39 protein-coding genes (2 of these 39 cut by a window edge) are annotated in these 57,671 nt (G+C 63.5%); 26 read left to right on the top strand and 13 right to left on the bottom strand.

Annotation, left to right across the window (positions count from 1 at the left end):
- From ACEW7X_RS11065 to ACEW7X_RS11050, 4 genes are all read right to left on the bottom strand, one after another.
- Positions 1-1,147 carry the 5' portion of an MBOAT family O-acyltransferase gene (locus tag ACEW7X_RS11065; RefSeq protein WP_068374591.1) on the bottom strand. 260 nt of this gene lie to the left of the window's left edge, so 1,147 of the gene's 1,407 nt are visible here — the first part of the coding sequence; the start codon lies at positions 1,145-1,147; the stop codon falls past the left edge of the window.
- Between the two features lie 210 nt (positions 1,148-1,357).
- Positions 1,358-2,635, bottom strand: coding sequence for a TRAP transporter large permease (locus ACEW7X_RS11060; protein WP_068374594.1), 1,278 nt, complete (start codon positions 2,633-2,635; stop codon positions 1,358-1,360).
- Positions 2,636-2,659: 24 nt separating this feature from the next.
- On the bottom strand, positions 2,660-3,157 hold the full coding sequence (locus ACEW7X_RS11055) for a TRAP transporter small permease (RefSeq protein ID WP_068374597.1): 498 nt from the start codon (positions 3,155-3,157) through the stop codon (positions 2,660-2,662).
- A 119-nt stretch (positions 3,158-3,276) separates the two neighbouring features.
- On the bottom strand, positions 3,277-4,251 hold the full coding sequence (locus ACEW7X_RS11050) for a TRAP transporter substrate-binding protein (RefSeq protein ID WP_068374600.1): 975 nt from the start codon (positions 4,249-4,251) through the stop codon (positions 3,277-3,279).
- A 225-nt stretch (positions 4,252-4,476) separates the two neighbouring features.
- Here ACEW7X_RS11050 and ACEW7X_RS11045 point away from each other — a divergent pair, with 225 nt between their 5' ends.
- From ACEW7X_RS11045 to ACEW7X_RS11000, 10 genes are all read left to right on the top strand, one after another.
- Positions 4,477-4,896 carry a group II truncated hemoglobin gene (locus ACEW7X_RS11045; RefSeq protein WP_068374603.1) on the top strand — a complete coding sequence of 140 codons (420 nt, stop codon included), beginning with the start codon at positions 4,477-4,479 and terminating at the stop codon, positions 4,894-4,896.
- Positions 4,897-4,960: 64 nt separating this feature from the next.
- Entirely contained in the window at positions 4,961-5,623 is a 663-nt protein-coding gene (locus tag ACEW7X_RS11040; protein WP_415358556.1) for a 3-deoxy-D-manno-octulosonic acid kinase, read from the top strand.
- A 249-nt stretch (positions 5,624-5,872) separates the two neighbouring features.
- Positions 5,873-6,910 carry a polyamine ABC transporter substrate-binding protein gene (locus ACEW7X_RS11035; RefSeq protein ID WP_253597067.1) on the top strand — a complete coding sequence of 346 codons (1,038 nt, stop codon included), beginning with the start codon at positions 5,873-5,875 and terminating at the stop codon, positions 6,908-6,910.
- Between the two features lie 21 nt (positions 6,911-6,931).
- Complete coding sequence (locus ACEW7X_RS11030) at positions 6,932-8,062, top strand: ABC transporter ATP-binding protein (protein ID WP_068374824.1); 1,131 nt, start codon at positions 6,932-6,934, stop codon at positions 8,060-8,062.
- Positions 8,059-8,997, top strand: a complete 939-nt coding sequence (locus ACEW7X_RS11025) for an ABC transporter permease subunit (protein ID WP_068374606.1) — start codon at positions 8,059-8,061, stop codon at positions 8,995-8,997. The genes ACEW7X_RS11030 and ACEW7X_RS11025 overlap by 4 nt, the downstream gene beginning before the upstream one ends.
- The gene (locus ACEW7X_RS11020) at positions 8,994-9,797 is read left to right on the top strand and encodes an ABC transporter permease subunit (RefSeq protein ID WP_068374609.1); all 804 of its coding nucleotides are present in this window, start codon (positions 8,994-8,996) and stop codon (positions 9,795-9,797) included. Before ACEW7X_RS11025 ends, ACEW7X_RS11020 begins: the two co-directional genes overlap by 4 nt.
- Positions 9,794-10,153, top strand: coding sequence for a Spx/MgsR family RNA polymerase-binding regulatory protein (locus tag ACEW7X_RS11015; protein ID WP_068374612.1), 360 nt, complete (start codon positions 9,794-9,796; stop codon positions 10,151-10,153). Before ACEW7X_RS11020 ends, ACEW7X_RS11015 begins: the two co-directional genes overlap by 4 nt.
- 68 nt (positions 10,154-10,221) lie before the next feature.
- Positions 10,222-10,908, top strand: a complete 687-nt coding sequence (rpiA, locus tag ACEW7X_RS11010) for a ribose-5-phosphate isomerase RpiA (RefSeq protein WP_068374615.1) — start codon at positions 10,222-10,224, stop codon at positions 10,906-10,908.
- Positions 10,909-11,134: 226 nt separating this feature from the next.
- Positions 11,135-11,890 (top strand): phosphate signaling complex protein PhoU, encoded by a 756-nt coding sequence (gene phoU, locus ACEW7X_RS11005; RefSeq protein WP_134838629.1) that lies wholly within the window; start codon positions 11,135-11,137, stop codon positions 11,888-11,890.
- Between the two features lie 202 nt (positions 11,891-12,092).
- Entirely contained in the window at positions 12,093-12,455 is a 363-nt protein-coding gene (locus ACEW7X_RS11000) for a 5-carboxymethyl-2-hydroxymuconate Delta-isomerase (protein WP_130487833.1), read from the top strand.
- Between the two features lie 238 nt (positions 12,456-12,693).
- On the opposite strand, the gene ACEW7X_RS10995 is transcribed toward ACEW7X_RS11000, so the two are convergent.
- Both ACEW7X_RS10995 and argA read right to left on the bottom strand, forming a co-directional pair.
- Positions 12,694-12,966, bottom strand: coding sequence for an oxidative damage protection protein (locus tag ACEW7X_RS10995; RefSeq protein ID WP_068374624.1), 273 nt, complete (start codon positions 12,964-12,966; stop codon positions 12,694-12,696).
- Positions 12,967-13,271: 305 nt separating this feature from the next.
- Positions 13,272-14,630: an amino-acid N-acetyltransferase gene (gene argA / locus ACEW7X_RS10990; RefSeq protein WP_068374627.1), complete on the bottom strand. Its 1,359-nt coding sequence runs from the start codon at positions 14,628-14,630 to the stop codon at positions 13,272-13,274.
- Positions 14,631-14,923: 293 nt separating this feature from the next.
- On the opposite strand from argA, the gene hrpA reads away from it, so the two are divergent.
- From hrpA to ACEW7X_RS10955, 7 genes are all read left to right on the top strand, one after another.
- The gene (gene hrpA / locus ACEW7X_RS10985) at positions 14,924-18,754 is read left to right on the top strand and encodes an ATP-dependent RNA helicase HrpA (RefSeq protein WP_420177199.1); all 3,831 of its coding nucleotides are present in this window, start codon (positions 14,924-14,926) and stop codon (positions 18,752-18,754) included.
- Between the two features lie 80 nt (positions 18,755-18,834).
- Positions 18,835-19,527, top strand: a complete 693-nt coding sequence (locus tag ACEW7X_RS10980) for a dienelactone hydrolase family protein (RefSeq protein WP_068374633.1) — start codon at positions 18,835-18,837, stop codon at positions 19,525-19,527.
- A gap of 291 nt (positions 19,528-19,818) precedes the next feature.
- A complete protein-coding gene (locus ACEW7X_RS10975; protein ID WP_165390079.1) occupies positions 19,819-20,541 on the top strand; it encodes an STN domain-containing protein in 723 nt (240 codons plus the stop codon).
- A gap of 2 nt (positions 20,542-20,543) precedes the next feature.
- Positions 20,544-21,083: an RNA polymerase sigma factor gene (locus ACEW7X_RS10970; RefSeq protein WP_068374830.1), complete on the top strand. Its 540-nt coding sequence runs from the start codon at positions 20,544-20,546 to the stop codon at positions 21,081-21,083.
- A 25-nt stretch (positions 21,084-21,108) separates the two neighbouring features.
- Complete coding sequence (locus ACEW7X_RS10965) at positions 21,109-22,194, top strand: FecR family protein (RefSeq protein ID WP_083969741.1); 1,086 nt, start codon at positions 21,109-21,111, stop codon at positions 22,192-22,194.
- Between the two features lie 124 nt (positions 22,195-22,318).
- Complete coding sequence (locus tag ACEW7X_RS10960; RefSeq protein ID WP_415358522.1) at positions 22,319-36,016, top strand: filamentous haemagglutinin family protein; 13,698 nt, start codon at positions 22,319-22,321, stop codon at positions 36,014-36,016.
- Positions 36,017-36,085: 69 nt separating this feature from the next.
- A complete protein-coding gene (locus tag ACEW7X_RS10955) occupies positions 36,086-36,841 on the top strand; it encodes a sigma-70 family RNA polymerase sigma factor (protein ID WP_253102923.1) in 756 nt (251 codons plus the stop codon).
- A gap of 138 nt (positions 36,842-36,979) precedes the next feature.
- On the opposite strand, the gene ACEW7X_RS10950 is transcribed toward ACEW7X_RS10955, so the two are convergent.
- Positions 36,980-37,906, bottom strand: coding sequence for an AEC family transporter (locus ACEW7X_RS10950; protein WP_068374838.1), 927 nt, complete (start codon positions 37,904-37,906; stop codon positions 36,980-36,982).
- Between the two features lie 114 nt (positions 37,907-38,020).
- A complete protein-coding gene (gene lpxO / locus ACEW7X_RS10945) occupies positions 38,021-38,920 on the bottom strand; it encodes a lipid A hydroxylase LpxO (protein WP_068374639.1) in 900 nt (299 codons plus the stop codon).
- A 212-nt stretch (positions 38,921-39,132) separates the two neighbouring features.
- Between lpxO and dnaE the strand changes: the two genes are divergently transcribed.
- The 7 genes from dnaE (at position 39,133) to ACEW7X_RS10910 (ending at position 50,142) form a co-directional block, all read left to right on the top strand.
- Complete coding sequence (gene dnaE / locus ACEW7X_RS10940; protein WP_253102924.1) at positions 39,133-42,627, top strand: DNA polymerase III subunit alpha; 3,495 nt, start codon at positions 39,133-39,135, stop codon at positions 42,625-42,627.
- Between the two features lie 165 nt (positions 42,628-42,792).
- Positions 42,793-44,772 (top strand): BCCT family transporter, encoded by a 1,980-nt coding sequence (locus tag ACEW7X_RS10935; protein ID WP_068374645.1) that lies wholly within the window; start codon positions 42,793-42,795, stop codon positions 44,770-44,772.
- Positions 44,773-44,836: 64 nt separating this feature from the next.
- The gene (locus tag ACEW7X_RS10930) at positions 44,837-44,983 is read left to right on the top strand and encodes a hypothetical protein (RefSeq protein ID WP_165390081.1); all 147 of its coding nucleotides are present in this window, start codon (positions 44,837-44,839) and stop codon (positions 44,981-44,983) included.
- A 377-nt stretch (positions 44,984-45,360) separates the two neighbouring features.
- Complete coding sequence (locus ACEW7X_RS10925) at positions 45,361-47,112, top strand: porin (protein WP_253102925.1); 1,752 nt, start codon at positions 45,361-45,363, stop codon at positions 47,110-47,112.
- 155 nt (positions 47,113-47,267) lie between these two features.
- Positions 47,268-48,194, top strand: coding sequence for a CorA family divalent cation transporter (locus ACEW7X_RS10920; protein WP_130487842.1), 927 nt, complete (start codon positions 47,268-47,270; stop codon positions 48,192-48,194).
- 18 nt (positions 48,195-48,212) lie between these two features.
- On the top strand, positions 48,213-49,151 hold the full coding sequence (locus tag ACEW7X_RS10915) for a magnesium transporter CorA family protein (RefSeq protein ID WP_253102926.1): 939 nt from the start codon (positions 48,213-48,215) through the stop codon (positions 49,149-49,151).
- Between the two features lie 43 nt (positions 49,152-49,194).
- Positions 49,195-50,142: a magnesium transporter CorA family protein gene (locus tag ACEW7X_RS10910; protein ID WP_253102927.1), complete on the top strand. Its 948-nt coding sequence runs from the start codon at positions 49,195-49,197 to the stop codon at positions 50,140-50,142.
- A gap of 52 nt (positions 50,143-50,194) precedes the next feature.
- On the opposite strand, the gene ACEW7X_RS10905 is transcribed toward ACEW7X_RS10910, so the two are convergent.
- From ACEW7X_RS10905 to nrdH, 5 genes are all read right to left on the bottom strand, one after another.
- Complete coding sequence (locus tag ACEW7X_RS10905; RefSeq protein WP_167731891.1) at positions 50,195-51,382, bottom strand: porin; 1,188 nt, start codon at positions 51,380-51,382, stop codon at positions 50,195-50,197.
- A gap of 516 nt (positions 51,383-51,898) precedes the next feature.
- Complete coding sequence (gene nrdF, locus ACEW7X_RS10900) at positions 51,899-52,891, bottom strand: class 1b ribonucleoside-diphosphate reductase subunit beta (protein ID WP_420177198.1); 993 nt, start codon at positions 52,889-52,891, stop codon at positions 51,899-51,901.
- Positions 52,892-52,920: 29 nt separating this feature from the next.
- Complete coding sequence (gene nrdE, locus ACEW7X_RS10895) at positions 52,921-55,002, bottom strand: class 1b ribonucleoside-diphosphate reductase subunit alpha (protein WP_202969573.1); 2,082 nt, start codon at positions 55,000-55,002, stop codon at positions 52,921-52,923.
- Positions 55,003-55,052: 50 nt separating this feature from the next.
- Positions 55,053-55,457, bottom strand: coding sequence for a class Ib ribonucleoside-diphosphate reductase assembly flavoprotein NrdI (nrdI, locus tag ACEW7X_RS10890; protein ID WP_068374664.1), 405 nt, complete (start codon positions 55,455-55,457; stop codon positions 55,053-55,055).
- Between the two features lie 162 nt (positions 55,458-55,619).
- Complete coding sequence (nrdH, locus tag ACEW7X_RS10885) at positions 55,620-55,841, bottom strand: glutaredoxin-like protein NrdH (protein ID WP_068374667.1); 222 nt, start codon at positions 55,839-55,841, stop codon at positions 55,620-55,622.
- A gap of 419 nt (positions 55,842-56,260) precedes the next feature.
- On the opposite strand from nrdH, the gene ACEW7X_RS10880 reads away from it, so the two are divergent.
- Both ACEW7X_RS10880 and ACEW7X_RS10875 read left to right on the top strand, forming a co-directional pair.
- A complete protein-coding gene (locus ACEW7X_RS10880; RefSeq protein WP_153044158.1) occupies positions 56,261-56,623 on the top strand; it encodes a hypothetical protein in 363 nt (120 codons plus the stop codon).
- Positions 56,624-56,813: 190 nt separating this feature from the next.
- On the top strand, positions 56,814-57,671 hold the 5' portion of the coding sequence (locus tag ACEW7X_RS10875; RefSeq protein WP_238591441.1) for an MFS transporter. Its footprint extends 309 nt past the window's final position; 858 of the gene's 1,167 nt are visible here — the first part of the coding sequence; the start codon lies at positions 56,814-56,816; the stop codon falls past the right edge of the window.

The raw sequence follows: 57,671 nt of genomic DNA, 5'->3' as shown, positions 1-57,671 counted from the left end.
GTGTCTGGCTGCGAAAGAAGATCCAGGCGAATGCCACGTAAAGCACGGTGGCGGTATTTGCCAGCAGCGGTGAAATACCGCTCAGCCGGTCGCGTCCGAACAGGCGGTCGCCACAGTTCAGCAGGATCATGCCCAGGCCATGGATCGCACCCCAGGCCAGGAAGTTGACGCTGGCGCCGTGCCAAAGGCCCGACAGCACCATGGCGATCATCAAGTTGGCCTGGGTGCGGGAGAAACCCTTGCGTGAACCGCCCAGCGGGATATACAGGTAGTCGCGAATCCAGGTGGACAGGCTGATATGCCAACGTGACCAGAAATGGCGCAGGTTGGTCGCGGCGTAAGGCGCGTCGAAGTTGATGGGCAGGCGAAAGCCCAGTAGTAGCGCCAGCCCGGTGACCAGATCGGTATAGCCCGAGAAATTCAGGTAGATCTGCCAGCTGTAGGCCACCAGCCCGAGCAGGGCATCGAGCGTATGGTATTCCAGCGGGTTGGCGAAAACCGGATCGGCCCAGGTGTCAGCCAGCACGGCACTGAGCCAGACCACCTTGAGTATGCCCAGCGCGATCAGCAGCAGGCCACGCGAGTACTCGTCAAGCTGGCGCGGTGCAGTGCTGGTGATCTGGGGCAGGAAATCCCTGGCCCGGTTGATCGGGCCGGCGATGACGCTGGGGAAAAACGCCAGAAACAGCGCGAGCTGGTCCAGACGCACCGGCTTGAACTCGCCGCGCTGCAGCGATACCAGGTAGCTGATCGAATGGAATGTGTAGAACGAAATGCCCAGCGGCGCCATGACTTGCAGCGCCGGCAGCATGTGCTTCAGGCCCAGCGCCAACAACAGGGTATTGATGTTTTCGCTGAAAAAGTCGAAATACTTGAAGAAGGCCAGATTGGCGATGGCCAGCGTGATCGCCAGGCCTAGCGCCAGCTTGCCATGCGTGCGCCATCGTGCGATGAGCAGCGCGCAGGCATGAATGCCCAGTGTGTAGCCGGCCAGAACCAGTGCGAAATAGGGATGGAAACTGGCCAGGATGTAGTAGCTGGCCAGCAGGATGAAACTGTTCTGTATTCCCGGCAGTGCTTTGCATGCCCAATACAGCAGCAGGAAGAGCAGGAAGAAAACCGAGAATTCAAGTGAGAGGAAATTCATAAGCCGGGGCGCCCGCGATGCTGGCGCCCGCTTGGCAGGCAGGCGGCGTCGCTTATCTTAACGTTTGCTTATTATTGGGACGCCGGCATGATACAACGCTTTGGGCGGGGTAACGGTCGGGGAAATGCCTGGTTACCGATGCCTAGATAAAGAAAGATTCTGGCATGCCGCCGGCCCTGCGGGGAGCGGGGGCGGCGGCATGCCGGGGACTCAGCGGCCGTAGGCCAGGTCCCGCAGCCACAGCGACATGCCGGGGATGTACGTGATCACCATCAGGCACAGCAGCACAACGATGACCAGCGGTACCAGGGGCTTCATCAGCCGTTCCAGGGAGATCTTGGCGATGGCGCAGGCGGCGAACAGGTTCACGCCCAGCGGCGGCGTGATCATGCCCAGCGCGAGGTTCACGATCATGATGACGCCGAAGTGCACCGGGTCGATGCCGAACTGCATGGCCACCGGCAGCAGCAGCGGCGCCAGCACCACGATCGAGGCCGAGGTCTCGATGAACATGCCGACCACGAAGAGCGCGACGTTGATGCCCAGCAGGAAGGTGAAGCTGTCGGAGAACAGTGTGCTCAGCCAGGCGCCCAGCATGTCTGGCACGCCTGCGCGGTTCAGCAGGAAGCTGAAGACGCCCGCATTGGCGATGATGAACATGATGACCGCCGTGGAAATCACCGAGCGGTGCAGCACGCGGGAAAACTGCTTCACGTTCATTTGCCGGTAGATGAACATGCCCACGAACAGCGCATAGACCACTGCCACCACTGACGCCTCGGTAGGCGTGAAGATGCCGCCATAGATGCCGCCGAGAATGATGACGGGCATCAGCAGCGCCAACCAGGCGCGCTTGAAGGCAGGCCAGACCGACAGGCGGCCTTCGCCGTCATGCTTGCCCAGGCCGTTGCGGCGGGCGTAGAACCAGGCATAGGCCATCAGCGCGAAGCCGATCAGCAGGCCGGGGATGACGCCAGCGATGAACAGTTCACCCGTGGAGGTTTCCGTCGAGACCGCATACAGGATCATCGGGATCGACGGCGGCAGGATGACCCCCAGTTCCGCCGATGCCGCCTGCAGCGATGCCGCGAATGGTACCGGGTAGCCGTGCCGCGCCATGGCGGGGATCAGGATGGCGCCGACCGCGAAGGTGGTGGCGACACTGGAGCCCGCGACGGCGGAGAAGATCATGCAGGTCAGGACGCAGGTGCAGGCCAGGCCGCCCTGCATGCCGCCGACCAGGCTTTTGGCGAAATCCACCATACGGGCGGAAATACCGCCGGCTTCCATCAGGTTGCCGGCCAGGATGAAGAAGGGAATGGCGACCAGCGGGTACTTGTCCAGTGCGGCAAACAGCTGTTGCGCGACCACCAGCCAGGTCAGGTTGCTGGATGCGACACCCAGCAGGCTGGACAGGCCGATGGAGACGGCGATCGGGATGGACAGCCCGAAAAACACCAGCATCGAAACGATCATTAATTGGGACATGGCGAGGATTCCGTATTCAGTCCATCAACCTTGCGCATCGTTGCGCTCGGGCGCAGCGGCATCGCGGTCGAACAGGCGGGCAAAGACCGCAATGGCGGCCAGGGTCGTGCCCACGGGAATGGACAGATAGATCCAGGAAATCGAGATATCCAGGCTGGGCATGCTCTGGAACCGGACACGGTGGGTCATTTGCCCGCCAATCCAGGCCAGGAACAGCAGGAAGCCGGCACAGATGAGGGCCAGCACCCATTCCAGGATACGCCGGGGCCGTCCCGTCAGGCGTTCGCGCAGCATCTCGACGCTGATCATGGCGCCGTGCCGGAAGGCCAGGGAGATGCCGAGCATGACGGTCCAGATCAGGACGGCGCGGGTCAGGATTTCACTCCAGTCGGAGGGGGCCTGCAGGACGAAGCGCGTGATCACCTGGTAAAAGGCGGTCACGACGGCGACGAGCAGCAACACCTGGGTAATGAGAGAGACGGCGCGGAAAAGGACGCGGTCGAACAGGCAGAGCAGACGCATGATGACAGTGTTTCAGGAAGAGAAACGCCCGAAGTTGCAGCGCAACGCCGGGCATGGCTCGGAGGCGGACATGGCGGTATCGGCCATGTCCATTCCCCGGGATCCGGGTCAGTGCCGGATTACTTGGTGTCCTGGATGGCCTTGATCAGGTCGGCGCCATAGCGCTTTTCATAATCCTTGTAGGCCGGCTGGACTGCCTGCTGGAATGCCTCGCGGTCGATTTCCGTGGTGATCTGCATGCCTTCGCCGCGCAGCTGCTCCAGGCCATTCTTCTCGACATTGTCGACGTAGTCGCGCATGGCCTTGGCCCCATCGACGGCGGCCTGCTTGAACAGCGCCTTGTCGGCATCGTTCAGGCCTTCATAGACGGAGGGCGAAACGATGATGACGGTGGGCGCGTAGACGTGCGACGTCAGCGAGAGGTACTTCTGGATTTGCGACAGCTTGGCCGAAACGATGACCGACAGCGGGTTTTCCTGGCCGTCGATGGTGCCTTGCTGCAGGGCGGTGGCCACTTCAGGCCAGGCCATGGGCGTGGGCAGCATGCCGATTTCGCGGAAGGCGGCGATGTGCACGGGGTTTTCGGTGACGCGGATCTTCAGGCCCTTGGCGTCTTCAGGCGTGCTGACCGGACGCACGTTGTTGGTCAGGTGGCGGAAACCTTGTTCGCCCCAGGCCAGCGCGACCAGGCCGCGCTTGGAGAAGTCTTCTAGCATGCCTTCGCCGATGGGGCCGTCCAGCACGGTACGGGCATGGTCCAGGTCGCGCAGCAGGAAGGGAATGTCGAAGACGCCGGTGGAGGGCACGAAGTTCAGCGTGGCGCCGGTCGAAACGATGGCCAGGTCGATGGTGCCCAGTTGCAGGCCTTCCAGCACTTCGCGTTCGCCGCCCAGCGCACTGTTGGCGAATTGCTGCACGGTGTAGCGGCCGTCGCTGGATTTAGCGAGGGATTGCGCGAATGCCTCGCCGCCAGCGCCATAATGGGATTGCTGCGATAACGCATAGGCCATCTTCAGAGGGGCCGCGGCGCTGGCCGGGGCGGTGGCGACGATGGCGACGGATGCCATGGCGATGGCAAGCCAGTTCTTACGCATGATGAGTTTGCTCCTGATCCTGAGGGGGCGGCAGCCTGCGGCGCTGGGAAAGGGATGGGCAGCGCGACGGGAGCCTGAATTTTTTTCAGTGCAGCAGAGGGGAAGGGCCATCGTGCAGCAGTCCCCAGGAGCTGGCCGCGCATCGGTTACCATGCGGATCACGCCGAACCGGCGGCAGCTGTAATATCTTAATAATAATACTACGCATGGTATGCAAGGTTTCTCATGAGTCGTGTGCAACCCATTTTCGAGCCCTATGACACCAGCCGCAGTCTGTACGAGCATCTGGGGGGCGAGACCGGTGTGCGGCGTATCGTAGACCGATTCTATGACCTGATGGACCTGGAAGACGACTTCCGCGAGTTGCGCGCCGTGCATGGACCCAGCCTGGACGAGGCGCGCGACAAATTGTTCTGGTTCCTGAGTGGCTATTTCGGCGGCCCTGATCTCTATATCAGCCGTTTTGGCCATCCGCGCCTGCGCGCCCGCCACCTGCCGTTTCCCATTGGAACGACAGAGCGCGACCAATGGGTGGCCTGCATGGGCCGGGCGTTGGTGGACGAGAATGTGCCCGCGCCGCTGGTCGACCGCCTGGTCCATACTTTTTTCGGTGTGGCCGATTGGATGCGTAACCGTGAAGGCTGAGCTGCAGTCCGCGCCGGCGCGCAGCCCCACTGGCGAAGCCATCGTGCGCTGGCGCGGCGGTGCGATGATCTATGATCCGCAGGCCCTGTCAGGCAAAGGCGCGCAGGCCGGGCCGCACTGGCTGACGCCGCCGCCAGGCGCGCAGCCGGTCGGGGCGGGCGGTCGGCAGGCCGCCTGGTATGTGGAAGGAGATTTCGGTGCTGGCGTGCTGCGCGGCTATCGCCGTGGCGGCTTGGTGGCGCGCATCAACCGCGACCGCTACCTGTGGCAGGGGGAAGATTTCACCCGGCCGTTCCGCGAATTCCGTTTGATGGCCGGCATGCGTGCGGCAGGGTTGCCGGTGCCGCAGGTATTGGCGGCCGGCTATTGGCGTACTGGTCCCTGGTATCGGGCGGCGTTGTTGACGCGCCGCATTCCCGGCGCCGTGCCGCTGGCCAAGCGTCTGGCGGACCGTTGCGCACTGACGTTGGCGGCGCGCGCGGTCTTCGATATGCACCAGGCCGGCGTCTATCATGCCGATCTGAATGTCTACAACCTGCTGTTCGACGCCACGGGCGCGCCCTGGATCATAGACATGGACCGTGGGCGCCTGGGGCTGGACGAGGCCCAGCGGCGCGAGACCCTGGCACGCCTGCGGCGTTCGTTCCTGAAGGTCGGCGGCGAGGTGGAGGGCGGCCAGGCCTGGCAGGTTTTCTCCGGCGCCTACATGCACTGCACCACGGGCTGACCCTGGAAGCGCTGGCGATTCGCGCCACAGGCGCGTTGCCTGGCCAGGCGGATTGCAGGAAACCGAGCGGATTTCTTCATGTTTTTGCCCGTTCTCCCAGGCAAAAAGCTTTATGATTCGGGCTTTTCACACATGCGGATTTTCGCGGGGGTCATCATGGGGGAAGAAATCCTGAACGGGGCGCGCAGGCGCGCGCTCGCGGGCGCGCTGGCCGGCGTGGCGCTGTCGCTGGCGGCGCTGCCGTCGGCGATGGCGCAGGACAACAAGGTCGTCAACGTCTACAACTGGGCGGAATACACGGCGCCGGATACCTTGTCGGGCTTTGAAGCCGCGACCGGCATCAAGGCGCGTTACGACGTTTATGACAGCAACGACATGCTGCAATCCAAGTTGCTGGCAGGCCGTTCCGGCTATGACGTGGTCGTGCCGTCGACCCACTATGCCGCCCGGCAGATCCAGGGCGGCCTTTACCAGAAGCTCGACAAGAGCAAGATCCCCAATTGGGAGCACCTGGACCCCGACCTGATGGCGCTGGTTGCGACGGTCGACCCGGGTAATGAATACCTGATCCCCTGGGGCTATGGCACCAACGGCCTGGGCTTCAATGTGACCAAGGCCAGGGAAATTCTGGGGGCGGATGTCGACCTGGCTGACTGGAAACTGCTGTTCGAACCGGAAAACGCCGCCAAATTGCAGCGTTGCGGCATTTCTATCCTCGACGAGGCGGCGCAGGTGTTCCCGGCTGTGCTGCACTACCTGGGCAAGGACCCCAACAGCAGCAATCCTGATGACTACCAGGAGGCCGCAGAGGTCCTGAAGAAAATCCGTCCATACATCCGCCAGTTCAGTTCGTCGGGCTATATCGACGAACTGGCCAGCGGCGACCTTTGCATGGTCTATGGCTTTTCGGGCGACGTCATGATTTCGCGCCATCGCGCCAAGACGTCCGGCCAGAAGTTCGAAGTGGATTACTTCATTCCTGCCGGCGGCGCGCCAGCCTGGTTCGATACCATGGCGATTCCCAAGGATGCGCGCAATGTCGATGCGGCCCATGCCTTCATCAACTACATCGAAACGCCCCAGGTGCATGCGGCCATCACCAACCACATGTTCTATCCCAATGCCAACAAGAGCGCGCGTGAATTCGTGAACCCGGAAGTGGCGAACAACCCGATGATCTACCCGGCGGCCGAGGTTTCCCAGACGCTGTATGTCATCAAGCCCCAGCCGCCGCGTATTCAGCAGTTGCAGACCCGGCTCTGGAATTCCCTCAAATCCGGACGCTGATCTTACAGGCTAGTGAACATCATGGCGGAAAACCGTGTGCCGGTGCAGCCCTTTGCTGTCGATCCGGATGATTTCGTACAACTTGTCGATCTGGTGAAAATCTTCGACGAGACCGTGGCGGTGCGTTCGGTCAATCTGTCGGTACGGCGCAATGAACTGTTTGCCTTGCTGGGCAGTTCGGGCAGCGGCAAGTCGACGCTGCTGCGCATGCTGGCCGGTTTTGAGCAGCCCACATCCGGGCAGATCCTGCTCGATGGCGTGGATATCGCCCGGGTGCCGCCATACCGGCGCCCGGTGAACATGATGTTTCAGTCCTACGCGCTGTTTCCGCACATGACGGTCGAGGCCAACGTGGCCTTCGGCCTCAAGCAGGAGGGCGTGGACCCGGCGGAAATCCATGAGCGCGTCTATGAGGCGCTGGACCTGGTGCAAATGGTGCCTTACGCCAAGCGCAAGCCCAACCAGCTTTCTGGCGGGCAGCAGCAGCGGGTGGCCCTGGCGCGCAGCCTGGTCAAGCGGCCCAAGCTGTTGCTGCTCGACGAGCCGATGTCGGCGCTGGACAAGCAGATCCGCCAGAAAACGCAGATCGAGCTGGTGCGCATCCTTAACCAGGTGGGCGTGACCTGCATCATGGTGACGCACGACCAGGAAGAAGCCATGACTATGGCCGACCGTCTGGCGGTGATGACCGATGGCGAGATCGTCCAATGCGGCACGCCGCAGGATGTCTATGCCTTCCCGAATTCGCGTTTCGTCGCGAGTTTCATTGGTTCGACCAATATTTTCACTGGCACTATCGTCGTTGACGAGCCGGACCATGTCGCTATCGAGTGCGAGGAACTGGGGCGGCGTCTATACGTCAACCATGGCATCAGCGAGCCGCTGGGCATGGATGTCTACGTTTCGTTGCGCCCGGAAAGCGTGCTGGTGCGCCGCGAGCAACCGCCAGGCGAGGTCAACTGGGCGCGCGGCGTGGTCAGCCATATGGCCTGGCTGGGCAGTTACGCGCTGTACCAGATCCGGCTGGATTCCGGCAAAGTGGTGGAAGCCAGCGTGCCCGGCCTGATGCTGGCGCGCGAAGATGCGCCCGGCATCGACGACGAAGTCTTTATCACCTGGGACGCTGATAGCGGCGTGGTGCTGGCATCATGATGTTCAAGCGCTGGCGCCGTGAGCGCTCGGGCCTGCCCAGCCTTTCTCGGCTGCTGGCCATCGTGCCGCCTTATTTGTGGCTGGCACTGACCCTGCTGGTGCCTTTCCTGCTGGTGCTGAAGATCAGCTTTGCCGACCAGGATTTCGGCCTGCCGCCCTATACGGCGCTGGCCGAATTCAAGGAAGAGGCGCTGCATGTCTCTCTGCACCTGCGCGGCTACCTGCTGTTGCTCAACGATTCGCTGTATGTCGCCACCTACCTGAATTCGCTCAAGATGGCGGCGGTAACCACTCTCTGGTGCATCCTGATCGGCTTTCCGCTGGCCTACTACATTGCGCGTTCCGCTCCGGCGGTGCGCGGCCTGCTGCTGTTGCTGGTGATCCTGCCGTTCTGGACCTCGCTGCTGCTGCGCGTCTATGCCTGGGTGGGCATCCTGCGCAATGACGGGCTGCTGAACAGTCTGCTGATGTGGGTGGGCATCATCGACGCGCCCATCCCGATGTACCGCACGGATTTCGCCGTGTATGTCGGCATGGTCTACGCTTATCTGCCATTTTTCATCCTGCCGCTCTATGCCACGCTGGTCAAGCTCGACAACCGCCTGCTGGAAGCTGCCTACGACCTGGGCGCGCGGCCCTGGTCAGCGTTCCTTCATGTCACGCTGCCCATGGCCTGGCCCGGCATCGTGGCCGGGGCGCTGCTGGTATTCATTCCCTGCGTAGGGGAGTACGTCATTCCGGAAATGCTGGGTGGCGCCGATACGCTGATGATGGGGCGTCTGGTCTGGGATGAGTTCTCGCGCAACTCCGACTGGCCGGTTGCGGCCTCCATCACCGTGGTGATGGTGTTGTTCCTGCTGGTGCCCTTCGTTTGGTTCCAGCGCAACCAGATGCGCCAGATGCGTGTGGCGGGCGACGTGGAGGAAAAGGCATGAAGCCCAATCCCTGGTTGCGCCTGCTCAGCTTCGCGTTGGGTTTCGGTTTCCTGTACCTGCCGTTGTTCACGTTGGTGGTGTTTTCGTTCAACGCGTCCGAAATGGTGACCAAATGGAGCGGATTTTCGCTGCGCTGGTACCGCGAACTGCTTAACGACGAAGTCTTGCTGTCGGCGGCCTGGCTATCGCTGCGGGTGGCGGCGATGACCGCGACCATGGCGGTCGTCATTGGCACCTGGGCGGGCTACGTGCTGGCGCGCATGCGTCGCTTTCCTGGTATTTCCCTGTTCGTCGCGATGATCAGCGCACCGTTGGTGATCCCTGAAGTGATCCTGGGGATTTCGCTGCTGCTGATGTTCGTGGAGCTGCACAATCTGACGGGCTGGCCCGAAGGGCAGGGTGTGTTCACCATCTGGGTGGGCCACGTGGTGCTGGCGACGGCCTATGTCGCGGTGATCATTCAATCGCGACTGCGTGAATTCGACCGTTCACTGGAAGAGGCTGCGCTGGACCTGGGCGCAACGCCGCTGACGGTATTTTTCCGCATCACCTTGCCGTTGATCGCGCCGGCATTGGCGGCCGGCTGGCTGCTGGCCTTCACGCTGTCGCTCGATGATGTCGTCATCGCGTCCTTCCTGTCGGGGCCGGGTTCGACCCTGTTGTCGCCGGAAATTTTTGCCCGCGTGCGCCTGGGGCTCAAGCCCGAGGTCAACGCACTGGCTACTATCTTTATTGTCGCGGTAGGTATTTGCGTGCTCGTTGCCTACCGCCTGCAGAAACGCAAGGAGGTATCGTCATGAGCCTGGTCCTTTACGGCCTGAATAAGTGCAGCACCTGCGTCAAGGCGCGTGCCTGGCTGGACAGCCACGGCGTGGCGCACACGTTCGTCGATTATCGCGACCATCCGGTGGACCCGGCACTGTTGCGGGATTGGGCGGCCCAGTTGGGTGGCTGGGAGAAGCTCGTCAACCGGGCTTCCATGACCTGGCGCAACCTGCCCGAATCCGCTCGCAGTCCGGCCGATGACGCCGCCTGGCTGGCCCTGATTGCCGACTATCCGGCGTTGGTGCGCCGTCCCGTGGCGGTCGATGGCGACGGCAAGGTTGGCGTCGGTTTCCGTGAAGCCACCTATGCGGCGCGTTTCCTGCCTGCGTAGACGGTGCCGGGCCGCTGTTTCGGCGTGCCGGGCGTATGATGTTTTTTTCTGACTGACAGGTTTCATTCATGTTGTCGCAGCAACAACTCAAGCAGCAAGCGGCCGATGCCGCCTTGGCCTATATCGAACCCATGCTGGGCGCGGATGTCATCATCGGCGTGGGCACGGGTTCCACGGCGGATCTTTTCATCGACGGCCTGGCACGCTATGCCGGCCGCTTCCGCGGCGCGGTGGCCAGTTCGGTGCGCAGCGCCGAGCGCCTGGCCGGCCACGGTATCGCCGTGCTGGACCTCAATGACGTGCAGCACATGCCGGTGTATGTCGATGGCGCCGACGAAATCGACGCTGGCATGAATATGATCAAGGGCGGTGGTGGCGCGCTGACGCGCGAGAAAATCGTCGCCTCGGTGGCGGACGAATTCGTGTGCATTGCTGACGATAGCAAGTTGGTCCGGCGCCTGGGGCGCTTCCCGCTGCCGGTGGAAGTCATTCCCATGGCGCGCGAAGCCGTGGCCCGTGCGTTGCGTGCCTATGGCGGTATTCCGGCGTTGCGCGAGGGCTTCGTGACCGACAACGGCAATGTCATCCTGGACGTTTCCGGCCTGGAAATCAACGAACCGGCCCGCCTGGAGCAGGAAATCAACAACCTGCCGGGTGTCGTCACCTGCGGCCTGTTCGCGCTGCGCGGCGCGAACCTGGCGCTGTTGGCGGGCAGCGACGGCGTGCAGCGCCTGCTGCCGGGCGCGCGCGGCTGAGAGCCGGGGGCAGCGCGGCACCTCCGTGCTGCGCTGTTGCCATGGGCACGAGGATGACGCCCGCGTAAGTTGCATTCACGCGTATGTTGCATTCATGAATTTGTCATGATTAGGTCATAAGATCACTTTCTGACATACGGCCACTGTCCGCTTCGCGATCGCGCGGGCGCTTCCCGACGGCTGGCGTTCTTCACATGGATCGTTTTGAATAGGCAGGGATCACAGGATGAGTGAGCATACCAACAGGCAGTTTGCGACGGATCTGGAAACCATCCGTTCCCAATTCCTGCAGATGGGGGGCGTCGTCGAGGCGATGATCGGCGAAGCGGTGGATGCGCTGGCCGGCAACGACCCGGTGCTGTTCGAGAAAGTGCGCGAACGCGAAAAGGAAGTGAACCGCCGCGAGGTCGAGATCGACGAGCGCATCGGCCTGACGCTGGCCCTGCACCAGCCGACCGCCATTGACCTGCGCACCTTGCTGGCCGTTTCCAAGATGCTGACCGATATGGAACGCTCGGGCGACGAGGCCGACAAGATCGCCTCGCTGGCGCGCCGCATCCATGACGCCGAGCAGCATCGCATGCCGGTGATCGAACTGCGCCACATGGCCAATAGCGTGATCACCATGCTGCGCCAGACGCTGGACGCCTTTGCCCGCCAGGATGCGGTCCAGGCTGCCGCCGTGGTGCGCAGCGACAAGGAAGTCGACCGTGAGTGGAAGGCGGCCCTGCGCCATCTGATCACCTACATGATCGAGGACCCGCGTACCATCTCGCGCGCCATCGACATGATTTTTGTCGCGCGTGCGCTGGAACGCATCGGCGATCATGCCAAAAACATGGCAGAGCGTGTGATCTACATGGTGCATGGCGCCGATGTGCGCCATACCGGTGTCAAGAATGCCGAGCGCACGGCGGCGGGCGAAGAACCCATCAGCATTCACGAGAAACAGGCCAGCGACAGCAACAATTCGCAGTCCTGATGCCGGGCCTTCCCTGCCGCCGTCGAGTGGCAGGGGGGCGATAGGCCAAGAGGCCATGCAGGCCGCGCTGCCCGGTTGCCATGCTTCGTCCAGAAGCCCGGCAATCGGGCAGTGTTGCGTTCGGCGGGGGGCGGTTGCGCTTGGGTTATCCTGTGGGCCGCCATGGAAACGGAGCCATGGAAGCGGAATTGAAGGAGCAAGCATGCCGCATTGCATTATTGAACACGCGCCAGCACTGGATGGCCAGCACCTTGTCAGACAGGTATTTGCCGGGGCGCTGGACTCGGCGTTGTTCGAGCCGGATGGCAGCGATATCAAGGTGCGTGCGTATGCCTGCGATGCCTATTGCGTAGGTGCAGATATCGTGGGTAGTGCGAATACCACCGATGCCACGCATTTCATCCATGTCACGCTGCGCCTGCTGGCTGGGCGCACTGCCGTGCAGAAGCAGGAATTGGCGCAGGCGGTATTGGCTCGATTGCAGGCCCTGCCGTTGCAGAATTGTTCCGTTACGATCGAGGTGCAGGACATGGAGCGCGGCAGCTACCTCAAGTGGCTGGCCTGATTCTGGGCAGACTCGGTGGTGGGCTGCCCAGAAAGGCGCCCGGAGGGGATGTTTTGACAGGGGATGCTGGCTACAGGAAGCCGCTCTGGCTGAAAGGCGGGTTCTGGCGGTAGCGGGTAGCGGCTAAGCCTGCAGGCCCGTGGTAAGAGGAACCCCGGCCAGGTCAAATTGCCAGCAGACAGCAGACAGCAGACAGCAGACAGCAGACAGCAGCCCGGCCGTAGCCGGGCGCCTGGAGTCAGGCCGAGGGCGGCACGAAGCCGTGGGCTTCGACCTGGCTGTCTTCGAACAGATGGCGTTCCATCTGTTGCGTCAGGTATTTGCGGGCGCGGGCGTCCGCCAGATTCAGGCGATTCTCATTGACCAGGCGCGTCTGGATGCTGAGCCATTCTTCCCAGGCTTCCCTGGAAATGCTTTCCCAGATGCGCTGGCCCAGCGCGCCGGGGTAGGGCGGACGTTCCAGGCCTTCGGCTTCTTTCTTCAATTTGACACATTGGACGATACGGGTCATGGATGCACCTCTGGAAATGGCGTACGCCGCGCTGGCCGGCTGCTTCAGCCTGGCAGGGGCGCGGCGGGCCGGGCGCCAGGCGCCCGGGGTGAAAAGGGAAGGCAGGGCTGCGTGAGCGCACGATCTCGATGCGCCGGCGGCCCAGCCTGCATGATGCCGATTTTAAAGGCGTCTGGCGCGCACGGCAGGCATAGCCGTTCTTGTTGCCAGGGTATATGGGGCATGCCGGCGGAACCGGCGTGGCAGGCAGTGGCTTTGCCCGAGGCCCACGGCCGGTTCAAGGCTTGCCGCCTGCCTGATACCGCCTACAGACGCTTGATGAAGACCATGCTGTTGCGCGAACGGTTGTAGCTGGCCTGGCGTTCGCGTGGCAGGTCGGTGATGCCGCCCTGCACGAAGCCGCGCTTGATGAACCAGTGCGAGGTGCGGGTGGTCAGCACAAACAGGCGCTTGGAGCCGCGCTGGCGGGCCTGGGTTTCGATGTGGCGCAGGAGTTTGTCGCCGCCACCTTCGCCCTGCCATTCCGGATGGACGATCAGGCAGGCCATTTCTGCCATCTGCTCCTTGGGGAAGGCGTGCAGCGCGGCACAGCCGTAGATGACGCCATCGTGCTCCAGCACCGTGAAGTTGTCGACGTCGCGTTCGACCGTGCTCCGACCGCGCGGCACCAGCGTGCCGTCGGCTTCCAGCGGTTCGATCAGTTGCAGCAGTGCGCCGACATCGTCCAGCGTCGCGGGCCGCAGGTCGTCCAGCGTGTCTTCCACCACCATGGTGCCCACGCCATCGTGGGTGAAGATCTCCAGCAGCACGCTGCCGTCCAGCGTGAAGGGGACGAGGTGGGCGCGGGCGACGCCGCGCTTGACCGCCAGCGAGGCATAGCGCAGCAGGTAGGCGGTGACTTCATCCAGTTCCGAGGAGGTCAGCAGGCTGTCGGCGTCGGCACGGGCCAGTTCGGTATCCACGCTGCCGTCCGGATTGTGAACCGTGGTGTTCTCGGTCAGGAATATGAGCTTTTCCGCACGCAGCGCCACGGCGACGCTGGTGGCGACTTCCTCGACGGCCAGGTTGAAGGCTTCGCCCGTTGGCGAAAAGCCCAGCGGCGAGATCAGGACGATGGAGTCGTGGCTGATGGCGAAACGCAGTGCGTCGACGTCGATCTTGCGCACCTTGCCGGTGTGGCCGTAATCCACGCCGTCAATGATGCCGGCCGGTCTGGCCGTGACGAAGTTGCCCGAGATGACGCGGATGTGCGATCCGGACATCGGGGTATTGGGCAAGCCCTGGCTGAATGCAGCTTCGATATCCAGGCGGATTTCGCCGGCGGCCTCTTTGGCGCATTCCAGTTCGGCGGCGTCCATGGGTTGCAGGCCCAGGCCGAAACGGTTGGCATAGCCCTTCAGCCGCAGTTGCTCGTTGACCTGCGGCCGTGAGCCATGCAGCAGCACCATGCGAATGCCCAGCGCCGAAAGCAGCGACAAGTCCTGAACCAGCGCATTGAGCGCGCCCTCCTGTACCAGCTCGCCACCGAAGGTGACGACGAAGGTCTTGCCTCGGAATGCGTGCACATAGGGAGCAACGTCGCGGAACCATCGCACGAATTGTGCGGGCGCGAATTCGGGGGCTTCCTGGGCGGACAGGATTTCAGGCACGGGGTCGTCGGGCATGTCAGGCTAGTGTTCGGAAAAAAGTCAGACGGAGGGTGGGAAGGAAACGGCATGGAGCAGGGATACCTGACCATTGCTGGCGCGGTGGCAGTGCCAGGCGGCGCCAGTTAAAACAAGGCCGGCTCGGGGCCGGCGACGTACGGCCAGGCAGCGGATGCAGCCTGGACAGGAAAATTATAATATCTGCCAGCGGCCAGCGTGCCGTTTGGATGCTGCAAAAATGCCACCACCGCGCCTGAGCGCGGGCAGGGGGGCGAATCCTGCGGCATCCTTGCCAGTTCCACAGGAGTTCCATGTCTGAGTCATCCGCGCCGGCCAACCGCCGCGCCGTCGTCACGCCCGAACGCGTGCTTCCCGCCATTACCTATCCGGAAGACCTGCCAGTCAGCGCCCGCCGCGATGAAATCGCCCGCGCCATCCAGGCGCACCAGGTGGTGATCGTCAGCGGTGAAACCGGTTCCGGAAAAACCACGCAGCTGCCCAAGATCTGTTTGGAAATCGGCCGCGCCGCGGGCCGGAAGATGATCGGTCATACGCAGCCGCGACGCCTGGCGGCGACCTCTGTCGCCAAGCGCATCGCGGAAGAGTTGAATACCCCGCTGGGCGAGCTGGTGGGCTACCAGATCCGCTTCAATGAAAAGGCCGGGCCGGGGGCCGCGATCAAGTTGATGACGGACGGGATTTTGCTGGCGGAATCGCAGCGCGACCCACTGTTGCGCCGCTACGACACCATCATCATCGACGAGGCGCATGAGCGCAGTCTGAATATCGACTTCCTGCTGGGCTACTTGCGGCAGATTCTGCCGCGCCGTCCCGACCTGAAGCTGATCATCACCTCCGCGACCATAGACGCCGAGCGTTTCGCGACTCACTTTGCTGGCGCGGACGGCAAGCCCGCGCCTGTCATCGCGGTATCCGGGCGGCTGTATCCGGTAGAGATTCGCTATCGCCCGGTGCGTGAGGAGCAGGATGCAGAAACCGCGACGCGCCAGGCCGGCGCCGGCCGTGGCCGCGAGCGTGACGAAGAGCGCGACCTGGTCGACGCGATCGTTGACGCTGTGGATGAGTGCTCGCGCCATGGGCCGGGCGACGTTCTGGTTTTCCTGCCGGGCGAGCGCGAGATCCGCGAAGCCGCCGATGCGCTGGGCCGCTACGTGCGCGCAGGGACGGAAATCCTGCCGCTGTTTGCGCGCTTGTCCCAGGCAGAACAGGAAAGTATCTTCCGGCCGCGTGGCAATGCACGGCGTATCGTTCTGGCGACCAACGTCGCGGAAACGTCTCTGACGGTGCCGGGGATACGCTATGTGGTCGATAGCGGCCTGGCGCGGGTCAAACGCTATTCCTGGCGCAACAAGGTCGAGCAGCTGCGCATCGAGCCCATCAGCCAGGCGTCCGCCAACCAGCGCGCCGGCCGTTGCGGCCGTGTGGGTCCGGGCGTTTGCATACGCCTGTACGACGAAGGCGATTTCAATTCGCGCGCGCCGTTCACCGACCCTGAAATCCTGCGTTCCTCACTGGCGGCAGTGATCCTGCGCATGAAGGCGCTGGGGCTGGATGACATCGAAACCTTTCCCTTCGTCGAGCCGCCCACCGGGCGCGCCGTGGCGGATGGCTATCAGTTGCTGCAGGAGCTGGGCGCACTGGATGATGCCAATGCGCTGACGCGTACCGGGCGCGATCTGGCCAAATTGCCACTGGACCCGCGCGTCGGGCGCATGATCCTGGCGGCGCGCCATGAACAATGCCTGGCGGAAATGCTGATAATTGCGTCCGCGTTGTCGGTACAGGACCCGCGTGACCGGCCATTGGCCGAGCGCGAGGCGGCTGAAGCCGCGCAGGCGCGTTTCCAGGACGAAAAATCCGAATTCGTGTCTTACCTGAAATTGTGGCGCTGGTATGGCGAGCAGGCCGCCAGCGGCCTGTCTCAGCGCAAGCAGGCGGGCGTCTTGCGCCAGCATTTTCTTTCGCCGCTGCGCATGCGCGAGTGGCGAGATGTGCATAGCCAATTGCTGGCGCTGGTGCAGGAACACGAATGGCGCATCAATAGCGCCGAGGCCACCTACGAACAATTGCACCGCGCCCTGCTGGCCGGCCTGCTGGGCAATATAGGCCTGCGCGGCGAAGAGGGCGGGCAGTACCAGGGCGCGCGCGAGATTCGCTTCCTGGTCCATCCAGGTTCGCGCATGGCGAAGAAGGGCGGGCGCTGGGTACTGGCGGGCGAGCTGGTTGAAACCACGCGCCTGTATGCGCGTTGCGTGGCCCGCATCGAGCCGACCTGGGTGGAATCGGTAGGCAGCCATTTGCTGCGCCGCAGCTGGTCCGACCCGCGCTGGGAAAAGAAAACCGGCCAGGTGGTCGCCAACGAACGCGCCACGCTGTATGGCTTGCCTATCTATACCGGCAGGCGCGTGCAGTATGGCCGGGTCAATGCCGCGCATGCGCGCGAGCTGTTCATCCAGCAGGCTCTGGTGCCGGGCGAGATCGACACCAAGGCCGATTTCGTGGCGCGCAACCGCAAGCTGATCGCTCAGATCGAAAAGCTGGAACACCAGTCGCGCCGTCCGGACATCCTGGTGGATGACACACTGATTGCTGCTTTCTATGACCGTTTGCTGCCTGAAGGCATCAGCCAGACGGCGGCGTTGGAAAAATGGTATGCAGGGCTGTCGCGCGAGCAGGCGCAGGCCCTGCTGCTGCGGCGTGAAGACCTGATGCGCCACGAAGCGGCGGGCGTGACGACCGATGTTTTCCCCAAGCAGGTGGAGTGGGCCGGCGTTTCCATGGCGCTGTCGTATCACTTCGAACCGGGTTCCCCCAAGGATGGCGTGACGCTTTCGGTTCCGTTGTTCGCGTTGAACCAGCTGGATGCGCAGCGCTGCGAATGGCTGGTGCCGGGCATGCTCAAGGAAAAGGTGCATTTGCTGCTGAAATCGTTGCCGCAGAAGATGCGGCGCCATTGCGTGCCATTGCCCCAGTACGCTGCCGACTTCTATGAACGCTGGTTCGAGCGTCTGGAGAACCCTGGCATGGGGCTGCTGGAGGCGTTGGCGGCGGACATGTGGGAACAGGTGAAGGTACGTCCGGCGCCCGGCGATTTCAAGCTGGAAACCTTGCCGCCGCATTTGTTCATGAACTTTCGCCTGGTGGATGAACATGGCCGCATGCTGGCAGCCGGACGCAATCTGGATGCGATACGCGCCGAACACGGGCGCCAGGCGCAGAATCAGTTCCAACAGGTGGCGGCACGCGATGCCGGAGTTTCCGAAGCGCTGGCGCACGAGGATATCAGCAGCTGGAGTTTCGGCGAGCTGCCCGAAGTCATGGAAATCCGCCGCAAGGGCCAGGCTGTCATTGGTTATCCGGCGCTGGTGGACAACGGCCAGACTTGCGACCTGGATGTCTTCGACGATCCGCAGGAAGCGCGCCGACGTCACCGGCAAGGCCTGTTGCGGCTGTTCCGCGTGGCGCTGAAGGAGCAGGTCAAGTTCCAGGAAAAGAATCTGCGCGACCTCAACAAAATGGGCATGCTTTACCTGCCGCTGGGCACGGTGGAGGAACTGCGTGACCAGTTGCTGGATTGCGCCTTGTCGCAGGCTTGCCTGGCCGAACCCTGGCCCGTGAATGCCGATGAGTTCGCAAACCGCGTGACCGAAGGCAAGGGCCGGCTGGGCCTGCTGGCGCAGGAAGTGGCACGCCTGGTCAATGAAGTCCTGACGGAATGGACGGCGCTGCAGCGTAAATTGCCGCAAGCCAAGGCGCATGCCCAGGCCTACGCCGATTTGCAGCAACAGCAGCAGGCTTTGGTGCATCGCTGGTTCATTCGTGATACACCCTATGCGCAGCTCAAGCATTTTCCGCGCTATCTGAAGGCGGCAGTGGCACGTATCGACAAGTTGCGGGCGGACCCGGCGCGGGATGCCAAACTGCTGGCGGAATTCGCTACGCTCAACACCCTCTGGCAGCGCGAGAGGGCGGCTCGCAAGGGCGCGCCTGATGCGCGCCTGGACGAGTTTCGCTGGCTGCTCGAAGAGTTGCGCGTGGCCTTGTTCGCGCAGGAACTGCGTACGCCCATGCCGGTTTCGGTCAAGCGCCTGCAGAAAGCCTGGGAATCGTTGCGGCGTTGACGCCGCGCTGGCGGGGCTGTTCCCGCCGTTATCGCACCAAGAACCTGATCCCTTCCGGGGCTCGATGCAAAGGAGAGAAAATGGGCCAGTTCATTCAGATCGAATCGCGTGACGGTTTTCGCCTGCCCGTCTATGAGGCAAGGCCGGCAGGCACGCCGCGCGGCGCCATCGTGGTCATCCAGGAAATTTTTGGCGTCAATGCCCATATCCAGGCGGTGGCCGATGGCTATGCCCAGGAAGGTTACCTGGCGCTGGCGCCCGCTATTTTCGAGCGCCTGGAGGCCGGTGTGGACATGGGCTATGCGCCCGAGGACATGAAGCGCGGCGTGGCCCTGAAGGCGGCGCTTGAAGGCCAGGCACAGGCGTCTGCTGGCGACATACAGGCGGTGATCAGTTACGCCGGCCAGGCAGCAGGCGGCAAGGTTGGCATCGTGGGTTTCTGCTATGGCGGCCTGATTGCCTGGCGCGCGGCCGAACAGGCTGATGGACTGGCTGCGGCAGTGGCCTATTATGGCGGTGGCGTGACGACCCCTGCCGAGGTGGGGCGGACACCCAAGGTGCCGGTGCTGGCCCATTTCGGTGAACGCGATACGCATATCCCGCTGGATGGCGTCGAAGCATTCCGTCAGCAGCAAAGCGGACGTGACGTCGCGGTTCATGTCTACGCTGCCGATCATGGCTTCAATTGCGATCACCGTGGCGCTTTCGATGCCGACGCGGCGCGCCTGGCCAAACAGCGCACGCTGGATTTCTTCGCCCGCCACCTGGGCTGATCCCGCCCTTGAGGCGCCGGCCGTTCTGGCTGGCGCCAGCTTTCCTCCGTCTTTACCTGCCTTGCTTGCTCCGCGCCTGATGTCCCGGCCGGGGCTGGGCCGGCTGTGTCCGTCCGTCGCGCCAGCGTTGCGAGACCAGGAGGCGGCAAAGACGCGTCACAGAGCCGTCATCTACGGCGCTTAGCATATGTCCATCTCTGCCGGGAACGATGTCCCTGTTCCGCAAGGTCCGGGAGCTCGTTCCATCGTGCATGCGTGCATATGCCAGGTCATTTCAAGCTAGGCAATTTCTTGTTCCGTTCCGGCCAGGCTGCGCAGCGCTTCCTGGTGGCGGCGAGCCTGGCAGGTCTTGTGGTCGCGGCGGCGAATGCAGCACCCGGGGTCCGTCCACCTGTCTCCATGCTTTCCGTGAATATCCATTTCGATATCCCCGCGCAGCCGCTGGCCGAAGCCCTCCAGGCTTATGGGGACGCGACACAGCTATCGGTACTGGCGCCCAGCGGGCTGCTGCGCGGCCGCATGTCCACGCCGGTGCATGGCGATCATACCGCGCAGCAGGCCATTGAGTTGCTGTTGACGGGCACCGGCCTGCAGGCCCGTTTTCCGGGTGGTGACGCGGTCACTGTGCAGGCGCCGGACCTGCGTGCGCAGCATGCGCCGGCGTCGGGCGCAGGGCAGGCCGTCGATGAAGTCGATGGCGTCGGCAATCGTCTGCATGCGGGCTATGTCGCACAGATACAGCGGCGCGTTATCGGTGCGCTATGCGAGCGTCCGGCCACCCGGCCCGGCACCTACCGCATGGCCTTGCGATTTCATGTTGCGTCGTCTGGCGCTGTCGACGGCCTGCGTCATGCCGGCGGCAGCGGCAGCGCCGCGCGCGATGCTGCCATTCTTGCGAGCGTTGGCCGGCTGCGCCTGGACCCGCCGCCGCCAGATCTGCCCCAACCCATTACCTTGCTGGTGCGGCCCGACCAGCCTGGCGTACGCAACGCCTGTGCGCAGCCGGGAGGATGAGCATGGGCGAAGCAGTGGGAGCACGCCTGCAATCGTTGCTGGTGTCGCGTTATGTGCAGTTGCGCCGCAAGCTCGAGCGCATCGTGGGTTCCAGTGATGGCGCGCAGGATGCCTTGCAGGAAACGTGGCTGCGCCTGCATAGCGTTGATGGTGCCACGGTCGTCAAGAATCCCGAGGCCTATCTGTTGCGCATCGCCGTCAATGCTGCGGCGCGCGATCATCGCCATGCCGGTGCACTGCTGAGCGAACAGGACGTCGAGGCCATGTTCCAGGTTCCCGACGAGTTGGCCGACCCGGCGCGGATTACGGCGGCACGCAGCGAGATCGAAGTGCTGGAGAAGGTCTTGCGCCAGTTGAGTCCGCGCTGCCGGGCAATATTCATGGCGGCGCGCCTGGATGGTATGCTCAACCGGGAAATCGCCGATCACTTCGGTGTTTCCCTCAGTCTGGTGGAAAAAGAGCTGAGCCACGCGTTGCGTCTGTGCCAGCAGGCCACCGAGCGTTCCGCGACGCAGCGCCGCCAGGGCGGACGCGGCCTGTGACGGCCCTATCGTTTGGATTTCAGGCATGGCCGACCCCGATCTTCCTTCATCTCCCATAGCATCCGAGCCCGCTGCTGCGTCCACGCCGGTTGCCACTGATGCATCTGGAGCGGCAGCGCCGGGCGCCGATGCCAGTCACGCGGCTGCTGCGCTGCAGGAACAGGCTACCCAGTGGTTGCTGCGCCTGCGTTCGGGGCGCGCCACGGTGGAAGATGCGCGGGCGTTTGCCTTGTGGCGCGCCCAAAGTCCGGCCCATGAAGCGGCGGCACAGGCGCTTGGCCAAGTGCTGAAAACCGGCAGGCTGGCGGCAGCGCGGGTGGCTCGCGACGCGTCGGTGCCCGCCTGGCGCGGGCGCCGCTGGTCGCCTGCCAGAACGGGTTGGCAGCCAGCTCGCCGCGCTTTGCTTGCTGGTGCGTTGGGGGCCGGCGGTGCCTGGCTGGTGGTGCGTCCGCCCCTGGGCCTATGGCCGGCGCTGGGAGAGTTCACTGCTGATTTCCGTACCGGCGCGGGCGAGCAGCGCGAACTGACGCTGGGCGAGGGGATGGACGTAGCGATGAATACCCGGACTCTGATCAATCTGGGCGCCGCCGAAGGCGCCCAGCGGCGCGTGGAACTGGTGGCGGGCGAGGCGGAGTTTTTCGCAGACCTGCCGGCCCTGCAAGCGCCACGGTCTATCCAGGCCGGGGCAGGGGTGTTGCGCGTGCAGCATGCGCGCCTGAACCTGCGCCATCTGGATGGCCGTACGGCGGTCAGTTGCCTGGAAGGACAAGCCGAGCTGCTGCACCCGCAACGCCAGCTGCTGCTGTCCGCCGGGCAGCAACTGCATTACGACGGGCGCGGCCTTGCTGCCGTGACGTCGCTGGATGCCAGCCAGGTATCGGCCTGGCGCCAGGGCATCCTGCAATTCGACGATGCGTCGCTGGCGGATGTCGTGGCCGAACTGAATCGCTACCGCCAGGGCCGCATCCTGCTGCGTGACAGCGATCTTGGCCGCATGCGGGTGCAGGCCCGGTTTTCAGTGGCCAGGCTGGACGAGGCGCTTAACCAGATCAGCGATATGGCGGGTGGCCGCGTGACGCGCCTGCCAGGGGGCATCGTCCTGCTGGGATAGCGGTATTTCCAGGGCAGGACAAAAAATTTATGAGGCTTTGTCTGGCTCGATGACTCTAGATAGCAGATGGCACGGATTCGTGGTCCGGTTGCCTGCGCAAACAGTCTTCAAGGAAGCCCGCTGCATGAACTCCCTTCATTCCTGGCAATGCCGGTCAGGCAAATCCGGTACGCGACGCATGGCAGACATTTCATCCCGTGGCTGTCCGCCGGGGCAGCCGGCCGGGCGCCTGACGCCTCCCGCCATGCGGTTGACGCCGGCGGCGGCCGCCCTGGCGGCGTTATTGCTGGCGGGAGCATGGCAGCAGCCGGTGCAGGCTGCTGGTTCTGCTGGCGCCGCCTGGCTGGCGTCTGGTGGCGCACGGGCCCAGGCGCACCAGGCTCGCCCTGCCGCCGGTGTGGTGCCGCCCAGCGCGCAGCGTGAGCAGCAGCGGGCCAATGAAGCGTTGTCACGTTCCATTGCCAACCTGAACCGGACCGCCAACGCTATCGCCGTGCGCCAGGCTGCCCAGGCACAGGCGCGCGCCCAGGCCCAGGCAGGCAAGCCCGGTGCGCCGGTGCCCGAAGGGCTTGCGCAGGGCGGACTGTGGGATCGCGATGCGCAAGGCAATATGCTGGCCTGGCGCGGTGCCGAGCGCGCCCGTGAAACGGTGGCCGATGGCAAGGTTCAGGTCGATATCAAGCAGACTGAAAGCCGCGCCATTCTGAATTGGGACACGTTCAACGTCGGCCGCAATACCACGGTTGCCTTCGAGCAGCAGGCAGATTGGGCAGTACTCAACCGGGTCAATGATCCCCAGGCGCGCCCGTCGCAAATCCAGGGCAGCATCAAGGGCGGCGGCACGGTGATGGTGGTGAACCGTAATGGCATCGTGTTTGCCGGGGGCAGCCAGGTCAATGTGCGCAATCTGGTGGCCAGTGCCGTGGGCCTGAGCGACGACCAGTTCGACAAGGGCATCTTCAGCGACCCGCTGGGCAGCGGCCACATGCCGTCCTTTGGCAATGACCTGTTGCTGTCTGGCGGGGCGGTCAGCCATGGTGCCGCGACGGCTGGTGTCTTGGTCGAGGCCGGCGCGAGCATTGCCACGCATGCGTCCGGTACGGTGACGCAAGGGGGCGGCTATGTGTTGCTGCTCGGGCGCGAGGTCGCGAATGCCGGCCACATCAGCACGCCTGGTGGCCAGGCCTTGCTGGCTGCCGGAGACGCTTTCGTGATCCGCAAGGGCCTGGGGACCGATGAGAACCAGGCGTCGACGACGCGCGGCAACCAGGTGGAGGCGCGCCGCAGCGCGTCTACCGAAGCCGGGACCGTTTTCCAGGTGACGAACACCGGCTTGATCGAGGCCAGGACAGGCGATATCACACTGGTTGGCCAGCAGGTGTCACAGGAGGGCGTGCTGCTGGCCACATCGTCGGTGCATACGCGTGGCACGATCCATTTGCGCAGCGACGCCGCACTGGCGGGCGAGCAGGCCGGCAAGGTGACGCTGGCACGTGACAGTGTGACGGCGATCGTGCTCGATGAGAGCGCGACGACGGCGCTGGACGTGCAGCGCGAAGCCCAGATCAAGGATTCCACGTCTGCGGGTGACGGAGAATACCATCGTCGCGACCAGTCACTCATTCAGATCGCCAGCGCTGGCGATGTCGATTTTCTGGGTGAATCCCTGACGCTGGCGACGGGCGGCCAGATTCTGGTTCAGGCGACGGGCCGCAGTGAGTTGCATGAAGGCGCCCAGCTGGATGTGGCGGGTCATGTCGGGGTGCGGGTCGCGATGGAGGCGAACAACGTCGAAATCAACGTGCAGGGCAATGAGCAGCGCGACTCACCGGGTAACAGGGACGACAAGAGCCTGAACAACAGCACGATCTGGCTGGATCGCCGGGATTTGGTCCTGGTGCCTGCCGGCACCAACGGTTATGAAACTGACCGCTGGTACACCGCCGGCGGCTTGCTGGAAGTTGGCGGCTATCTGGGCATCAGCGGCCACGGGATTGGAGAATGGTCGGCGCAGGGCGGGACGGTGCGCTTCGGCGGCGCAGAGCTGATTACGCGAGCCGGCTCGGTGGTGAACCTGTCGGGCGGCACGCTGGATGTCCAGGCGGGCCAGGTGTACCAGACCTTTCTGCGCGGCGCTGATGGCCGCATCTACCAGGCCGCCAGGGCGCCTGCCGATATGCTCTATACCGGTATTTACCGGGGCTACGAAGTCGAGCACGAGCGTTGGGGCGTGACGCGGCGTTACCATGACCTGATGGCGCCCGGACGACGCTGGGAAGAAGGATATACGGTTGGGCGCGATGCCGGGCAGATGGTGGTCGCGACGACGCGCGCCACGCTGGAAGGCGATATCGAAAGCAAGACCTTCCAGGCGGAAAACCAGACGAAGGCGCGCGAGGCGGCGCTGGATGGCTATCAGCAGGCCCAGACCGCCAGGGCGCGCAACGGCCAGCTGATCATAGGCAGCTATGTGCCGGTCTATGACAATGAAACCCGCAACTTGCTGTATTCACCCCAGGCAGTGACAGGCAAGGTGAGCATCGCCGGCGCAAGCGATGGCAGCGCCGCTGCAGATATTGCGCTGGACGCGGCCTGGCTCAACGGTTTGGCGCTGGGCGAGTTGCGGATCTATGCGCGCGAAGAGATCCACGTGGATGAGGCGGTGCAGGTAGATACCGGCGGCACCATCGCCCTGCATGCCACCCAGGTGCAGGTCGGCGCGGATCTGACGGCCCGTAGCGGCAGCATCCTTTTGGGCAATGTGGTCAGGAAGCAGATAAATGGCACGCGCTGGGAATCGCGGGCGATAGATGAAAGCAACGGAGCCATGGCGGCTGGTGCTTCGGCGAGCGTGGCCGAAGGTGTCACGCTGGATGTGCGCGGCGTCTGGACCAATCAGTGGCTGGACCGCCAGGAAACGGCTGGCCTGCCCTACGTCAATGGCGGCAGTATCCAGATTGTCAGCAGCGGCCAGGTGACGATAGGCCAGGGGGCGTTGCTGGATGCTTCTTCCGGCGCGGTGATGCGGGTCGATGGCGGTGTGCTGGACGGCCGTGGCGGCGATATCGCCCTGCGTGCCGACGCACTGGCGCAAGGCTTGCAGGGCAACGGTGCACAGGCCGCCCTGCACCTGGCCGGCGAGCTGCGCAGCCTGGGAGGCAAGGGAGGCGGCAGGCTGGTGCTGCAATCCGGTGGGGCTGTTGTCATCGGCGGTTCCGTGGCCGGCAGCGATGGCATGTTGCATGCTGGCGAGGATTCGCTGGTCGACCTGGTCACGCAGGAGGGTTTCGTGGTGGAGCAGGGCGCTATCCTGCCGCTGGACTTTCACTACCAGCGTACCCATGCGCAACCGGGCGAGGCGATTGGCGGGCAGCCGAATGTCACCTGGAGCGACCCCGCCAGCAAGATCACGCTGGCGGCGGAATGGACGTTGCCGGTGCCGACGGACAGCGCGCAGAGCTACAGCGTGCGTACGACTTCGGGGCGAAACTATCAGGTCTATGCCTGGGCTCCGCCGGTCACACTGCCGGCTGGGACGGTGATCGACAACATAACGGGCAGTTTTCCCGAAGGCTACGTCCTGCCGCAGACAGTTTTTCCGCAAGGGCTGGCGATCGTGCCGGTCACTGGTGTCCTCAAGGCTGGCGAGGCGGCGCCGCAGGCGGTCCATTTTGCGGCCGGCAGCCGCTTGCCGGCAGGAACAATACTGTCGCAGGACGTGGCTGTCATCGTGCCATTGCATGTGGATGACAGCCTGTTCCGCCAGGGTTTTTCACAGTATGAGATCGGCGGCAACCAGGGCCTTGCCGTTGCCGCCAACAGCCGTATTGCGGTGGAAATGCCGGTATGGCGCGTGGATGTGACCGCCGCGCGCGAACAGCCGGGGGGAACCGAGCCAGGCAGCGTGCTGCAGGCATGGCTGCCCGAAGCGTTTCAGCAGAACCCGAAGGAGGGCAGACTGACGCAACGGCTGGGTGCGGACCTGTTGCTGCGCGCGGGCTTCGGCCTGGATTCCGGGGAGTCTCTGGCGATAGGAGAGGGCGCGAGCGTCAGCGTGGACGCCGGGCGTGCCGTGACGCTGCAAGGCAATGGGCAAGTGACCATAGACGGCGTGATACGCGCGTCTGGCGGCAGCATCGACATTCTGAATTTCGGTTATCCGATGGTCGGGCCGACGCCGCAGGGCCATGCGCAGTCCATCTGGATCGGCAACGGCGCCGTGCTGGACGTTGCCGGTCAGGCATACTGGGCGGTTGATCGCGACGGCCTGCGCTACGGCAAGGTAATGGCAGGCGGGCGCATCAGCATCGGCGGCAAGTATGCCGCCGATGCGACTGAAGCCGAGGCGGTGGATGCATTTATCGTCGTGCGTCCCGGCGCGAGATTGGACGCCTCAGGCAGCATGGCGGTGCTGGATCTGCCGGGCGCCGCCAATACGCCGGTTGGCTCGGCGGGCGGCCTGATTTTCCTGAGCAGCTTCAATGGCCTGTTCCTGGATGGCGACCTGCGGGCCCATGCCGGCGCGCCTGGTGCCGCTGGCGGTACGCTGGCGCTGGCGTTGGAGTCACCCAACTATGCCGTTTCCTCCAATCCGAGCAATGCCGTGCTGGCCGTCCGGGAACTATTGCTGGCCAGGGAGCAGGGGGCGCCGGTGTTGTCCGAGACTTTGCTGCCAGGCCGTCCGGATGCCGGATTGAACTACGGCCATGGCCGCATCGGCAGCGATAAGGTCATGGCAGGGGGCTTTGGCAATCTGTCGCTGTTGGTCAATGGCGTGCTGCTGCTGGAACCTGGCGTGAACCTCTCGCTGGCGCAGAGCCTGCGGCTGACCAGCGGCAGCATCAGTCTGCCCCCTGACGCCGGTGCCGGCGCGCGTGTCGATTTGTCCGCGCCCTACGTACGGCTGGCCGGCGCCACGCGCCGCCAGATGGATCACTACATCATGCCGCTGCCTCAGGAAGGCCGGTTGCCGGACGTGCTGGATGGGACGACGCTGGTGGTGCGCGCCAGCCTGCTGGATATCCTGGAGCGCCAGGCGTTCGGTACGAAGGGAACCGTCAGGACCAGCAGCGGTTCGGTCGCCTACGAGCGCCTGGGTTTTGCCGACCTTGAACTGCGCAGCCAGGGGGATATCCGCCTGCTCGGTGCCACTGTGCGGGACCGCACCCTGCTGGAAACGACCGGCAATCTATTGCTGGCTGCCCGCCAGATCTACCCGGCGACCCATGCGCGGGCGGAAATTCGCGCTGGCCGCCTGGGGCGTTTCGATGAATGGGGCAACTACATGGCGGACTATGATCCCCATGCGGTGTTGCGGATTGAGCGTGTCGGTACCGACACACCCGTCATGCCCTACTCGGTCTTTGGCTCGCTGACGCTGATGTCGGCCAATATTGAACAGGGCGGCGTGCTGCGCGCACCCCTGGGCAACCTCATCCTGGGGCATGATTTCGAATCCAGCAACCAGCCCAGCCACCTGGCGCTGTTGCCCGGCAGCCTAACCTCGGTCAGTGCCGCCGGCCTGATCATGCCCTACGGTGGGACGGTGGATGGGCTGACCTATACCTATGGCGGTGCCGATGTGCTTTACCGAGGGTTGGGCGGCGGCTCGGGCACCTTCCGCGGCCTGGTGCTGCGCAGCGACGATATCCAGGTGCAGCCTGGCGCGCTGTTGGATCTGTCCGGTGGCGGTGAACTGACGGGCAGCGCGTTCCTGTCGGGGCGTGGCGGCTCCACCGATGCCCGTCTGAACCCGCTGCTGCAGGTTGCCGTCGATGGCAGCGGTTTTGTCGTGCCGGGGCTGTCGACCAATCCTGTGTACGCCATTGTGCCCGGCACACAGCAGGGTTATGCGCCGGTCGGCGCGGAAAAGGGCGCGGGCGACCCGGTGCTGGGCCAACAGGTGACGATTGCTGCTGGCATACCGGGCCTGCCTGCTGGCACCTACACTCTGTTGCCTTCCAATTATGCGCTGCTGCCCGGCGCGTTCCGCGTGGAACTCAATGGGCTGGCAGGCAGCCAGCGCCCCTTCGGTGCGCAGCTCGGCATGCGCAACGGTTCCTATGCCACGCAAGCGCGGCTGGGCCTGGCCGACACCGGCGTGCTGGATGTCCTGACCACCCAGCTGATCCTGACCCCCGCGGATCGCCTGCGTACCTATTCCCAATACAACGAGATGAGCTACGCGCGTTTTGGCCTGGACTGGGCGGCGCGGGATGGCGCGCCCAGGCCTACGCTGGAACGTGATGCCGGCCGCCTGACCTTGATGCCGGGCGTGGGCAAGCCCGGCGCGCAGAGCGGCGTGCAGTTCGCGCCGGGCACAGTCAGGGCCCTGGCGGCAGAAGGCGGGTACGGCAGCGAGCTGATCGTTTCGGCCAGTGGCGTGGCGCTGGAAATCCTGGGCAAGGGCGCAGCGCCCACCGCAGGCTTCAAAGGCGTTTCCCTGCATGCCGACACGCTCAATTCCATCGGCGCGGCGACGGTCGTGATCGGGGGTGACCTGATATCGGAATTTGCCTCGCTGGATACCCGGAGCACGCAGAACGCTTCCACGGTGAGATTCGGCAATGCCTACACGGCGGCGCGTTCCATTGTGCTGCGTGATGGGGCGTTGTTGCAGGCAGCCCAGGTTTTCCTGGTGACGGGCCGGGTCGACAGCGGCATTACGGTGGAGGAAGGCGCGGGCATCAATACGCTGGGGCAGGGGACGGCAGGCTGGGATTCGATGAGCGGCTATGTGCTGGCGCCGTCCGCTGTTTCCGTGCTGGCCGTGTCCAATGGCTGGCTGGAAATCAAGGCACCGGAAGCGGCCAGCGGCGACGGTTTCGGTGCGGGCAGCATCCGCCTGGGGACATGCGGGGTGCCCCAGGCCTGCGGCAAGGAAACCCAGCTGTTTGCCGAAGGCACGATCACGGCAGCGACGGACAATGCCTTCAGCCTGGAAGATACCGTCCGGTACGGCGCGCGCAACCTGATCCTGGCAGTGGGAGCCATCAATGCCGGAGATGCCGCGACTTTGGCAAAGGCGGCTGCGCAGGGCGTGTTGCCTCCGGGGCTGACATTGAATCAGCAGGTGCTGGACGGCCTGCTGCGCGGAGATACATCGCGCGGCGCGCCCGCATTGGAAAATCTGGTGCTGACGGCCCGTGATGCGGTCAATTTCTATGGTTCGGTCGTGTTGTCGACGCTGAATCCAGAAACCGGGAAGTCATCGCTGGAGCGTTTGGTGCTGACCACCCCGGCCATCCACGGCGCGGGCGACGCCGCCGATGTCGCCCGAATCGAAACAGCCGTACTGACCTGGAATGGGGCGACTCAGGCGCCGGGAGCCATTGTTACCGGCGGCGCCGGGACCGGGACAGGCCGTCTGGTCGTGGATGCCGATGTGATCGAGTTCGGCTACGGGCCACGTAGCCAGCCTGATACCGTGAGCCAGCATGACCGGCGCACCCTGGGCTTTGGTACGGTGGAGCTGAACGCTCGTGAACGCGTGACGGCCAATCACATGGGGTCGTTATCGGTATACGCCTCCCAGGGGGCCTGGGACGGCGCTGCCAAATCCTACACCTATCATGGCGGCGACTTGCTGATTCATACGCCGCAATTGACGGGCCAGGCGGGTTCTGTCAACCGCATCACGGCCGGTGGAAGCATTCTGGCACAGGCGTTTGCCGGCCAGGCCGCAACGCAGCCAGATACCGCCACCCTGGCGGCGGCCCTGGGCGCGGAACTGATGCTGGACGCAGGCGGCAGCCTGCGGCTGGATACGGCAGTGCTGTTGCCCAGCGGCAAACTGACGCTGGCTGCAGCCGGGGATGTCTTGCTGGATGAAAGAGCGCAGCTGGATCTGGCCGGTCGCAGGCTGGTGTTCTACGACCAGGAAAAATACAGCTGGGGGGGAGATGTCATCCTGAACAGCCGGGAAGGCAGTATCCGCCAGGCGGTCGGCTCTACCATCCTGCTGGATGCGCAATACAACCGCGCGGGCAGGCTGAACGCCGTGGCGCTGGGGGCGCAGGCCGGCCATATCGAATTGCTGGGTGCTATCCGTGGCCAGGCCAGCGGCAATTATGACGCCGGCGGCACTGCGCTGCCGTTCGCATCGGGCTTTGCCGATATCCGGGCCCAGCAGATTGTCGATTTCGCCGGCCTGAATCAGCGCCTGAGCGAAGGCGGCGTGTTTGGCGGCCGCAGTTTTCAGCTGGCCAGCGGCAATCTGGTGATTGGCGACGAACTCAAGGCACGGGAAATCAGTGTTTCGGTGGATCGCGGCAGTCTTGGCGTCAATGGCACGATTGATGCCAGCGGCGAGCAGGCCGGCAGCATCCGGCTCTTCGCCGGGCAGGGCGTGACGCTGGCAGGTTCTGCCGTGCTGGATGCGCGCGCCAGCGTGCTGCGCAAGGACAGCTATGGCCAGGTCATCGAGGCGCCCAACCGGGCGGTGATAGAGATCGGTTCTGGCTCGGGCCGGTTGTTCATCGGCGATGGCGCCCGCATGGAATTGGCTGTCGCGGGCGCACCGCAGGCCTATGGCACGGTGACGTTGAATGCGCCGCGGCTGGGCGGGGCGACCGGCAACGATGTGGATATCGACGCCGGCGGCGCCGTTCACATCGGCGGCGCACGTACTGTCGTCGTCAATGCCTTCCAGCGTTATGACGATGCCCGCGAGGGCACCGATACGACGGTTTCCGGGCGCGACTACCAGGTGATAGACCAGGCCTACCTGGATGCCAAGCACGCTGACAGTCTCAAGTTCATGGCCAATGCGTTGGCCAATGGTGTGCTGATGGACCGAAAATTGGCGGGCCTGCGTGCCTACCAGGAGCAATTCCACCTGCGGCCGGGCGTGGAAATCGTCAGCGCCACACCGGACGGCGACCTGCATGTGGATGGCGATATCGACATGTCGCGATATCGCTATGCCAGCGTCAATCCGCATAGCCAGCAAACGCCGGTGCGCGGTTCCGGCGAAGCCGGCGCCCTGGTGCTGCGGGCTGCCGGCAACCTGGAAATCCACGGCAGCATGACCGATGGGTTCGACGTGGCACGTGTAGGCGTGACGGCGGATGATCAGGGCTGGGTGCTGCCTGCCGGGCAGCTGCCGTTCGGCGGCGATGTCGTGATTCCGCATGGCGGCCTGGTCACGCTGGCGCCCGGCACCCAGTTCCTGCCTGGCCGTACCCTGAACTACGATCTGCCCATGCCGGCGTTGACCCTGCCGGCCGGGCTGGCCTTGCCCACGGCCATGGTATTGGACCAATCCCTGGGCCTGGCAGCAGGTTCCGTGCTGGGCGCTGCCGTGAGCGATGCGTCCGGGCAGGTGCTGTATGCCGCTGGCACGGTGCTGGCCCAGGATGTCACGCTGCCCGCAGGAACGCAGCTCGGCGCGGGGTTCAGACTGTCTGCTCCGACAAAAATCCAGGCTGGCATCTGGCCCGGCGGCGTGCCTTTGCCTGTCGCGGTCAAACTGGCACAGTCGCTAACCCTGGCCAAAGGGGCGGTCGTGCCATCGCAGACGGTGGTGGTTCTGCCCGATGGCGCGAAGTTGGTCAATCTGCGTCCGCAGGACGCCGACGGCACGCAAGGACGTACCTGGGCGCTGGCGCCCATGCTGGCGGCGGGTTCACAGTCCTGGGACCTGCGTCTGGTGGCCGGGGCAGACCTGGCCGCCGCAGACAGCCGCCTGACTCACGCACAGTCCGGCGGCAAGTTGATGCTGGCCGATCCGCATTTTGGCCTGGTGCTCGAGCGCTTGCCAGTACCGGGCACAGGTACGGCGAACGTCTATCGCTGGTCCGACGAGATCTCCGCCGAGCTGATCGAAATCTATTTTGGCGTGGCGGGCGAGTCTGGCGCAATCATTCCTCAGGAAACTGTGGACATGCTGGCCAGCTGGGGCTATTTCGTCGATTCCATCGAGGAATTGAATGCCTGGGGCCTGGGCGAAGTCGTGTTCCTGCATGCCAAGGGAGAGGAACCGGAATACACGGCACAGGCCGAGCCGGTCCGCCAGCAGTTGTTCAGCGTGCTGCGCACGGGAACGGGTGATCTGGACTTGATCGCCGCCGGAGACTTCGACATGAGCTCGCCGTTCGGGGTCTATACCGCCGGTACGGCGACAGCGTCCGTGCCGGCAGGCTTGGACGACCCCTACAACCAGGCGCGCGGCCTCATGAAAGATGGTACGGTGCTGTGGCAAAAAGAGGGTGTGGACTTCGAAAGCCTGGTCGATGGCGGCAGCAACAGCCTGTATTCGGCCTGGTATCCGGCCCAGGGCGGCAATGTGCTGTTGCGCGTTGGGGGGAACCTGATGGGCGACCTGACCGGGCAGAACAATAAGCAGATAGATACGATTGTGCCGCTGGGGCGTACGCGACAGCAGATTGCCAGCGTGGATGTCGGCAGCTGGCTGTGGCGTCAGGGTTCGGGCAGCCTGGAATCGGGTGGCATGGACGTGCCGACGGCCTGGTGGATCAATTTCGGTACCTATGTTGCCGGGCCGGTAGACCTGCAGCGCGACGAGTACAACAGTTGGCTGTACGGCAACGCACCGTTCCTGACTGGCTTCACCGGCGTGGGCACGCTGGGCGGCGGCAACCTGGTGGTGGAATCCGGTGGCGACGCGGGCATGATTCAGATCCGTGGGGATGTTGTTCTCAATGGAGAAGGCCAGCGCGCGGCCGCATTGCGGCAGACGCCGCGCAGCCAGGGCGTACACCTGGCGGTGGGCAGCACGGGGCGGGTGCAGGCTGATGGTTCGCTGGTGCAGACCGGCGGCGGGGACTTGGATATCCGCATTGGCGGAACGCTCAATCCCAATCCACAGTTGCGCAGCAACGACCACGACCTCAATAGCACTTTCGTCAATCTGCGGGGGGCGCTACGTCTGGAGGCGGGCAATGTGGGCGGCATCAAGCTGCGCTACGGCAAGCTGGACCCGCTGGACACCCGTGGCGGCGATCCCTATACCGCCGGCCGCGTGTTTGCCGGTGGCGGACCGATGCTCGTGCTGGGCGATGCCGCGGCGCGCCTGGATACGCGGGGCGACCTGGTGCTGGGCGGCGTGGCTGACCCGGGACGCACTCGCCTGTACAGCAGCTCGCCGTTCTCCTATATGGGAACGCGTTATTCGGGCGAGGGCTGGAGCTGGTTCTCGCTCTGGACGCCGGGCACTTCGGTAGATCTGTTCAGCGCTGGGGGCAACCTGACGCCGACCACTGCTTGGGCGGATGGCGTGTCCTACGAGGACATCCATGCCACGGTGAAAGGCCGTAATCAATCGTCCACCATGGATGGGGCCAATTTCTATCCGTCTATCCTGCGTGCCAGTGCTGCCAGCGGCAGCATTTACTACGGTGCTGGCACGACTGGCCTGACCAACAACTTCGGCACTACGCCGTTGCGCACAGAGTTTGGCATGACGGTGGCACCTTCCCCGGTGGGCGACCAGTACGTCAATGCGACCGGACGCAATCAGCTGGAGCTGTTGGCGCGCCAGTCCATCTATGCCAGCGGCTATGCCGTCACGGCGTCGGCCGCGGATCCCGCCAGCCTGAGCAGTCCCTTCCGTCCCGGCTTTGTCGGCGTCCTGGCCTTTACCGGCGGCGGAGACTGGGGCACGCAGCCCATCCGCGTTACGACGGTCAGTCCGTTGATCGCGGATCGGACGGAATGGCTGCAGGCGCTTTCAGGCCGTTCCAATACCGGCACCCTGTTTACCAATGGCACGACCGCGACGACCGGCTATGCCGTGTCGGGCCTGTCGCCTGCGCGCTACTACGCAGTAGAGGGCGATATCGTGGGGCTGCGCGTCGGTTCCATGGTTGGCCTGGGCTATCCGGCAGGCTTGCTGGGTTACCGCTACGAGGGTTCGATTCCCGTGGCGGTCCGGGCCGGCCGGGATCTGACCAATGCCGGCACGCGTCTGGGTGAGAAAGATACGGTCAAGGACACCAAGGGCAATCTGATCTCGCACAGCTTTGCCACCGATATTTCCGTCGTCGAGGCGGGACGGGACATCCGCGAGAGCAGTTTCTACATTACCGGCCCCGGCCTGCTGGACATTGCCGCGGGCCGCAACCTGCTATTTGCGGACAAGGGTGAAGTCACCAGCCTGGGCGATATTCTGCGGGAAGGAGCGAACAGCCGTACCGGGGGCGCTAGCATTGCGGTATCCGCAGGCCTGGGTGCCGGGGCTCAATGGGCGGATTTCGCGGACCGCTACCTGGACCCGGCCAATCAGGCCGATATTGAACTGCCGTTTGCCGACCAGCCCGGCAAGGCGCTGGTGGTTTACAGCGGGGAGCTGACGCTGGCCCAGTGGCTGCAGCGTGAATACGGCTTCCAGGGAGACGCAGCCGAGGCCGAAGCGTTCCTGGAAGCCAGGCAGGCAGAACTGGATCGCAGCTATCAGGAGCAATACGCGGCAGGACGCCAGGCGTCGACACGCTCATTGTTGCGGGACTATCGCCAGGAAAGCCAGCTCTATCTCGTCAACTGGCTGTCCGGGCGTTTCGGGCCTGACAGCGTGGTCGCGGCCGGCGGGCCGGCGGGCCATGTGTCCAACGGTACCGGGCAGGTCTACGACCCGGCAGCGATGGATGCCCGCGAGTTCTTTGCGACGTTGGCGCCCGAACAGCAACGTGCCTATTTGCGCAACGTCTATTATGCCGAGCTCAAGGCGTCGGGACGCGAATACAACGACCCCGGCAGCAAGCGCTTCGGCAGCTACCTGCGCGGCCGCGAGGCGATCGCCACCTTGCTGCCTGCCCAGGACAGCGAAGGCCGTCCACGGGTTTATGAAGGCGACCTCACCCTGTTCAGCAGTGCGTTGTATTTCGACGACTGGACGCAAAGCAACGGCATAGGCAAGAACCGCCCGACACCGGGCAAGACCTATGTGACTCGCGCGGAATGGCAGGCGCTTGGCGGAACAGGCGCCGCAGGCGTGTCTTTCTATGATGTGATAGATGCTGGCATGCACACCAATTTTGGCGGTGATATCAGCATCCTGGCGCCTGGCGGGCGTACTTTGGTGGGCGTGGACGGCGGGTTCACGCCAGGGCCGGGCTCGGGCGTGATCACCCAGGGCGAAGGGGATATCAACATCTTTTCGCTGGGCAGCATCCTGATGGGCCAGAGCCGCATCTTCACGACTTTCGGCGGCAACATTCTGGCCTGGTCGGCGCAGGGCGATATCAACGCTGGCCGGGGCAGTAAAACCACCGTGGTGTATACGCCGTCGCGGCGTGCCTATGATGCGCTGGGCAATGTGTCGCTGTCGCCCACGACGCCCAGCACCGGGGCGGGTATCGCCACGCTCAATCCCATCCCTGAAATTCCGGCGGGTGACATCGACCTGATTGCACCGGAGGGCATCATCGACGCGGGCGAAGCGGGCATCCGGGTGTCGGGCAACGTCAATCTGGCTGCAATGCGAGTGGTCAATGCCGAGAACATCCAGGTGCAGGGGGAGTCGACCGGCATGCCAGTGATCGCCAGCGTGAATATCGGTGCGCTGACGGCGGCCAGCTCGGCGGCCAGTTCTGCGGCCTCCACGGCCCAGGACAGTGTGCAGCGTGCCCGCAATGCGGCGCGGCAGAACCAGCCTTCTGTCGTCAACGTCCAGATTCTCGGGTTTGGTGATGGCGGCGATGGTGCGGCGGCCGGGCAGGAAGCGCGACCAGCCGGCCCGCAGGCGGCGGCGCGGCCTGCCAGCCACCGCCCCGACAGTTCCGTTGTGGTGCTGGGCGTGGGCGGCGAGGGGCCGGTGCAGCGCGGGCACTTGAGTGCCAGCGAGCGCGAGGAACTGGGCGGCTGATGCCGGAAAGTGAATGCGCCTGCCGGGCCGTCGGTTCAGGCCTGGCAGGCGCGATGCACGGAGTTCATCATGATCATGGGACAAATCGCTGTCCTTTCCCCGTCGCGGCAGGCCTGCCGTACGGATGTGCCCGGCAAGGGCGTAGCCGAGGGGCCGTTGCGGCGCCCGCGGGAAGCGGTCTGGGAGCGCATGTTCAATGCGGCATCCGGCCTCGGCCAGGGCGCTGCGGACGCGGCGCAGCTAGCGCCACTGGCGGCGGTACAGGTGCCAGTGGCAGCAGCGGCAGCGGCTTCTGGCTACACGATGGCAGAACTGCGGGAGTATCTGGCGCGGCATTATGAAACGCTGTCCCGGCAATTGGCAGCGCGCGTCGGCGGGTTGGACCTGGCACGCGAAGCCCTGCATGAGGTCTGGCTGCGCCTGAGCGAATCCATGGAGCAGGGGGGCGGCCTGCGTCAAGTTGAACGTCCCGGCGCTTATCTGGCGCGAATGGCCTACCACGCGGCGATCGACCGCTTGCGCCAGGATGAACCGCTGCGCGGCAGCCCGCAGGGTGACGAGGATTATCTGCAAAGCCTGCCTGATCCGTCCGCAGGGATCGAGCATATCGTGGCGGGGCGCAATGCCCTGCGTGTGCTGGTGGACAGCATTGATGCACTACCGCGCAGGCGCCAGGCGATTTTCGTGGCCATCCGGCTGGAAGCGCTCAGCCACAACGAAGTGGCGCGTCGCTTCGGGCTGTCGCTGGCGGTGGTGCGCGGGGAACTGCGCAAGGCGCATGCGCACTGCGCGCAGGCCTTGCAATGGGACGGTTTCGGGGCCTAGCCGCGCCCATGCCAGCTGCCGGCACGGTGCCAGCTTTGTCCTGGGGCCCGTACGGGTTCTGCGCTGTTCCTGTCGTTGTTGGTTCTGTACTTTCTCGGGTCCAGGCCTGTGGCTGCCGGGCTTCCAGCTGCGTCCGCTTCAGGCCAGCGCCAGCGCGGCCATGACGGCCAGCGGCAATGCCAGTGCTGCCAGCACGGTCTGGGTTGCAATGATGCCAGCCATCAGCGGGGCATCGCCGCCCAGCTGGCGCGCCATGATGTACGACGACGATGCCGTGGGCAGGGCCTGGAACATCAGGGCGGCAATGGCGGCCGGCCCCTGCAGGCCAAACAGCCGACAGGCTGCCAGCGTGGCCAGCGGTAGTGCGATGAACTTGGCAACCGAGGAGATGCCGACCGGCCGCAACCAGCTGCGCAAGGTGGAGAAATCCAGCGCAGCCCCCACGCACAGCAGCCCCAGCGGCAGCGAGGCCTGCCCCAGCGCCTTGAAGGCAGGCCCGAGGCCGTCAGGCAGCCCCAGGCCGGTCGCGTACAGCAGGATGCCGATGAAACAGCCCGCCACCAGGGGGTTGGTAAAGAGATGCCGCAGCAGGTGGGTGGCCGACAAGGCCTTGATATTGCCATAGCGGGCGAAGACCAGCACGCAGAGGATATTCACCGTTGGCACGATGGTGGCGGTGGCCACGGCCGCCAGGGCAATGCCCTGGTTGCCGAACAGGCCGACAGCAATGGAAGCGCCGACATAGTTGTTGAAGCGCACGCCGCCCTGGAAAATCGACGTGAAGGCGGCATCGTCCACCGGCAGCCGCCGCCGTACGGCCACCAACAGCGCCGCGACCGCCAGCAGGGATACGATCAGGGTGGCGACCATGGCCGCCACGGGCACGCCGTCGAGCCTGGCCGTGGCCATGCCGTGCAGGAACAGGGCAGGCAACAGCACGTAATATCCCAACCGCTCGGCCTGGGGCCAGAAGTGTTCCGCGAGAAAGGCGCGCTGCCGCAGCCACCAGCCCAGCGCGATCAGCAGCGCGATGGGAACGAGCGCGAGCAGCAGTTGGACGATCATGGCAACCTCAATGAAAAAGCGGCAGGCTGTCTGGCAACCTGCCGCTGCCGGCATGTATGGGGCGAGGGCATTCAGCCAGCGCCGGCAAGGGCGCGGCTGAATGCAAAGGCTGGCTTACAGCAGGATGAAGGCGGCGATGACCAGCGCGATCAGGGCGTATTTGGTCAGCTTGTAAACCGTGCGGTTCCACTTCTTGAACGCTTTGCGCTTCTGGTCCAGGACCCAGTGGTAATGGGTCAGCCGGTTGATGGCGCCGGTCTTGTCGGTGCTTTCGTTGGGGGCGCTGGCGGCTGAAATCGCCACCCGGCCGAACCAGTTGTTGAAGGCCTGGGCCCAGCGCCAGCGCATCGGCCGCTCGACGTCGCAGAACAGGATGATGCGGTTGCCTTCGCTGTCATTGCGCGCGTCGTGGATGTAGGTTTCGTCGAAAATCGTGCTTTCGCCGTCGCGCCAGCTGTAGTGGATGCCGTCCACGTTGATATAGCAGCGGTCATCGTTGGGCGTCGACAGCCCCAGGTGATAGCGCAGCGAGCCGGCATAGGGGTCGCGGTGGGCATTGAGCTTGCTGCCGGATGGCAGCTCGGCAAACATCGCAGCCTTGATTTCCGGGATTTCATTGAGCAGCGCCACGGTGCGCGGGCACAGTTTCTCGGCGGACGGGTGGCGCGCGTCATACCATTTCAGGTAGAAACGCTTCCAGCCTTCCTTGAAAAAAGAGTTGAAGCCGATGTCGTCGTGCTTCTGGGCCGCCTTGATATGCCGCATTTCCGCCATGGCCAGGGCTTCGTCGCGAATGACCTCCCAGTTGTCGTCGAGCTTTTTCAACGCCGGCAGGTACTTCTCGTCCAGGTAAGGCGTGGTCGGCACCTTGGAAAACAGGACCATGAATGCGTTGACCGGCGCCAGCAGAATGGAATGGTCCAGCAACTGCTTGTGCAACGGAAAGCGGACACGGCCACGGAAGTGGGCGAACAGGATGGCGGCCAGCCAAATGCCCGGTATGATCCATTTCATATTGCCAGTGACTCCTGGGGTGGGTAAACAGCGAAGCCGGTTCCGGCCTGGGTGAGCAGGATGCGGCATCCTTGTGGAATGCGGCTTCAGCTTCATCTTCATCTTCAGGTTCAATTGTAGGCCCATGGGCACGGCTTGGCACGAGCTGCGCAAGCGTTCGTAACCAATGTTTGCTACGTTCTCTGGCTGCCGGATGGTTACAATCCTGCCCCATGACTGCATCGCTTCCCGCTACTCCCTTCGTCCATCTGCGCGTCCATTCCGAATTTTCGGTGGTGGATGGCATCATCAGGATACCCGAACTGGTCAAACAGGCCGCGGCGTTCGGCCAGCCGGCCGTGGCGCTGACCGACCTCGCCAACCTGTTCGGCCTGGTCAAGTTCTACAAGACCGCCAGAGGCGCCGGCATCAAGCCCGTGGCGGGCTGCGATGTCTGGCTCAACAATGATGACGATCCGGACAAGCCGTTCCGCATTCTGTTGCTGGTGCGCAATTGGCATGGGTACCTGCAGCTGTGCGACCTGCTGACACGCGCCTGGTTGGGCAACACGCAGCGCGGGCGCGCGCAGATACGGCGCGAATGGCTCGATGGCGCCGATGGCCTGATCGTGCTTTCCGGTGGCCGCATGGGCGATATCGGCCAGGCGCTGGAAGCCGGCAACCCGGCGGCAGCCGAAGCGCTGGCGCGTGCCTGGCAGTCGCGTTGTCCCGGCAGCTTCTATATCGAACTGCAGCGTGCCGGCCGCGATGGCGACGAAGCCTATGTGCAGGCTGCCATGCGCCTGGCGGCCAAAATCGGCCTGCCTGTGGTGGCGACGCATCCGGTGCAGTTTCTCAAGCGCGACGATTTCCAGGCGCACGAGGCCCGGGTATGCATCGCCGAGGGTGAATTGCTGGGCAATCCCCGCCGCGTGCGTCGTTTCAGCGACAGCCAGTACCTGCAAAGCTCCGAGGAAATGGCGCAGCGCTTTGCCGATGTGCCTGCGGCGCTGGCCAATACCGTGGAAATTGCCAGGCGCTGTAACCTGGTGATGACGCTGGGCGAACCGCAACTGCCCAACTTTCCCACGCCCGACGGCATCTCGCTGGACGATTATCTGGTGCAGCTGTCGCGCGAAGGCCTGGAAAAGCGCCTGGCGTTCCTGTTCCCTGATGAAGCGCAGCGGGCCAGGGAGCGGCCTGTCTACGATGAGCGCCTGGAGCGTGAATGCCGCACCATTATCCAGATGGGCTTTCCCGGTTACTTCCTGATCGTGGCGGACTTCATCAACTGGGGCAAGGGCAATGGCGTGCCGGTTGGTCCGGGCCGGGGCTCGGGTGCGGGTTCGCTCGTGGCCTACAGCCTGGGTATTACCGACCTCGACCCTATCCGTTATGACTTGCTGTTCGAGCGCTTCCTGAACCCGGAGCGGGTGTCCATGCCTGACTTCGACGTGGATTTTTGCCAGGACAACCGCGAGCGGGTGATCGAATATGTGAAGGAACGCTATGGCCGCGATGCCGTGAGCCAGATCGCGACCTTCGGTACGTTGGGTGCCAAGGCGGTGGTGCGCGACGCTGGCCGGGTGCTGGACATGCCCTACATGTTCTGCGATGGCCTGTCGAAAATGATTCCCTTCAATCCGGCGGACCCCTGGACGCTGGAGCGTACGCTGGAAAACGAGCCGGCCTTCCGTGAGCGCTATGAGCAGGAAGAGGAAGTCCGGGCGCTGGTGGACCTGGCCAGGCCGCTGGAAGGCCTGACGCGGAATATCGGCATGCACGCCGGCGGCGTTCTGATCGCGCCAGGCAAGCTGACCGACTTCTGCCCGCTGTACTGCCAGCCCGGCAGCGAAACCAGTGTGGTGTCGCAGTACGACAAGGACGACGTCGAAGCCGTCGGCCTGGTGAAGTTCGACTTCCTGGGGCTGCGCAACCTGACCATTCTGGATTGGGCCGTGCGCTATGTGCGCCAGTTCAATCCCACCATGCGTGATTTCGACGTCATGGCATTGCCGCTCGATGACGGCAATGCCTACCGTCTGCTGTGCGAAGGCAACACCACGGCCGTCTTCCAGCTGGAATCGCGCGGCATGAAGGAATTGCTCAAGAAGCTGCGCCCCAGCAACTTTGAAGACGTTATCGCTATGCTGGCGCTCTACCGGCCGGGGCCGCTGGAATCCGGCATGGTGGATGATTTCGTTGACCGTAAGCACGGCCGTGCCGACGTCGATTATTTCCATCCAGACCTGGAATCCACGCTCAAGAGCACCTACGGCGTGATTGTGTACCAGGAACAGGTGATGCTGATCTCGCAGATCATCGGGGGCTATTCGCTGGGCGGCGCCGACTTGCTGCGGCGCGCCATGGGCAAGAAAAAGCCCGAGGAAATGGCCAAACACCGCGAGCTGTTCGAGAAAGGCGCGGTAGAGAAGGGCTATGACGCCGACCTGGCGGTCAAGCTGTTCGATCTGATGGAAAAGTTCGCGGGCTACGGCTTCAACAAGTCGCACTCGGCCGCCTACGCGCTGATTTCCTACCAGACGGCCTGGCTCAAGCACTATCATCCGGCCGAGTTCCTGGCCGCCACGCTGTCGTCCGATATGGACGACACCGACAAGGTCCAGATTTTCGTGCGCGACGCGCTGGACAACGGCGTCAAGGTGTTGCCGCCGGACGTCAATGCGTCGGCCTACCGCTTCGAGCCGGTCGAGGATGAATATACCGCGCAGGGTAAGCCGCCACGCACCATGCGCTATGGCCTGGGCGCGGTCAAGGGCACGGGCCAGAGCGCCGTCGAGGAAATCCTCAGGGTGCGCCAGTCCGGGCCGTTCCGCGACCTGTTCGATTTCTGCCGACGTATTGACCGCCATACCGTCAACCGGCGCACCATCGAAGCGCTGATCCGCGCTGGCGCCTTCGATGGCCTGGACGATAACCGCGCTGCATTGCTGGCGTCGGTGCCGTTGGCCATGGAGGCTGCGGACCAGGCGGCGCGCAGCGCCGACCAGGTATCGCTGTTTGGCGATGATGATGCCGCCATCGTGGTGGCCGGCGAACTGGCCAAGGTGCCGCCCTGGGACTTGCGTACCCGTCTCACCGAGGAAAAAGCGGCGCTGGGCTTCTTTTTCAGCGGCCACCTGTTCGATGCCTGGCGCGACGAGGTACGGCGCTTCGTACCCACGCCGCTCACGCGCATCGGGCCGTCGCGCGAGTTGCAATGGCTGGCCGGCGCCCTCAGTTCCGTGCGGACGCAGCTCACGCGGCGCGGCAAGATGCTGTTCGCGGTGCTGGATGATGGCACTGCCCAGCTGGAGGTGTCGGTCTTCAATGAACTCTATGAGCAGAACCGCAACCGCTTGAGGGAAGACCAGTTGCTGATCGTGCAGGGCAAGGTGAGCCATGACGATTACTCGGGTGGGACGCGCATCGTGGCCGAATCGCTGTTCGACCTGCAGGCAGCACGCGAGACGCGTGCCCAGGCGCTGCGTTTGACCTTGCCGGCGGACAAGGCCGATGCAGCCGCGTTGCGGCGCGTGCTCAATCCGTTCCGCGCCGAACCGGAAAACGGCGTACCCGGCGTGCCGGTGGAAATTTTCTACCAGCGGCACGATGCCACGGCGTTGATCCGGCTCGGGGAGTCCTGGCGAGTACGGATGGCAGATCAAATGTTTGACAATTTGGCTGCTTGGCTAGGGACAGGAGCTGTAGAGATCCGTTACGATTGAGGGCTTTCATCCCAGGCTGGGCATGCTGCATGCCAAGCATGCGTAATGCAGTAAGACGCAGGATAATTGCAGCCTGGGGCCTTAAATTGCGGCAATAGGTCGGTATTTCTCCCTTTCGTGCGGTGGGATGCCGACGCTCTGTCGCCCGCTTTGAAGGAGTGGCGCATGGCACGATCTCCCACCGGCAGCAGGCCGAAACTCGTCATCAATCCGCCGGTGTTCTGGTCGGCAGCAGGGCTGATCCTGCTGCTGGTCGTACTGACTTCAGCCTTCCCCATCCGTGCTCAGGCGCTGTTTGCGGTCGCACAGGACTGGATTGTCATCAATGCCAGCTGGTTCTATATCCTGACGGTTGCATTGATCCTGCTGTCCATCATGTTCTGCATGATCAGTCGTTACGGCGGCATCAAGCTGGGGCCAGACCACAGCCAGCCGGACTACAGCAACACCACGTGGTTTGCCATGCTGTTTTGTGCAGGCATGGGCATCGGACTGATGTTCTTCGGCGTGGCCGAACCGCTGATGCATACCATCGCGCCCCCCGTGGGCGATCCGATGACAGTGGCAGCGGCCAAGGAGGCCATGCGCATCACCTTTTTCCACTGGGGGCTGCATGCCTGGGCCATCTATGCGGTCGTGGCGCTGTCGCTGGCGTTCTTCTCGTTTCGCCATGGGCTGCCGCTGACGTTGCGTTCCGCGCTCTACCCTCTGATCGGTGAAAGAATACGCGGCCCCATCGGGCATGCCGTGGACGTGTTCGCCATCATTGGCACGGTGTTCGGCGTGGCGACCTCGCTGGGCTTCGGCGTCCTGCAGATCAACAGCGGCCTGAACCTGTTGCTGGACGTGCCGGTAAATACCACCGTGCAGGTCATCCTGATCGCTGTTGCGACGGCGCTGGCCACGATGTCGGCGGCGTCCGGCCTGGACAAAGGGGTGCGGCGCCTGTCTGAACTGAACATGATCCTGGCCATTCTGCTGATGCTGTTCGTGTTCCTGGCCGGCCCCACCGTGTTTCTGCTCAAGGCATTCGTGCAGAACACCGGTTCCTATCTGTCCGAGATCGTCAACAAGACGTTCAACCTGTACGCCTACGAACAGACCGACTGGATGGGCGGCTGGACGCTGCTGTACTGGGCCTGGTGGATTTCCTGGTCGCCCTTCGTCGGCATGTTCATTGCCCGTGTGTCGCGCGGCCGTTCCATCCGCGAGTTCGTGGGCGGCGTGATCTTCGTGCCGGCCGGTTTCACCTTTCTCTGGATGACGGTGTTTGGCGATACGGCCATTCACATGCTGCTGGCTGACGGTTATACCGAGCTGGCCCAGATCGTGAAATCAGACAACTCGCTGGCCTTGTTCGCCTTGCTGGATCGCCTGCCGATGGCGACCTTCATGTCCTACCTGGCCGTCGTGATGGTGCTGATCTTCTTCGTCACCTCGGCCGACTCCGGCGCACTGGTGGTTGATTTGCTGGCGTCCGGCGGCAGCGAGCACAATCCGGTTTGGCAACGGGTGTTCTGGTCTGTTTCCATGGGAGGTCTGGCCATTGTGCTGTTGCTGGCCGACGGACTGGCGGCCTTGCAGACCATGACCATCATCAGCGCCTTGCCGTTTGCGGTGGTTCTGCTGGCAGTACTGGCGGGATTGCTGCGCGCCCTTCGGCTGGACCTGGTCAAGCGCGGCATGCGCTACCAGAACCACCTGGCGCCGCGAGCCCAGCATGGGGATGACAATTGGCGCCGCCGCCTGCGCAACCTCATGGTCATGCCGCGCAGGGCGCACGTCAACCGCTTCATCCAGGAAGTCGTCAAACCGGCCTGCGAAGACGTGGCCCAGGAGTTGCAGGGCAATACGCAGGACGTCAAGGTGACCGAACTGGAACAGGGCGGCATACGCCTGGAAGTCATGCACGGCGACGAAATCGACTTCATTTACGAAGTACGCCCCCGTGCATACGCTCGCCCGACTTTCACCGTCAACAGCGACGACGACAGCAATGACGAGCGCAAGTATTTCCGCGCCGAAGTCCATCTCAAGGAAGGCGGCCAGAACTATGACGTCATGGGCTGGAACCGCAATGCGGTGATCGGGGACATCCTGGACCAATACGAGAAACACTTGCACTACCTGCATCTGCTGCGCTGAAATAGCGTTGCTTCGAACGGCCCGCCGGCCGCCCAATTCGAGGGCAGCCGGCGGGCCGTTTTTCGTGGCAGCATTCGCTGCCTATGACGGCGATGACAAGCGAGTTCACTACAGCCTGATCGACGGGAATGCCGCGCTGGTATTGCCAGGGGACGGCGTTCTGGTGCTGGCCGGGCAACCGGATGCGCATTGGTCTCTGGCGGTGCGCTGAGGAGGCAGCTACCTGACGCCGGGGCCTGCTTGCGGATGGATTATCCCAAGGTATATCACCGGCACCCAAAGATGTCGTGCCGCGACCCAAGAGGCCAATGGCATTGCCTGTGGCCGGGTGCGACAATCTTTTTGTTGCATTCGCCCTGGCCGCGCAGCCGGCAAGGCGCAGGTGCGGCGTCTGACCACTTCACGGAGCCGAGCACATGGACGATGACGAGAGTATGCCCGTTGGCTTGAACGACAAGCCGGCGGGCGGCCCCCAGACCTTCTTCCTGATTGACGACTTTTGCCTTTCACCAGCAAGGGCAGGGGTGTGCTCGGCCTGATCGTTTCGCCGGGGGCATCCGGCCTTGCGCGGTTTACAGGATGCACCCCATGCGAACCTTGTTTTTTTCTCGTGCCACGGCACGCAATGCAGCGCCACCCGCGTCGGCAGGCTACAGCGTCCGGCGCGGCCACTGTGCCCTGCAGGAACATGCCCGGCTGTCGCTGGCCGACAGCCTGAAGGTGTTGTCCGGCGACAGGGCCGGGCTGGCTTTCGACGAAGTCTTGCGCCGGCTGGTGCGCAACGGCCCGAATCGTCCCCGCATCCCGCAGGCCGCGCCGCCAGACCTGGCGCGTCTGGCGCGCAGCCTGAAAGACCGGCGCGTGCCGGTGTTGCGACGCCTGGACCTGTATGGTCAGGACGAAGCGCTGGCCCGCCTGGTGCCCGCCAGCCTGCTGGTGCCTGGCGACATTATCGAACTCAACGCCGGCGATATCGTGCCTGCCGACGTGCGTCTGATCCGCCAGGATGGCCTGATGCTGGACCGTGGCATTTTCCAGGCCTGGCCCGACAGTTGCGCCATGGGCGATCGTGTTCTCACCGGCAATGCCAGCGCACTGGTGCTGGCGACCGGCAACCAGACCCTGCTGGGCCTGCTGCTGCAGGAACCGGTGCATGAGCCGCAGCAGGGGCGGACGCTGTCAGGGATCTGGCGACAGCTGGGACGCCGGGCCGGGCGCCAGTGGCAGTGCCAGGCCGGCATGCTGATGGGAGGGCTGGGGGTTGCCCTGCTGGCGCTGGCGGCGCCGCGCCCGGCGCAGGCGGCAGAGGTATCGCTGTATGGCACGCTGGATGTGGGCATCGTATCCACCCATGTGCGCGGCGAGGGGACCGGCAGCGGCCTGATCAGCGGCGGCCAGACCGATTCGCTCTGGGGGGCGAGCGGACGTGAAACGCTGGCGGGGGATGCTTTTGTCAGTTTCACGCTGGAAGGCGGCCTGGATGCCGCGACCGGCCATGCCGAAGACCCGGATCGCCTGTTCAACTACCAGTCCTGGCTGGGCGTGGGCAGCGCAGCCAGGGGCGAACTGCGGCTGGGGCGACAGAACACTGCCGGCCAGGCTTTTGTGTCCGGCATAGAGGTGGCGGGCTGGAAGGATTTCGGCATGGGGGCGTTGATGCGCGCGGCGGATAACTACCAGGTGTCGAACATGCTGAGCTGGACCAGCCCGCTATGGCAAGGCCTGCAAGCCGGCCTGAGCTATAGCCCGGATGTTGGTGAGCGCGGCTTCAAAAAGGGGCGGGCGCACCTCTTCAGCAGCGCCCTGCAATACGCGATCGAAGACTGGGTGCTGGTTGCCAGCTACGAAACCATGGGTCGTGTGGAGCTGGGCAACGACCGGGCGCGCCGGCCTGCGGCCCTGCAGCTGGGCCTGGGCGCGGACTTCGAGGCCGCCCGGCTGGCCGCTGGCTGGAGCCGTCAGCGCAATGGGTTCGTGGGACGCAATGGCGGCGAGGGTCCGGCCGGACTCGAACCCATGGGCCTGCAAGGCATGGGTCCCATGGAATTCATGGATGGCGGCCGTCTGGATGCAGTCTATGCCGGTGTCGCAGTGCCGTTTGGCAATGATGAGCTGCAATTGCAGTGGTCGCAGGGGCGGCCGAGCTGGCATTGGCGGGACAGCGGTGAACGGGCCGGGATGGTGCGCGTGATGTCGCTGGGTTATGTGCACTCGCTGTCGCCCCGTACCACGCTATATGGCTTTGCCGCCTTGGGGCAGCGCTATGACCTGGACGATGTTGTCGGCGCCGATGCGCCGCGCACGCGGCGGGTCGCCATGGGGCTGACGCACCACTTTTAGCCCGGGTGTCCGTGCAGGTTGTCTGCACGACCATGATTTTCTTCTCATTTCCGACCTCCTGGCAGGCCTGCCGCCTGCCGTGCCGGTCCGGTTGCGCGCATGCCTAGGCCAGCCGTACCGGTCCGGGGTTGCAATCAGTACCATAAGGTGTCCCCATGTTGAACCCATCCCAGGCGGCAGCCGGTCTGCCGCAGCTCTGGCGCAGCGGTGGCGCGTCGCAGCCATCCGGCCTGGCGCCTGTCAGGCCGGAGCAATGGCGCGATGCCGCCGAGCGTGCCGGTTTTTCTTCGCGCCTCATAGATGCAGGCCTGAGCACTCGCCCGCTGCGCCCCCTGTTCAAGGAGCAGGACGGCGAAATCCTGCTGGTATTCGCCGTGCCTGTGCCCGCAGGGCCCGGTAGCGCGCGTCCTTTTACCATCGGTTATCTCTCGTTGCTGGCCAATGAACAGCATGTCCTGGTCGGCAGCCACGCGGCCCAGGCCGCCATGGCGCTGGTCAGCGAAGAGACGGCGCAGGCGGCGGGCTCAGGCAGGCAGGCGGCCGGCCTGCTGCGCGACGGCGCCCATCGCTTCATCGAGGCGCTGCGGGAGATCAATGCCGGCGTCGATGGCATCGAGGAGCACCTCAGGAGCGCCATCGTCAACCGGCAGATCTTCGACCTGCTCGAACACAACAAATGCCTGAACCAGCTGTTCGGCGCGCTGGAGTCCAACCTCAAGCTGCTGCAGCGGGTGCAGGCCTCGACGCTGCTGCACCAGGATGCCCGGGCGCGCCTGATTCTCGACGATGCCATGGTGGAAATGGGCCAGGCGCGCGCCATGGCCGAGATCCACAACGTCAATCTGAGCAACCTGATGGACGCATATTCTGCGGCGGTGGAAAACAACCTGAGCCTGGTCGTGCAATACCTGTCCATCTTTGTCATCGTTGCCGCGGTTCCCATGGGGATCGCCGGTATCTACGGCATGAACACGCCGTTGCCGTTCCAGGACGAACCTTACGCGCTGCCGGTGTTGGGGCTGCTGAGCCTGTTGCTGGCGGCCCTGATGGTGGCCGTGTTCAAGGCACGCCGCATCCTTTGATTTCGCAGGAGAAAACCTATGCTGCACTTCTATAAAAGCGATGACGCGGGCGTGCTGGCCCAGGTCGGGGATATCGCCCACAACGCTATCGTCCACATGGAGAATCCGGACGCTGGTGAAATCAGCCGGGTGGCGCAAGCCTTGGCCATCCCCCTCGATTTCTTCGAGGATTCGCTGGATCGTGACGAATTGCCGCGCATCGCCCAGCAGGGCGGCGCCACGCTGATCGTCGTCAATGCACCCCGGCGTATTGCAGGGGATGCACCTGCCTGGCGCACCACGCCGGTGGGTGTGATCCATGTGCAAGATCATCTGGTGATCGTGTCGCGTGAAAAGCTGGAACTGGTCGATGACCTGTTGCATGGCCGTCATGGGGACTTCCGCAGCTATATGAAGACCCGCGTCAGCCTGCTGCTGTTCCGCGCCATTGCCCAGGCCTATGACGACAGCCTGCAACAGATCAACCAGCAAGTGGCCGTATTGCAGAAGAAAATCAAGTCTTCCTACCGCAATACCGAGCTTTTCGCACTCATCGCGCTCAATAAGAGCCTGGTGAGCTTCTCGACCGCACTCAGCGCCATGGCCATTCTTTACCGGCGTCTGATCGCCGGGCAGGATATCCGTATCCATGACGAAGAGAAGCGGCGCCTGCACGACATTCTGATCGACATCCGCCAGGCGGCGGAGATCACCGAGATGCGGCGCGAAAGCCTGAGCAATCTGATGGATGCCTATGCCGCCATCATTCACAACAACCTCAATTCAGTGCTCAAGGTGCTGACGGCCTTGACCATCATCATGGTCATTCCCACGATGATAGGCAGCATTTTCTCGATGAACGTCGCCTTGCCCTATGAGGAAGAGTGGCTGTCCACCGTGGTGGTCGGGGCGGGCATGCTGCTGCTCAGCGCGGCCCTGATCTTTGTCTTCTACAAGAAAAAATACCTGCGGCAGTAAGGCTTCCGGCCTGCTGCGCGGAATCCTGCGGAGAATTCCCAGCATGATGCATATTTATACCCAAGACGCTCAAGGACAGTTGGTCCGGACTGAGGCCATTCCTGCTTGCGGCTGGATCCAGCTGCAAGACCCCCGGCCTGAGGAACTGCACCAGGTGGCCAGCGCCACCGGCCTGCCGTTTGCCTTTTTCGAGGACGCATTGCGCCCGGAAGAACGCCCCAGGGTGGAGCGCCAAGGCCAGGCCTGCCTGGTTCTGCTGCACGAACCTTGCCGCGACGAGCGGGTCGGCGCCATTGATGAGGACGTGAAGTATCGCAGCCTGCCGCTCGGCGTCATCGTGGCGGGGGACCTGATCGTAACGGTCAGCCGCCAGGTGTCGGCGATTTCGCCGGATTTTTTCCTGCGCCACGGTTTGCGGTTGGCGCCAGGGCGTCAGGCCGGCAACGTGATGGCGCTGGTGGAGGGCATTGCCCAGGCCTTCGGCGGCGTCATGCAGGACATAGATACGGACATTGCCAGCGCCGAAGCGGAACTGGCGCGTTCCTACCGGAACCGGGAGCTGTATGCCTTGCTCTATCTGAATGAAAGCCTGATCTACATGACCACTGCGCTGAAGAACATGATGCACGTCATGAACCGGATACGCCACGATGACTATTTGCCGCTGGGGCCGGACGAAGCCGCCATGTTCGAGGTGGCGCAGGCGGAACTGGACCAGGCGCATGCCGTGACGCACATCAGCCAGCTAAACCTGAACAACGTCATGGATGCCTACGGCAATATCATCCAGAACAACGTCAGCCACATCGTCAAGTTCCTGACGGCAGTCACGATCGTGCTGTCCATCCCGACGCTGATCGCCAGCATCTACGGCATGAATGTGCCGCTGCCTTACCAGGAAGAGCCCGGCGCCTTCACCGCCATTGTCGTCGGCATGGTCGTGATTAGCGGCCTGGTGGCCTGGATATTCCAGAAGAAGCGCTATTTCTGAGCATGAAAACCGGCCGGCACCAGGGCGGGGGAAAGCTGGTGCCGGTGCGGGATCAGAAGCGGTGGTTCAGGCCGATCATGACGCCGGTCTGGTTGCTGCCGACAGCAGCGCCGCCCCAGGCTGCCACGCCGATGCCGGGAGTGACGCTGACGGCACTGTTCTTCTGGTTGCGCATGTGGCCGGTGGTGATGTAGCCCGAGGTGCGCTTGGAGAAGTTGTAGACGCCCCGCAGATAGAGGGCGGTGGCTTCGCCGTTGCCGCGCCGGCGGCTGACCGCCATCTCGGTTTCCGAGTCGGCATTGCTGATCATGCGCACGAGCTGCGTGTTGATGACGAAGCGTCCGATTGGGTAGGACAGGCCGACGAAGAAGGTATTGGTGGTGAACTTGATTTCGCCCGGGGTGGCGTCGGTATCCGGCGTGTGGCGGCGCTGCATCCAGCCACCGCTGAGCGTGATGTCACCCGTGAAGGTGTAGTAGCCGTTGATGCCGAAGCGGTCGTCATGCGCGTGCAGGCTGCCCAGCCCCCAGAAGGATTCATTGGGCCCGCCGGTCACGCGGTCGAAGGCGGCGCCAAAGCCGTAATTGGCCGCGTTGTACTTCACATAGACGCCTTTCTCCTTGCACGAGCCGTTGTTATTGGTGGCCGAGCCGCCGCAGGTGGTGCCGGAAGGGCCGCCGGTGGCGTTGTCACGGCCGAAGCTGTAGGTACCGCCGAACGTGAAATTGTCGATCTTGTTGCTATAGCCGATGGCGTTGTCGGCGCGCGCGTTGGGAATGTAGGGGTCGAAGTTGCCCAGGCCATGCACGCTGGGGCCCATGACATCGGCGGGCGACATCAGGTACAGCGTAGTGGGCGTGTACTGGCGGCCCAGCTGGATCGTGCCATATGGGCCGCTGATGCCCAGGATGGCGGTGCGGCCAAACAGGCGGCCGGCCTGGGCGCTGTTGCCATCGCCGGGCGAAAAGCCGCTTTCCAGCTGGAAGAAGGCGCGGTAGCCGTCGCCCAGATCTTCCGAACCCTTCAGGCCCCAGCGGGAGGGGGCGATGCCGCCGGTGGCAATCGGAAAACGGGTAACGCTGGAGGTGCCCGCATCACTGCCTGCCGGGCCTTGCGGAACCTTGTTGGTCCATTCGATACCGGTATCAATCATGCCGTAGAGGGTGACTTCCTGCGCTTGGGCTGTGCCTGCAAAACATGAGAGAACGCAGGCGGCAGCGAAATAGTGCTTGGTCTTCATGAACATCCTTGGTGCTGTTGGTGGTTGGTGGAAAGCCTGGTTGTCGATTTTTAGGTTGTCTTAATTGTTATTTTTGATAATTAAACATTGGCAGCCAATACAGGAAAACAGCATCAGTGTTTCTCTGTATGGCAACTTTGAAATTGTTTTGTAACACATAAATTGGCTGTGTTTTGCGAGATTTTTTGTCGTTTCAACAGTAAATCAGCACGTTTTAAGCAGTTGTTTTACTTTTCACGCAATGTTCGTGCGTTTTTGATTTACCGTTGAAATATTTCTTTCCATATGTTAATTGGTTAATTTTATTAATTAAAATATTGCTATGCAGCATTGCTGGGTAAAGTGGGATATGCGTAGGCCTCGCTGGTGGCAGGCAGCCCGCCCTCTCACGCCGGCTGGTGGCGGCGGCCAGTGCGTTTTGTGCAGGTGCGGCATGGCGCCGTCCGGCTCGTGCGCGCCAGGCGGACAGACGAAAAAAAACCCTGCCGGGGCAGGGTTTGGCGGAGCGGAAAGGGCTTAGAAGGCCCAGTCCTCGTCTTCCGTGTTGACGGCCTTGCCTATGACATAGGAAGAGCCGGAGCCGGAAAAGAAGTCGTGGTTTTCGTCGGCGCCAGGTGAAAGCGAGGCCAGGATGGCAGGGTTGACGTTGGTGACGGCTGCGGGGAACAGGGATTCATAGCCCAGGTTCATCAAGGCCTTGTTGGCGTTGTAATGCAGGAACTTCTTGACGTCTTCGGTCCAGCCGACGCCGTCGTACAGCTCTTCGGTATAGCGAATTTCGTTGTCGTACAGCTCGTGCAGCAGTTCGAAGGCGTAATCCTTGATCTCCAGTCGGCGTGCCTCGGAGACCTGCTCCAGGTTGCGCTGGAACTTGTAGCCGATGTAGTAGCCGTGCACGGCTTCATCGCGGATGATGAGCCGGATCAGGTCGGCAGTATTGGTCAGCTTGCCCCGGCTGGACCAGTACATCGGCAGGTAGAAGCCGGAATAGAACAGGAAGGACTCCAGGAAGACGCTGGCCACCTTGCGCATCAACGGATCGTCGGCACGGTAGCGTTCCAGTATCAGGGTAGCCTTGCGCTGCAGGGCTTCGTTTTCCTCGCTCCAGCGGTAGGCATCATCCACGTCCGGCGTCAGGCACAACGTGGAGAAAATGGAGCTGTAGGAACGCGCATGCACGGCTTCCATGAAGCTGATGTTGGTGTACACCGCTTCCTCGTGCGGCGTCAGCGCATCATTGATCAGCGCCGGGGCGCCCACCGTGTTCTGGATGGTGTCCAGCAGCGTCAGACCGGTGAATACCCGGATGGTGGTCTGCTGCTCCAGCGGCGTCAGCGTGGCCCAGGCGGGAATGTCATTGGAAAGGGGGACTTTCTCGGGCAGCCAGAAATTTCCGGTCAGGCGGTTCCAGACTTCGAGGTCCTTGTCGTCTTCGATGCGGTTCCAGTTGATTGCATCGACGCGCTTGAGCCGCTTGGCGGCCAGCGGGCTGGGCGGGTTGGTGCTCATGGCAGTTTCCGTGGTTCTGGGGTGGCGGCTCATAGCGTGCAGGACACGCAGCCTTCGACGGCGGTGCCTTCCAGCGCCATCTGGCGCAGCCGGATGTAATAGATGGTTTTGATGCCCTTGCGCCAGGCGTAGATCTGCGCCCGGTTGATATCGCGCGTCGTGGCGCTGTCGCGGAAGAACAGCGTGAGCGACAGCCCCTGGTCCACGTGCTGGGTCGCGGCGGCATAGGTGTCTATGATTTTCTCCGGCCCGATTTCATAGGCATCCTGATAGTAGGCCAGGTTGTCGTTGCTCATGTAAGGGGCGGGGTAATAGACGCGCCCGATCTTGCCTTCCTTGCGGATTTCGATCTTGGCCACAATGGGGTGGATGCTGGAGGTCGAATGGTTGATGTACGAAATCGACCCGGTAGGCGGTACGGCCTGCAGGTTCTGGTTGTAGAGCCCGTGTTCGCGTACGGCGGCTTTCAGTGCGCGCCAGTCTTCCTGGGTGGGAATGGCAATGCCGGCTTGCCGGAACAACTCGGCCACGCGCTGGGTGGCAGGCTGCCAGGCTTGTTCCGTATATTTGTCGAAGTATTCGCCGCTGGCGTATTTGGATTCCTCGAAGCCGGCAAAGCGCTGGCCGCGTTCATAGGCCAGCAGGTTGGAGGCGCGCAGGGCGTGGTAGGTCACTGTGTAGAAGTACATGTTGGTGAAGTCCACGCCTTCCTCTGAACCATAGAAAATGCGTTCGCGGGCCAGGTAGCCGTGCAGGTTCATCTGCCCCAGGCCGATGGCGTGCGATTGGGCATTGCCATGGGCAATGGAGGGCACCGAACGGATATCGCTCATGTCCGATACGGCCGTCAGGCCGCGCACGGCCACTTCCACGGTACGGCCGAAATCGGGAGAATCCATGGTCTTGGCGATGTTCAGCGAGCCGAGATTGCAGGAAATGTCCTTGCCCAGGTCCGTGTAGGAAAGGTCTGGGTCGTAGCTGGCCGGCGCATTGACCTGCAGGATCTCCGAGCACAGGTTGCTCATGTTGATCCGCCCCTTGATGGGGTTGGCGCGGTTGACCGTATCCTCGAACATCAGGTACGGATAGCCCGATTCGAACTGGATCTCGGCCAAGGTCAGAAAGAATTCGCGCGCATTGATCTTGCTCTTGCGGATGCGCGGGTCGTCCACCATCTCGCGGTATTTTTCCGTGACGCTGATGTCGCCGAAGGGCTTGCCATAGACGCGTTCCACGTCATACGGTGAGAACAGGTACATGTCCTCGTTGTCGCGTGCCAGCTGGAAGGTGATATCGGGCACGACGACACCCAGCGACAGCGTCTTGATGCGGATTTTCTCGTCGGCGTTCTCGCGCTTGGTGTCCAGGAAACGCAGGATGTCGGGGTGGTGGGCATTCAGGTAGACCGCGCCGGCGCCTTGGCGTGAACCCAGCTGGTTGGCGTACGAGAAGGCATCTTCCAGCAGCTTCATGATGGGAATGATGCCGGAGGACTGGTTTTCGATCTGCTTGATGGGGGCGCCGGCTTCCCGGATGTTGCTCAGCAGGAAGGCTACGCCGCCGCCGCGCTTGGAGAGTTGCAGCGCCGAATTGATGGCGCGGCCGATGGACTCCATATTGTCTTCAATGCGCAGCAGAAAGCACGACACCAGCTCGCCGCGCTGCTTCTTGCCGGCGTTCAGGAAAGTGGGGGTCGCGGGTTGGAAGCGGCCGCTGATGATTTCATCGACCAGCGCCAGCGCCAGGCCTTCGTTGCCCTGGGCCAACGCGAGCGCGACCATGCAGACGCGGTCTTCGTAGCGTTCCAGGTAGCGCTTGCCGTCGAAAGTCTTGAGCGTATAGCTGGTGTAATACTTGAAGGCGCCCAGGAAGGTGGGGAAGCGGAACTTGCGTGCGTAGGCATCGGTGAACAGCTGGTGGATGAAATCCGGCGAATACTGACGCAGCACGTCGGCCTCGTAGTATTCCTTTTCCACCAGGTAATCGAGCTTTTCCTGCAGGTTGTGAAAGAACACCGTGTTCTGGTTCACATGTTGCAGGAAGTATTGCCGCGCCGCCATGCGGTCTTTGTCGAACTGTATCTGCCCTTGCTCGTCGAACAGATTGAGCATGGCATTGAGCGCGTGAAAATCCAGTTCAGCGCTGGCGGCGGCTTTCGGTATCAATGTTGTCGTTTCCAAAATGCTTGTACTCCGTGGCGGACTTTGATGACATCTTCTTCTGTTCCCAGCATTTCGAAGCGGTACAGCAGCGGCACCTTGCACTTCTGCGCAATGATGGTGCCGGCCAGACAATAGGCCGTACCGAAATTGGTATTGCCGGCGGCAATCACGCCACGCAGGAGCGCGCGATTGGCTTCGTGGTTCAGGAAGTGGATGACGGCCTTGGGCACGGCGCCGGCGGGGTGGCCGCCGCCGTAGGTCGGGACGATGAGAATGTAGGGTTCAGGCGCCAGCAGAAAGGCGTCCCGCGAGGACAGTGGAATACGGTGGGCAGCCATGCCCAGTTTTTCAACGAAGCGCTGGGTATTGCCGGAGCTGGTGGAAAAAAAGATGATCTGGCCCATGGCTGCGGGTTCCTGGTCCTGCTGATTGCTTGGTAAGCGGCTGGGAAAAGCACGGAGCGAGGTCGGGTCAGGCTGCCCGCCTGCCTGCCGGATTTGCCTGCCTGGCAGAAGCAGGCAGCCTGGGGACGCTGCCGCCACCCTGGCTGGCACCGGTCACCGGCCTCAGGCCAGCGCGCTGATCTTGTCCGGACGGAAGCCCGACCAGTGGTCCGCGCCGGCCACTACGACGGGGGCCTGCTGGTAGCCCAGATCGCGCACCTTTTGCAGGGCGACAGCATCTTCGGTCAGGTCCACGACCTGATAAGTGATGCCCTGTTTATCCAGCGCCCGGTAGGTGGCGACGCATTGCACGCAAGCCGGCTTGCTATAAACAGTAACGATCATGATTGCTATTCCTTGGATTGGTTTGAAAATTCCTGCATCGCGCAGAAAACGGCTGGCGCGGGATGAGGCAGGAATGAACGGGAAGTTAAGCTATCTGGTGCACAGAATAGCAAAATAGTACTAGATGTAGTGGTTACATTTTGGTTTAACCATAAATCTAGTGGTTGTATTGAATGCCGGATCAGGCCCGGAACCGCGCCAGTTCTGGCCTTGGCGGGCGCTTGCGGGCATGGCGGCCAGCGCCGGCGATATTGTTACGAAGCGCAAACCGCGTTAGCGGCTGACGTCAGCCCTCAGGCTGCCCCGAGCCTGGACGCCAGGGCCGGGCGGCGGTGTTCAAAGCCTGCCGAATGGCGTATTCTCTCGGCAGCGAGCCGGTACCGAGGGGTGCCGGCGTTTTTCTGATGCGGTTCTGCGCCATGTATTACACCTTCCTGCTGTTTGTTGTCCTGACCCTTCTGCCTCTGCTGCTGATGACGCTGCCTGCCTATCTGCGCAGTGCGCGCGGCGGCGATGGCCGTGTCAAGTTCTGGTGGGGATTGTGCCTGGCAGGCACGGCGCTCTGGGGGTTGGCGCTGGTCGTATTCTCGGACAGCTGCCTGTCGTTTGGCGGCGGCCAGGTCGTCTGTCATTCCCAGCTGGTATTGCCCGAATGGTTCCGCATGGCGGCGCTGGTCTACGTGCCGCTGGGCGGCGTGGTGGTGCCGGTCCTGTGGTTCATGGTGTTTTATGTCGCAGTGCGGCGCGCTCAGCGCCGGCGCGCCCAGGCCGGAGAGGCCTGAGCGGCAGCCCTGATATTTGCCCTTGGGGAAGGGTGAATCGGTGGCAGGTATGCGCGGGGAGCCTGTTTTTCTATCGGAACGAATCCAAGACTGTCTTGAGGCAGCACGGAATGGAGCAGGAATGACGGAGACAGCGCAAAACAAGGCGCCAACAGACCCAAGACCCGCCGCTGCGGCGCCACCCGGTGCCGTGGTTCCCCGCAGAATCCTCTGGTACGCCGTCCTGGTCATATTGATCGCAGGCAATCTGCGTCCAGTGTTTCCCAGCCTGGCAGCGCTGCTGCCGGAAATCATGGCAGCGCTGGACATGTCGGCGGCGCAGGCCAGCTATCTGACCACCTTGCCAGTCATTTGCCTGGGCATATTCGCCCCGTTGGCACCGGTCATGGCGCGCCGCCGGGGTGTCGAACGCACCATGTTCTGGGCGCTGCTGCTGTTGACGCTGGGTTCCGCGCTGCGTTTGGTTGAATCATTCTGGGTGCTGCTGCTGGCATCGGCCATGGCAGGCACCGCCATTGCCATTGGCAACGTTCTGTTGCCTGGGCTGGTCAAACGCGATTTTCCCAGGCACATGGCCTTGATGACCGGCCTGTACACCACCTTCCTCTGTGCTGGGGCGGCCTGTGCGGCCGTGCTGACCGTGCCATTGGCGCGTGCCACGGAATGGAACATGGCCCTGGCTGCCTGGGCGCTGCCGGCGGCGCTGGTCGCGCTGTTCTGGGGCGTGCATTTGCGCCGCCTGCCCGCACACCAGCCGGCTGCACCGGCGCCGCAACGGCCGGCTGCCGTCTGGCGAGACCCCTTGTCCTGGCAACTGACAGGCCTCATGGGGCTGCAATCGGCTTTGGCTTACTGTGTCTTTGGCTGGCTGGCACCCATTATGCGTAGCCGGGGCATGGATGCGGGCATGGCTGGCGTGATGGTGTCGGTATCCATCGTGGTGCAGATGGTGGCTTGCCTGTTCGTTCCCCATTTCGTCGTACGCTGTCGCGACCAGCGCTGGATCGCCAGCGTACTGGCGCTGTTTGCCGGTGGCGCCTTGCTGGGC

Origin of the sequence: Kerstersia gyiorum, from assembly GCF_048595715.1 — a bacterium.
Taxonomy (GTDB): Bacteria; Pseudomonadota; Gammaproteobacteria; order Burkholderiales; family Burkholderiaceae_B; genus Kerstersia; species Kerstersia gyiorum.
This window is presented reverse-complemented; position numbering and strand designations above follow the sequence as displayed.

Bases quoted from the DNA above. Each gene is read 5' to 3' on its own strand.
- ACEW7X_RS11060 (WP_068374594.1), bottom strand. From the start codon at position 2,635: ATGTCCCAATTAATGATCGTTTCGATGCTGGTGTTTTTCGGGCTGTCC.
- ACEW7X_RS11055 (WP_068374597.1), bottom strand. From the start codon at position 3,157: ATGCGTCTGCTCTGCCTGTTCGACCGCGTCCTTTTCCGCGCCGTCTCT.
- ACEW7X_RS11050 (WP_068374600.1), bottom strand. From the start codon at position 4,251: ATGCGTAAGAACTGGCTTGCCATCGCCATGGCATCCGTCGCCATCGTC.
- ACEW7X_RS11045 (WP_068374603.1), top strand. From the start codon at position 4,477: ATGAGTCGTGTGCAACCCATTTTCGAGCCCTATGACACCAGCCGCAGT.
- ACEW7X_RS11040 (WP_415358556.1), top strand. From the start codon at position 4,961: ATGATCTATGATCCGCAGGCCCTGTCAGGCAAAGGCGCGCAGGCCGGG.
- ACEW7X_RS11035 (WP_253597067.1), top strand. From the start codon at position 5,873: ATGGCGCAGGACAACAAGGTCGTCAACGTCTACAACTGGGCGGAATAC.
- ACEW7X_RS11030 (WP_068374824.1), top strand. From the start codon at position 6,932: ATGGCGGAAAACCGTGTGCCGGTGCAGCCCTTTGCTGTCGATCCGGAT.
- ACEW7X_RS11025 (WP_068374606.1), top strand. From the start codon at position 8,059: ATGATGTTCAAGCGCTGGCGCCGTGAGCGCTCGGGCCTGCCCAGCCTT.
- ACEW7X_RS11020 (WP_068374609.1), top strand. From the start codon at position 8,994: ATGAAGCCCAATCCCTGGTTGCGCCTGCTCAGCTTCGCGTTGGGTTTC.
- ACEW7X_RS11015 (WP_068374612.1), top strand. From the start codon at position 9,794: ATGAGCCTGGTCCTTTACGGCCTGAATAAGTGCAGCACCTGCGTCAAG.
- rpiA (WP_068374615.1), top strand. From the start codon at position 10,222: ATGTTGTCGCAGCAACAACTCAAGCAGCAAGCGGCCGATGCCGCCTTG.
- phoU (WP_134838629.1), top strand. From the start codon at position 11,135: ATGAGTGAGCATACCAACAGGCAGTTTGCGACGGATCTGGAAACCATC.
- ACEW7X_RS11000 (WP_130487833.1), top strand. From the start codon at position 12,093: ATGCCGCATTGCATTATTGAACACGCGCCAGCACTGGATGGCCAGCAC.
- ACEW7X_RS10995 (WP_068374624.1), bottom strand. From the start codon at position 12,966: ATGACCCGTATCGTCCAATGTGTCAAATTGAAGAAAGAAGCCGAAGGC.
- argA (WP_068374627.1), bottom strand. From the start codon at position 14,630: ATGCCCGACGACCCCGTGCCTGAAATCCTGTCCGCCCAGGAAGCCCCC.
- hrpA (WP_420177199.1), top strand. From the start codon at position 14,924: ATGTCTGAGTCATCCGCGCCGGCCAACCGCCGCGCCGTCGTCACGCCC.
- ACEW7X_RS10980 (WP_068374633.1), top strand. From the start codon at position 18,835: ATGGGCCAGTTCATTCAGATCGAATCGCGTGACGGTTTTCGCCTGCCC.
- ACEW7X_RS10970 (WP_068374830.1), top strand. From the start codon at position 20,544: ATGGGCGAAGCAGTGGGAGCACGCCTGCAATCGTTGCTGGTGTCGCGT.
- ACEW7X_RS10965 (WP_083969741.1), top strand. From the start codon at position 21,109: ATGGCCGACCCCGATCTTCCTTCATCTCCCATAGCATCCGAGCCCGCT.
- ACEW7X_RS10960 (WP_415358522.1), top strand. From the start codon at position 22,319: ATGAACTCCCTTCATTCCTGGCAATGCCGGTCAGGCAAATCCGGTACG.
- ACEW7X_RS10955 (WP_253102923.1), top strand. From the start codon at position 36,086: ATGATCATGGGACAAATCGCTGTCCTTTCCCCGTCGCGGCAGGCCTGC.
- ACEW7X_RS10950 (WP_068374838.1), bottom strand. From the start codon at position 37,906: ATGATCGTCCAACTGCTGCTCGCGCTCGTTCCCATCGCGCTGCTGATC.
- lpxO (WP_068374639.1), bottom strand. From the start codon at position 38,920: ATGAAATGGATCATACCGGGCATTTGGCTGGCCGCCATCCTGTTCGCC.
- dnaE (WP_253102924.1), top strand. From the start codon at position 39,133: ATGACTGCATCGCTTCCCGCTACTCCCTTCGTCCATCTGCGCGTCCAT.
- ACEW7X_RS10935 (WP_068374645.1), top strand. From the start codon at position 42,793: ATGGCACGATCTCCCACCGGCAGCAGGCCGAAACTCGTCATCAATCCG.
- ACEW7X_RS10925 (WP_253102925.1), top strand. From the start codon at position 45,361: ATGCGAACCTTGTTTTTTTCTCGTGCCACGGCACGCAATGCAGCGCCA.
- ACEW7X_RS10920 (WP_130487842.1), top strand. From the start codon at position 47,268: ATGTTGAACCCATCCCAGGCGGCAGCCGGTCTGCCGCAGCTCTGGCGC.
- ACEW7X_RS10915 (WP_253102926.1), top strand. From the start codon at position 48,213: ATGCTGCACTTCTATAAAAGCGATGACGCGGGCGTGCTGGCCCAGGTC.
- ACEW7X_RS10910 (WP_253102927.1), top strand. From the start codon at position 49,195: ATGATGCATATTTATACCCAAGACGCTCAAGGACAGTTGGTCCGGACT.
- ACEW7X_RS10905 (WP_167731891.1), bottom strand. From the start codon at position 51,382: ATGAAGACCAAGCACTATTTCGCTGCCGCCTGCGTTCTCTCATGTTTT.
- nrdF (WP_420177198.1), bottom strand. From the start codon at position 52,891: ATGAGCACCAACCCGCCCAGCCCGCTGGCCGCCAAGCGGCTCAAGCGC.
- nrdE (WP_202969573.1), bottom strand. From the start codon at position 55,002: ATGCTCAATCTGTTCGACGAGCAAGGGCAGATACAGTTCGACAAAGAC.
- nrdI (WP_068374664.1), bottom strand. From the start codon at position 55,457: ATGGGCCAGATCATCTTTTTTTCCACCAGCTCCGGCAATACCCAGCGC.
- nrdH (WP_068374667.1), bottom strand. From the start codon at position 55,841: ATGATCGTTACTGTTTATAGCAAGCCGGCTTGCGTGCAATGCGTCGCC.
- ACEW7X_RS10880 (WP_153044158.1), top strand. From the start codon at position 56,261: ATGTATTACACCTTCCTGCTGTTTGTTGTCCTGACCCTTCTGCCTCTG.